This is a genomic window from Paenibacillus ehimensis NBRC 15659, assembly GCF_004000785.1.
GTDB classification, from domain to species: Bacteria; Bacillota; Bacilli; order Paenibacillales; family NBRC-103111; genus Paenibacillus_G; species Paenibacillus_G ehimensis.
This window is the reverse complement of record NZ_BILX01000005.1, coordinates 1-57,671: the sequence shown is the minus strand read 5'-3', so window position 1 is coordinate 57,671 and position 57,671 is coordinate 1. Positions and strand designations below refer to the sequence as shown.

49 protein-coding genes (1 of these 49 running past the window's edge) are annotated in these 57,671 nt (G+C 57.9%); 30 read left to right on the top strand and 19 right to left on the bottom strand.

Features of this window, described 5'->3' with window-relative positions; genetic code table 11:
• A protein-coding gene (locus PEH01S_RS04500) for an Rpn family recombination-promoting nuclease/putative transposase (protein WP_127484093.1) crosses the window boundary here: on the bottom strand, positions 1-127 show its beginning. The gene continues 719 nt to the left of window position 1, outside the view; 127 of the gene's 846 nt are visible here — the first part of the coding sequence; the start codon lies at positions 125-127; its stop codon lies off the left edge, out of view.
• Positions 128-246: 119 nt separating this feature from the next.
• Between PEH01S_RS04500 and PEH01S_RS04495 the strand changes: the two genes are divergently transcribed.
• From PEH01S_RS04495 to PEH01S_RS04465, 7 genes are all read left to right on the top strand, one after another.
• The gene (locus PEH01S_RS04495) at positions 247-726 is read left to right on the top strand and encodes an NUDIX domain-containing protein (protein WP_025849004.1); all 480 of its coding nucleotides are present in this window, start codon (positions 247-249) and stop codon (positions 724-726) included.
• A 196-nt stretch (positions 727-922) separates the two neighbouring features.
• The gene (locus PEH01S_RS04490; RefSeq protein WP_025849006.1) at positions 923-1,657 is read left to right on the top strand and encodes an MBL fold metallo-hydrolase; all 735 of its coding nucleotides are present in this window, start codon (positions 923-925) and stop codon (positions 1,655-1,657) included.
• A gap of 27 nt (positions 1,658-1,684) precedes the next feature.
• Positions 1,685-2,542 carry a Cof-type HAD-IIB family hydrolase gene (locus PEH01S_RS04485; protein ID WP_127484092.1) on the top strand — a complete coding sequence of 286 codons (858 nt, stop codon included), beginning with the start codon at positions 1,685-1,687 and terminating at the stop codon, positions 2,540-2,542.
• 116 nt (positions 2,543-2,658) lie between these two features.
• Positions 2,659-3,738 carry an ABC transporter substrate-binding protein gene (locus PEH01S_RS04480; RefSeq protein ID WP_127484091.1) on the top strand — a complete coding sequence of 360 codons (1,080 nt, stop codon included), beginning with the start codon at positions 2,659-2,661 and terminating at the stop codon, positions 3,736-3,738.
• Between the two features lie 19 nt (positions 3,739-3,757).
• Positions 3,758-5,515: an ABC transporter permease gene (locus PEH01S_RS04475; protein ID WP_127484090.1), complete on the top strand. Its 1,758-nt coding sequence runs from the start codon at positions 3,758-3,760 to the stop codon at positions 5,513-5,515.
• The gene (locus PEH01S_RS04470; protein ID WP_127484089.1) at positions 5,512-6,558 is read left to right on the top strand and encodes an ABC transporter ATP-binding protein; all 1,047 of its coding nucleotides are present in this window, start codon (positions 5,512-5,514) and stop codon (positions 6,556-6,558) included. Before PEH01S_RS04475 ends, PEH01S_RS04470 begins: the two co-directional genes overlap by 4 nt.
• Positions 6,559-6,603: 45 nt before the next feature.
• On the top strand, positions 6,604-7,365 hold the full coding sequence (locus PEH01S_RS04465) for a Cof-type HAD-IIB family hydrolase (RefSeq protein ID WP_025849013.1): 762 nt from the start codon (positions 6,604-6,606) through the stop codon (positions 7,363-7,365).
• Positions 7,366-7,452: 87 nt separating this feature from the next.
• Here the strand turns inward: PEH01S_RS04465 and PEH01S_RS04460 are convergent, their stop codons facing one another.
• Both PEH01S_RS04460 and PEH01S_RS04455 read right to left on the bottom strand, forming a co-directional pair.
• Positions 7,453-7,791, bottom strand: a complete 339-nt coding sequence (locus PEH01S_RS04460) for a hypothetical protein (protein ID WP_025849015.1) — start codon at positions 7,789-7,791, stop codon at positions 7,453-7,455.
• 43 nt (positions 7,792-7,834) lie between these two features.
• A complete protein-coding gene (locus PEH01S_RS04455) occupies positions 7,835-8,785 on the bottom strand; it encodes a sugar-binding transcriptional regulator (protein WP_025849016.1) in 951 nt (316 codons plus the stop codon).
• Positions 8,786-9,119: 334 nt separating this feature from the next.
• Between PEH01S_RS04455 and PEH01S_RS04450 the strand changes: the two genes are divergently transcribed.
• Entirely contained in the window at positions 9,120-9,320 is a 201-nt protein-coding gene (locus tag PEH01S_RS04450) for a cold-shock protein (protein WP_025849017.1), read from the top strand.
• 86 nt (positions 9,321-9,406) lie between these two features.
• Positions 9,407-9,637: a cold-shock protein gene (locus PEH01S_RS04445; RefSeq protein ID WP_025849018.1), complete on the top strand. Its 231-nt coding sequence runs from the start codon at positions 9,407-9,409 to the stop codon at positions 9,635-9,637.
• 241 nt (positions 9,638-9,878) lie between these two features.
• On the opposite strand, the gene cydC is transcribed toward PEH01S_RS04445, so the two are convergent.
• Genes cydC through PEH01S_RS04425 form a run of 4 tightly spaced genes read right to left on the bottom strand, consistent with a single transcriptional unit; the run spans position 9,879 to position 15,813 of the window.
• Positions 9,879-11,678, bottom strand: a complete 1,800-nt coding sequence (cydC, locus tag PEH01S_RS04440; protein ID WP_127484088.1) for a thiol reductant ABC exporter subunit CydC — start codon at positions 11,676-11,678, stop codon at positions 9,879-9,881.
• On the bottom strand, positions 11,675-13,402 hold the full coding sequence (gene cydD, locus PEH01S_RS04435; RefSeq protein ID WP_127484087.1) for a thiol reductant ABC exporter subunit CydD: 1,728 nt from the start codon (positions 13,400-13,402) through the stop codon (positions 11,675-11,677). The genes cydC and cydD overlap by 4 nt, the downstream gene beginning before the upstream one ends.
• A 1-nt stretch (position 13,403) precedes the next feature.
• Positions 13,404-14,420, bottom strand: a complete 1,017-nt coding sequence (cydB, locus tag PEH01S_RS04430) for a cytochrome d ubiquinol oxidase subunit II (protein WP_127484086.1) — start codon at positions 14,418-14,420, stop codon at positions 13,404-13,406.
• Positions 14,404-15,813, bottom strand: a complete 1,410-nt coding sequence (locus PEH01S_RS04425; protein ID WP_127484085.1) for a cytochrome ubiquinol oxidase subunit I — start codon at positions 15,811-15,813, stop codon at positions 14,404-14,406. Before PEH01S_RS04425 ends, cydB begins: the two co-directional genes overlap by 17 nt.
• A gap of 256 nt (positions 15,814-16,069) precedes the next feature.
• On the opposite strand from PEH01S_RS04425, the gene PEH01S_RS04420 reads away from it, so the two are divergent.
• From PEH01S_RS04420 to PEH01S_RS04385, 8 genes are all read left to right on the top strand, one after another.
• Positions 16,070-17,878 carry a cache domain-containing sensor histidine kinase gene (locus tag PEH01S_RS04420; protein WP_127484084.1) on the top strand — a complete coding sequence of 603 codons (1,809 nt, stop codon included), beginning with the start codon at positions 16,070-16,072 and terminating at the stop codon, positions 17,876-17,878.
• Positions 17,871-19,394 carry a response regulator transcription factor gene (locus PEH01S_RS04415; protein ID WP_127484083.1) on the top strand — a complete coding sequence of 508 codons (1,524 nt, stop codon included), beginning with the start codon at positions 17,871-17,873 and terminating at the stop codon, positions 19,392-19,394. Before PEH01S_RS04420 ends, PEH01S_RS04415 begins: the two co-directional genes overlap by 8 nt.
• A gap of 148 nt (positions 19,395-19,542) precedes the next feature.
• On the top strand, positions 19,543-21,018 hold the full coding sequence (locus PEH01S_RS04410; RefSeq protein ID WP_025849028.1) for an ABC transporter substrate-binding protein: 1,476 nt from the start codon (positions 19,543-19,545) through the stop codon (positions 21,016-21,018).
• Between the two features lie 112 nt (positions 21,019-21,130).
• Entirely contained in the window at positions 21,131-22,066 is a 936-nt protein-coding gene (locus PEH01S_RS04405) for an ABC transporter permease (RefSeq protein ID WP_025849029.1), read from the top strand.
• Positions 22,067-22,087: 21 nt separating this feature from the next.
• Positions 22,088-23,014 carry a carbohydrate ABC transporter permease gene (locus PEH01S_RS04400; RefSeq protein WP_174807097.1) on the top strand — a complete coding sequence of 309 codons (927 nt, stop codon included), beginning with the start codon at positions 22,088-22,090 and terminating at the stop codon, positions 23,012-23,014.
• A gap of 243 nt (positions 23,015-23,257) precedes the next feature.
• Complete coding sequence (locus tag PEH01S_RS04395) at positions 23,258-24,577, top strand: glycoside hydrolase family 125 protein (protein ID WP_025849032.1); 1,320 nt, start codon at positions 23,258-23,260, stop codon at positions 24,575-24,577.
• Positions 24,574-27,678, top strand: a complete 3,105-nt coding sequence (locus PEH01S_RS04390; RefSeq protein ID WP_127484081.1) for a beta-galactosidase — start codon at positions 24,574-24,576, stop codon at positions 27,676-27,678. Before PEH01S_RS04395 ends, PEH01S_RS04390 begins: the two co-directional genes overlap by 4 nt.
• A 24-nt stretch (positions 27,679-27,702) precedes the next feature.
• The gene (locus PEH01S_RS04385) at positions 27,703-30,438 is read left to right on the top strand and encodes an alpha-mannosidase (RefSeq protein ID WP_127484080.1); all 2,736 of its coding nucleotides are present in this window, start codon (positions 27,703-27,705) and stop codon (positions 30,436-30,438) included.
• A 543-nt stretch (positions 30,439-30,981) separates the two neighbouring features.
• Here PEH01S_RS04385 and PEH01S_RS35020 read toward each other — a convergent pair.
• Positions 30,982-31,248, bottom strand: coding sequence for a hypothetical protein (locus PEH01S_RS35020; RefSeq protein WP_174807096.1), 267 nt, complete (start codon positions 31,246-31,248; stop codon positions 30,982-30,984).
• Positions 31,249-31,417: 169 nt separating this feature from the next.
• Here PEH01S_RS35020 and PEH01S_RS04375 point away from each other — a divergent pair, with 169 nt between their 5' ends.
• Positions 31,418-31,939, top strand: a complete 522-nt coding sequence (locus tag PEH01S_RS04375) for an RNA polymerase sigma factor (RefSeq protein WP_164827674.1) — start codon at positions 31,418-31,420, stop codon at positions 31,937-31,939.
• 69 nt (positions 31,940-32,008) lie between these two features.
• Here the strand turns inward: PEH01S_RS04375 and pqqE are convergent, their stop codons facing one another.
• Genes pqqE through pqqB form a run of 4 tightly spaced genes read right to left on the bottom strand, consistent with a single transcriptional unit; the run spans position 32,009 to position 35,068 of the window.
• Positions 32,009-33,175 carry a pyrroloquinoline quinone biosynthesis protein PqqE gene (pqqE, locus tag PEH01S_RS04370; protein ID WP_246062789.1) on the bottom strand — a complete coding sequence of 389 codons (1,167 nt, stop codon included), beginning with the start codon at positions 33,173-33,175 and terminating at the stop codon, positions 32,009-32,011.
• A complete protein-coding gene (gene pqqD, locus PEH01S_RS04365) occupies positions 33,166-33,441 on the bottom strand; it encodes a pyrroloquinoline quinone biosynthesis peptide chaperone PqqD (RefSeq protein WP_025849042.1) in 276 nt (91 codons plus the stop codon). The genes pqqE and pqqD overlap by 10 nt, the downstream gene beginning before the upstream one ends.
• Complete coding sequence (pqqC, locus tag PEH01S_RS04360; RefSeq protein ID WP_025849045.1) at positions 33,438-34,145, bottom strand: pyrroloquinoline-quinone synthase PqqC; 708 nt, start codon at positions 34,143-34,145, stop codon at positions 33,438-33,440. The genes pqqD and pqqC overlap by 4 nt, the downstream gene beginning before the upstream one ends.
• A 2-nt stretch (positions 34,146-34,147) precedes the next feature.
• On the bottom strand, positions 34,148-35,068 hold the full coding sequence (gene pqqB / locus PEH01S_RS04355) for a pyrroloquinoline quinone biosynthesis protein PqqB (protein WP_025849046.1): 921 nt from the start codon (positions 35,066-35,068) through the stop codon (positions 34,148-34,150).
• A gap of 447 nt (positions 35,069-35,515) precedes the next feature.
• Here pqqB and PEH01S_RS04350 point away from each other — a divergent pair, with 447 nt between their 5' ends.
• The 4 genes from PEH01S_RS04350 (at position 35,516) to PEH01S_RS04335 (ending at position 43,701) form a co-directional block, all read left to right on the top strand.
• Positions 35,516-35,971: a GNAT family N-acetyltransferase gene (locus PEH01S_RS04350; protein WP_025849047.1), complete on the top strand. Its 456-nt coding sequence runs from the start codon at positions 35,516-35,518 to the stop codon at positions 35,969-35,971.
• A gap of 177 nt (positions 35,972-36,148) precedes the next feature.
• Positions 36,149-40,510: a polysaccharide lyase family 8 super-sandwich domain-containing protein gene (locus tag PEH01S_RS04345; protein WP_127484078.1), complete on the top strand. Its 4,362-nt coding sequence runs from the start codon at positions 36,149-36,151 to the stop codon at positions 40,508-40,510.
• A complete protein-coding gene (locus tag PEH01S_RS04340) occupies positions 40,417-41,247 on the top strand; it encodes an S-layer homology domain-containing protein (protein ID WP_164827672.1) in 831 nt (276 codons plus the stop codon). The genes PEH01S_RS04345 and PEH01S_RS04340 overlap by 94 nt, the downstream gene beginning before the upstream one ends.
• 135 nt (positions 41,248-41,382) lie before the next feature.
• Positions 41,383-43,701 carry an AraC family transcriptional regulator gene (locus tag PEH01S_RS04335; RefSeq protein WP_127484076.1) on the top strand — a complete coding sequence of 773 codons (2,319 nt, stop codon included), beginning with the start codon at positions 41,383-41,385 and terminating at the stop codon, positions 43,699-43,701.
• 36 nt (positions 43,702-43,737) lie between these two features.
• On the opposite strand, the gene PEH01S_RS04330 is transcribed toward PEH01S_RS04335, so the two are convergent.
• On the bottom strand, positions 43,738-44,454 hold the full coding sequence (locus tag PEH01S_RS04330) for a TetR/AcrR family transcriptional regulator C-terminal domain-containing protein (protein WP_025849052.1): 717 nt from the start codon (positions 44,452-44,454) through the stop codon (positions 43,738-43,740).
• Positions 44,455-44,615: 161 nt separating this feature from the next.
• Here PEH01S_RS04330 and PEH01S_RS04325 point away from each other — a divergent pair, with 161 nt between their 5' ends.
• Positions 44,616-44,984 (top strand): VOC family protein, encoded by a 369-nt coding sequence (locus tag PEH01S_RS04325; protein WP_025849054.1) that lies wholly within the window; start codon positions 44,616-44,618, stop codon positions 44,982-44,984.
• 67 nt (positions 44,985-45,051) lie between these two features.
• On the opposite strand, the gene PEH01S_RS04320 is transcribed toward PEH01S_RS04325, so the two are convergent.
• Positions 45,052-46,455, bottom strand: a complete 1,404-nt coding sequence (locus PEH01S_RS04320; RefSeq protein ID WP_025849056.1) for a TraB/GumN family protein — start codon at positions 46,453-46,455, stop codon at positions 45,052-45,054.
• Positions 46,456-46,786: 331 nt separating this feature from the next.
• On the opposite strand from PEH01S_RS04320, the gene PEH01S_RS04315 reads away from it, so the two are divergent.
• The 6 genes from PEH01S_RS04315 to PEH01S_RS04290 all read left to right on the top strand — a co-directional run bounded on the left by PEH01S_RS04315 (position 46,787) and on the right by PEH01S_RS04290 (position 53,351).
• The gene (locus PEH01S_RS04315) at positions 46,787-47,782 is read left to right on the top strand and encodes an ABC transporter permease (RefSeq protein ID WP_127484075.1); all 996 of its coding nucleotides are present in this window, start codon (positions 46,787-46,789) and stop codon (positions 47,780-47,782) included.
• Position 47,783: 1 nt separating this feature from the next.
• Positions 47,784-48,665, top strand: coding sequence for a carbohydrate ABC transporter permease (locus tag PEH01S_RS04310; protein ID WP_025849059.1), 882 nt, complete (start codon positions 47,784-47,786; stop codon positions 48,663-48,665).
• An 89-nt stretch (positions 48,666-48,754) separates the two neighbouring features.
• Positions 48,755-50,293 carry an extracellular solute-binding protein gene (locus PEH01S_RS04305; RefSeq protein ID WP_127484074.1) on the top strand — a complete coding sequence of 513 codons (1,539 nt, stop codon included), beginning with the start codon at positions 48,755-48,757 and terminating at the stop codon, positions 50,291-50,293.
• 123 nt (positions 50,294-50,416) lie between these two features.
• The gene (locus PEH01S_RS04300) at positions 50,417-51,673 is read left to right on the top strand and encodes an alpha-L-fucosidase (RefSeq protein WP_127484073.1); all 1,257 of its coding nucleotides are present in this window, start codon (positions 50,417-50,419) and stop codon (positions 51,671-51,673) included.
• A gap of 170 nt (positions 51,674-51,843) precedes the next feature.
• Positions 51,844-52,770 (top strand): helix-turn-helix transcriptional regulator, encoded by a 927-nt coding sequence (locus tag PEH01S_RS04295; RefSeq protein ID WP_246062788.1) that lies wholly within the window; start codon positions 51,844-51,846, stop codon positions 52,768-52,770.
• Positions 52,771-52,868: 98 nt separating this feature from the next.
• Positions 52,869-53,351, top strand: coding sequence for a GyrI-like domain-containing protein (locus PEH01S_RS04290; protein ID WP_127484071.1), 483 nt, complete (start codon positions 52,869-52,871; stop codon positions 53,349-53,351).
• An 83-nt stretch (positions 53,352-53,434) separates the two neighbouring features.
• Here the strand turns inward: PEH01S_RS04290 and PEH01S_RS04285 are convergent, their stop codons facing one another.
• Entirely contained in the window at positions 53,435-53,908 is a 474-nt protein-coding gene (locus PEH01S_RS04285; protein WP_025849068.1) for a hypothetical protein, read from the bottom strand.
• A 45-nt stretch (positions 53,909-53,953) separates the two neighbouring features.
• A complete protein-coding gene (locus tag PEH01S_RS04280) occupies positions 53,954-54,433 on the bottom strand; it encodes a hypothetical protein (protein ID WP_025849070.1) in 480 nt (159 codons plus the stop codon).
• A gap of 141 nt (positions 54,434-54,574) precedes the next feature.
• Here PEH01S_RS04280 and PEH01S_RS04275 point away from each other — a divergent pair, with 141 nt between their 5' ends.
• A complete protein-coding gene (locus tag PEH01S_RS04275) occupies positions 54,575-55,087 on the top strand; it encodes a TlpA family protein disulfide reductase (protein WP_025849072.1) in 513 nt (170 codons plus the stop codon).
• A gap of 72 nt (positions 55,088-55,159) precedes the next feature.
• Here PEH01S_RS04275 and PEH01S_RS04270 read toward each other — a convergent pair whose 3' ends face one another.
• The 3 genes from PEH01S_RS04270 to PEH01S_RS35105 all read right to left on the bottom strand — a co-directional run.
• Positions 55,160-56,374, bottom strand: coding sequence for an ABC transporter permease (locus tag PEH01S_RS04270; RefSeq protein WP_025849074.1), 1,215 nt, complete (start codon positions 56,372-56,374; stop codon positions 55,160-55,162).
• A gap of 3 nt (positions 56,375-56,377) precedes the next feature.
• Positions 56,378-57,064 carry an ABC transporter ATP-binding protein gene (locus tag PEH01S_RS04265; RefSeq protein ID WP_025849075.1) on the bottom strand — a complete coding sequence of 229 codons (687 nt, stop codon included), beginning with the start codon at positions 57,062-57,064 and terminating at the stop codon, positions 56,378-56,380.
• A partial coding sequence (locus tag PEH01S_RS35105) for a hypothetical protein (RefSeq protein ID WP_407669415.1) occupies positions 57,064-57,671 on the bottom strand: 608 nt, incomplete at its 5' end. The genes PEH01S_RS35105 and PEH01S_RS04265, both read right to left, overlap by 1 nt.

Genomic DNA, 57,671 nt, shown 5'->3' with positions numbered 1-57,671 from the left:
TCAGCGGCGGTTCGCCTGCCTCCATGAACGTATGGTTCAGAAAGGCCAGCAGCACATCTTTGTTCTCTTCGCTGCCGAAAATTCGTTTAAACACAAAATCGTTCCGCGGGTCCAGCAGTTCCGTCATTCGGATCATCTCCAATCACTAACATTATACCACGCTGCGATTTCGTTAGACATCAAAATCGGCCTCGCTCTTTTTAGACCTTGGCAGCATACACTACATCCAGGGGAGGTGGAGCGGTTATGCCGTCAAAAACAATCATTCGGGCGGGCTTCGTCATCTTCGACGATGCCGGCAGGGTTCTTCTGGTTCGTCATGCGGACGGGAAAAGGAAATGGGGGCTGCCGGGAGGCCGGCAAAGGGAAGGCGAGGCGGCATGGGAAACCGCCATCCGCGAATGCCAGGAAGAAATCCAGGTAGCGATGCATCCGGCCGATTTTACGTTGTCGGGCATCTATTATTTATCCGGGCGCAATGCCTATGTTTTTGACTTTAAAGTAACCGAATGGGAGGGGACGCCCGTACCGGACGGCAAAGAAATCGCGGAAGTCGGATTTTTCTTGGTGGATAAGCTCCCTGCGCCCATCTCCAAATTTACCGTGCAAAGGATACGAGATGCCGCCCGCAATCAAGGGGATGTCATCTTGCAGAAACAGCAAGTCAAGTCTGAGCCGAGCACGGCCAAAAGGACCGTCTATCGTCTGTTCGAACCGGATCGGTAACGTAAAGGAGCTCCGTCATGGCGCCATGACGGGGTTCTTTTTGCATACGTTACATCTTGATGTGCCCGAATCTGTCCGGGTCATTTACAGTATCTTAACTTGACCCTCCACCCCTTTGGACCTATATTTATGACAAATGTACACGACAAGAACAAATGTAAAAAGCGATGGAAAACGACAACTTGAGGTGAAGGCATTGCAGGTAACGATTTTAGGCTACTGGGGAGGGTATCCCTCTGCCGGCGGAGCAACTGCGGGATACTTGGTCACAACGGACGAGGGACAGATTTTGCTGGATTGCGGAAGCGGGGTGATGAGCCGGCTTCCTTATCATACGAGTGTCGAACGGCTGTCCGGCGTCATTCTGTCCCACTTGCATCACGATCATATGGCGGATATCGGGATATTGCAGTACGCCGCCGTCGGAGCTCTCCGCAATAACCGGATGAGCGAGAGGCTCAAGCTCTTTGCGCCGGAGGAGCCGTCGGACATGCTCGTCAAGCTGCACGGTCCGCACTCGGACATTACGCCGATCCGCCCGGATTTGAAGGTCCGGCTCGCGGGCGCGGATATCGAATTCGTCCCAGTCGAGCACACGATTTCCTGTTTTGCGGTCAAAATCACGTACAAAGGCAAGGTCCTCGTCTATTCGGGCGATACCTCCTATTGCGAATCGCTGATTGAGCTGGCCAGGGACGCGGATATTTTCCTCTGTGAAGCGACGATTTGCGAAGGCAGTTATCACACAACGGGACAAGGACATATGGACGCCGGTCAAGCGGCCGCGATTGCCGAGAAAGCACGCGTGAAGAAGCTGGTGCTCGTGCATTTGCCCAGCGACGGGAACTTCGAGCTGATGAAGCAAACGGCAAGCGCCGTCTTCGGCGGCCCGGTGTATCTGCCCGACTCGGCCAGCATGTACACGGTTTGACCTAGACTTTTGAAACGGAGCGAAGCCATGTATCGATTACTTGCCTTGGATATGGACGGCACGCTGCTGAACCGCAGCAAAATCATCACGCCTGCCGTTCGCGACACTTTGCAAGCCGCGATTCGAAAGGGGGTGAACGTCACCATCGCTTCGGGACGCTTCCCCGCATCGGTCTGGCTCCACGCCCGGCACGTGGGGATGCACGGCTGCTTGATTGCCTTCAACGGCGCCGTCATCTTGGATGCGGAAACCGGCGAACGGGTGCAGGGCTTTCCGATCCGGCCCGAAACGGCAAGGCGTATCGCGGAGCAGGCGGCGGAAGCCGGCGCCTATGTACACTTTTACGGTTACCGAACGCTGTTTGTGGAGCAAATGAACGAGATGAACGCAAGTTGGCCGCTGGCCAACGTCGTCGTCGACCCGGACAGGCCGTTAACCTATGAGAACTACCGGGAGCAAGCCGACCTCATTCAGGTGAAGCAGACGGGCGATCTGGCCGCGTTTGCCGAAGCGGCGTCCGAGCCGTTATACAAGGCGACGGTCATTAGCGAAGACCCCGAATTGCTGATCAAGTTGTATGACGAGCTGCGGTCGTGGAACGAATTGGCTTTGACGAAAACGGGACAGCGGCGCTTCGATATCAATGCGGACGGCATCAGCAAGCGAACGGCGCTTGAAGCGCTTTGCCGAATATACGGGATGCACGCGGCCGAAGTCGCGGCGATCGGCGATTACGACAACGATGTGGACATGCTGGGGTGGGCTGGGCTCGGCATTGCGATGGCGAACAGCAGCGACCGGGTGAAGCAGGCTGCGGACGCGGTGACGGCAAGCAACGAGGAAGACGGCGTGGCCGTAGCGGTCCGGCGCTATCTTTTATCCTGAGTTATTCGATCGGTATGTAGGATATTTATAAATGTTGATATTCAAGTTAACAGCCGTTTGACAAATGCTCTATATACTGAACATATACACATACAAATCCATTGCGTAGGGAGAGAATGAGGTTGTTGAAAAAAGGTTCTTTACTGGTGAGCTTGACGGCATTACTCGTATTCAGCGGTTGCGGCACGAGCGGGCAGCCGGCGGCGAACCAAGGAGCGCAGCCCGGCGGGAAGCAGGAGCCTGCCAAGCAAGAAGCGCCCAAACAAGATGCGAACATCCCTTCAGGCAAGCTTACGTTCTATACGTCCCAGCCGGAAGACGACGTCACGAAGCTCGTCGCGGCTTTCAATAAGAAATATCCCGACGTGAAGGTGGAAAGCTTCCGCTCCGGTACCGAGGAAGTGACCGCGAAGCTGCAAGCGGAGAATCAAGCGGGCAAAGTGCAAGCCGACGTTCTCCTGCTGGCCGACGCCGTGACGTTCGAAGGCTTGAAAAAGCAAAATTTGCTCGCTTCCTATAAATCGCCCGAGCTGGCGAAAGTTCCGAAAGATCTCGTCGATCCGGACGGCGCTTACTCCGGTACGAAGGTGATGGCCACCGTGCTTGCGGTCAATACCCAAAAGGTAAAAACGCCGCCGACTTCCTGGAAGGCGCTCGCCGCGGCCGAGAGCAAGGATGCCGGAATCATGCCGAGTCCGCTGTACTCCGGCGCAGCGGCGTATAACGTCGGCGTCTTCTCCCGCACGGACGGCTTCGGCTGGGATTTCTTCAAGAGCTTGAAGGCCAACAACGTCTCGGTCGTCAAAGGCAACGGCGCGGTGCTGAACGCCGTGGCAAGCGGGGAGAAATCGTACGGCATGGTCGTCGATTATCTCGTCGCCCGCGAGAAGGCGAAGGGCTCCCCGGTTGAATTGGTGTATCCGTCGGAAGGCGTTCCGGTCATTACCGAGCCGATCGGCATTTTGAAAAATGCGGCCAATGAAAAAGCGGCCCAAGCGTTCGTGGACTTCGTCCTGTCCGAGGACGGTCAAAAGCTGGCATCCAGCATCGGGTACACGCCGATCCGCGAAGGCGTCGAAGCCCCGAAAGGACTGAAAAGCATCAATCAATTTAAAGTCATTTCCTCGGAGATTTCCAAACTGACGGAAGCCCGTGAAGCGGACAAGAAACAGTTCACCTCCGTCTTCGGGCAGTAAGAAGCGGAGCGCATAGTCCATGATCGATTCCAAACAAATTCCGTTTGAACGGACCCAAGGGGGGAAGGGGGACAAGCCCGCCCCCTTATCCTTTCCTTCCTTTCTTCTGAAACGGGTTCTTATAGGCGTCGCCCTTGTTCTTCTGCTCGTCTTCTTCGTCCTGCCGATCGGCAAGCTGATCGTTTTAAGCATGCAGGGCAGCGCCGGTCCGACGCTGGCGCACTACTCGGAAATGCTGCAGCAAAGCCGCCTGTGGAAGACGTTAAACGATACGTTCGTCATCGTGGCCGGTTCCTCTCTCGTCTCGATTGTGCTCGGCGTGCTGGCGGCTTGGCTGATGGCTTACAGCGACATCAAGCACAAGAAGACGCTGCACATGGCGATGCTGCTTTCTTTTATACTGCCGTCTTATGTCTTGACGCTGTCCTGGTCTTCCTTCATGGGCAGCCAAGGGCTTGCGGCCAGTCTGCTGCATCTGGTGAACCCGGATGCCAAACCTTGGAGCATGTACAGCTACGGCGGCATTATTTTCGTCATGGGGATTCATCACTTTCCGCTGGTGTATTTGCTGACCGTGGATGTGCTGAAAAAAATCCCGCGCGATCTGGAATGGGCGACAAGAGCCAGCGGGGCCGGAAGATGGAAAACGTTCCGTCTGGTCACCCTTCCTCTGGCGTTGCCCGGCTTGACGGCCGGCGGGCTGCTGGCGTTTCTGGCCTCGCTCGACAACTTCGGAATCCCTGCGTTCCTGGGCATTCCGAAGCAGATTTCCGTGCTTAGCACGCTCATTTACGAGGAGATTATCGGCTTCGGCCCGTCCGCCTTCTCCCGCGGCGCCGCTTTATCCGTCATGCTCGGAGTGATCGCCATCATCGGCACGCTGCTGCAATGGCTCGCAGTCCGCAAAATCAAAGCGGCCGATACGGTCATCGTCGATCACAGCCCGCGCTTTGCGCTGGGGAAGCATCGGACTTGGGTCACCGCGGCGGTATGGGCGTTTCTCGCGGTCATCACGGTCGTGCCGCTCTTGTCCATGATCGCCCTTTCTTTGAAAAAAGCGTACGGGCTTCCTTTTCAACCGGCGAATTTGACGCTTTCGAACTATAAATACATTTTGCTGGAAAACGAAAAAGTATGGCAGTCGATCCAAAACAGTCTGACGCTATCGGCGACGACGCTGGTTATTTGTCTCGTGCTCGGCTCCTTGCTCGCTTATGTACGGGTGCGCAAGCCTTCATGGCTGACCAAATCGGCGGAGCTTGCCGTAGCCCTGCCTTATACGCTGCCCGGGATCGTATTCGGTCTCGCGATGATCTTCGCGTGGATGCAGCCGATTCCCGGCTGGAACCCCGGCATTTACGGCTCGATCCGCATTTTGTTTATCGCGTATGTATGCCGGTTCATGATTTTGCAGGTGCGGGCGGGCATTACGGCATTCACGCAAATCGATCCTTCGATGGAGGAGGCGGCGCATATTTTCGGCGCGGGATTTTGGAAGAAGTGGGCCTTCGTCCTGCTTCCCTTGCTGCTGCCGGGGCTGCTGAGCGGCGCATTCCTCGTCTTTCTGACGGCGTTCACGGAGCTTACGGTGTCCGCGCTATTATGGTCGACCGGCTCGCAGACGATCGGCGTGACGATCTTCGGCTTCGAGCAAGCCGGGAATACCTTGTACTCTACCGCATTGTCCAGTCTGATCGTCCTCTTGATTATGGTGGGAATGGGGCTGCTGCATCTGGTCCGGAAGTTCTCAGTCCAAAAAGGAGTCCAGTCTTCATGAGCATTCAATTAATGGAAGTCAGCAAAACGTTCGGAGCCTTTCAGGCGCTGAAGCCTTTGAATTTAACGATCGAGAAGGGCGAGTTCGTCGCCATTCTCGGTCCTTCCGGCTGCGGCAAAACGACGCTGCTGCGCATGCTCGGGGGCTTCGAGCAGCCGACTGCCGGGGAAATCCGCATGAACCGGACGACGGTCGCGAAGCCGGGCTTCAGCCTGCCGCCGGAGAAGCGGAGAATCGGTATGGTGTTTCAGGCTTTTGCCCTTTGGCCGCATATGAATGTAACGGAGCACATCCGGTTTCCGATCCGCCATCATAAAGAAACGCCGTCGCATATCCGCGAGAGGGAGCAGGAGCGGATTGCGGGCGTGCTCCAGATGGTCGGCTTGGCGCAGCACGCAGGCCGCATGCCGCACGAGCTGTCCGGCGGGCAGAAGCAGCGGGTGGCGATTGCGCGCGCGATTGCGGCCGAGCCGTCGCTGCTGCTGATGGACGAGCCGCTCAGCAGCCTGGATGCCATGCTGCGCATGGATATGCGCCGCGAGATTCAAGCGATTCACCGCCAGACCGGAACGGCCATCGTGTACGTGACGCATGATCAGGGCGAAGCGCTCGCCATGGCCGACCGGATCGTCGTGATGAAGGAGGGACGCATCGAGCAAATCGGGACGCCGCAGGACATTTACCTTCGTCCGGAAACCGAATTTGTCGCGAAGTTCGTATCGAAGGCCAATCTGGTCCGCGGACGCTGGAACCGCGACAGCTTTGTGCCGATCGGCTCGGACGGTACCGTGCAGTGGCAGGGCGCCCGCGTCGCCGATTATTTCAAGTCGAGCGGCATGTACCCGGTCCGCCCCGATCAGTTCAAGCTCGGTTCTCCGGAGCAAGCCGGAATTTCGGGTGAAGTGACGAACGTGCAGTTTCAGGGAAAAGAATTCCATTACCATGTCCGGTCCGAGGACGGTCAATGGGAAATCAGCTCGCCGCTGCCATTTCAACTGCACGATAAGGTCTCTCTTCATTTACCGGCTGAAGAACAGCTATAGAATCTTACTACACACCGAGGTGTTGATGTGACCCGAACGCGAAGCATGGTTTTTTTTGATATCGACGGGACGTTGCTGGATCATGACAAGCGGCTGCCCGCTTCCGCGAAGGAAGCCATCCTTGCGCTGAAGGAGGCGGGGCATGAGATCGCTTTTGCGACAGGCCGCTCTCCGTTCATGCTGGAGCCTTTGCGCCGCGAGCTCGGCATCGATTCCTTCGTCGGCTTCAACGGCCAATATGTGATGCTGCACGGCAAGCTGATTTATACGAACCCGATTCCGACGGAGGTCATCCGTTCGTTATCGGAATATGCGCTGCACCGCGGTCATCCGCTCGTTTATTTGGACGACGAAGGGATGCGAAGCAGCAGCAGGCATCACCCTTACATCGAGGAAAGCATCGGAACGCTGCAGTACCCGCATCCCGAATACGATCCGCATTTTTACGCAGACCGGGACATTTACCAAACGATGCTGTTCTGCACCGGGCAGGACGAATCCGGCTACATCGAGCGGTTCCGGGAGCTGGACTTTGTCCGTTGGCACCGGCTGTCCGCGGATGTGCTTCCTTTCGGCGGCTCCAAAGCGCAGGGCATCGAGCGGTTCATCGCCAAGCTCGGCTTTCGGCGGGAGCAGGTGTATGCTTTCGGCGACAACCTGAATGATCTGGAGATGCTCCAGTATGTCGGCCACAGCGTGGCGATGGGGAACTCGCCGGAGTCCGTGAAAAAAGTGGCGCGTTATATTACAAAAGATGTCGGTCGTGACGGCATTGCGTATGGGCTGGAGCTTGTGGGCTTGTTGTAGGCGGTATAATAGAAGAACCTTCAATCCGCTTTCGCGGGTTGAAGGTTCTTTCTTTGTGCGGATAGGGGAATAGCCTGGCGGCCGCACTCAGCCTTTTCTTGCCCGATACTTATGGAAAAAGCCGCGAATTTCCTTCCATTCCCGGTACACCCGGTAAGGCTTGCTGGCGACCCTTGCCGGAAGCGTAAGCAGAAACTGGCTGACATGACGCCTGTACTCTTCGGTCATTCTGGCGGGCTTGGTACGGATTCTGGTAAACAGCTCATCGTACAGCTCGTGCGAAAGATCGATCTGCATGGAAAGCCGTCGCTGGCACACCTGACACTCAATCTCGGAGATCCGTTTATTCAGGTAGCTGATCACATGATCCTGCTCTTGCTTGCAATCGTTACAGTACAGAAAAGTTTCCAGCCGGGTTTCTTTCATGAGGCTCCCTCCATTGCCGGTTCGTTCGGCTGCGATCATGGTTCTATTTTAACTTCGCGGCGAGGCTGGACGCGGTCGGCTCGTCGGTGATCAGCACATGCACGTACCTGCCTTTCAGCGCTGCAAGGATGCTATCCACCTTGTGCAGTCCGACCGCGACGGCGATAACCAGCTTCACGGCTTTCAGATGCTCCAGCTCCATGCCGATCACTTTATTATTGATGGGATGGTTGCAAAGGGCTCCATCTCGATCGATAAAGCGGGAATTGATATCGGCCACCGCGTTCAGGGCCTTCAATTGCTCCAGCACCTCTTGGTTCAAGTAGCCGATCTCCTCCATGGTCGACATAGCAAACGGATTCCCGATGCCGACCAGGGCCAGATCGATTTGCTTGCCTTCCTCCAATACGGAAGAGATGTTCGGAAGCCCGACGATCTTATCCCGCAGCTCTTCGGTTTCCACCACCGCAGGCGCATAGAGCGATTCGCATTTTACGCCCAGTTTCTTGGACAGCTCGTACGCGATCTGGTTGGAGTGAATTTCGGTCTTGTCGTTGCCCATCCCGCCGACAAGCGGGACGATCTTGAGGTTCTCTTTCTTTTCAAAAGGAAACTCTTTCACGACGTGGTACAGCGTCGTTCCCCACGATACGCCGATGCGCCCGGCCTGCTTCATCGCCTTGAGTACGAAACCGGCCGCCGCTTTGCCGACCGTGTTGTACACCAGCTCCTGCTTCAAGTCGCGGGCAGGCACAACGATCGCTTGCTTGAGATCGAAGGCCGCTTCGATTTCCTTCTCCAGATCGCTGGTTTCCAGCGTATCGTCATGAATAAGGATTTCCACGACTCCTTCGTCGCGCCCCTTCTGGAGCAGCTTGGAGACGGCGGGCCGTGAAATGCCGAATTTCGCCGCAATTTTTTCCTGCGTCCAGGCTTCGAAATAATACAGCTTCGCGATTTTCACGATCAGCTTTTTTTCCTCGGAATTTAACATGAACGACCGCCTAACATTTGTTCTCAAGGCATACATTTGTAGTTACTATAAGGGCAATCCGGTGCAGGGTCAAGTTAAGAAACCGTAAAACTTCGCCCTTATTCAAATTTACCTTGCCGAGGTTAAAAGATGCCGCCCGGAAGCATGGAACGGTAACAAACTTGTCTTTTGGATCTAATTATGGTAAGCTTAGGTTAATCATATATTTGACCTGTGAATTCACATATTGAAAAGGGTTATCATTTGTGTGATGGAGCCTTTTTCAATGTGTGAATTTTTTATTTCGTCGAAGGATAAAAAAGGACATGTTAAATCAAATTTTGGAGGTCATACGATGCAAACAGGTACAGTAAAATGGTTTAATGCTGACAAGGGTTTTGGATTTATTGAAGTGGAAGGCGGCAGCGACGTATTCGTGCATTTCAGCGCGATCACAGGCGACGGCTTCAAATCGTTGGATGAAGGCCAGCGTGTCCAATTCAATGTGGTACAAGGCAACCGCGGACCGCAAGCCGAAAATGTTGTAAAGCTGTAATGTAAGCCCAAGCAAACTGCCCTTAACTTGTGTTGAGGGCAGTTTTTTTAGGATCAAGGGTTATTAATTCAAGGGAGGGGTTAACTGTGTACTTTCAAAAGAAATCGTTAGAGGATATCCCTGAGGAAAACACGACGATCTGGTCTTGCAGCAAGGAAGGATGCAAGGGCTGGATGCGGGACAACTTTGCGTTCGAGGATGTGCCGGTATGCCGGCAGTGCCATTCCCCGATGGTTCGCAGTGTGAAGATGCTGCCCTTGCTGGTCAATCCGAATGGCGACCCGAAGTCGCTCAAGAAAGGCATCCAAATCTCGTAGCCCGTACCCGCATGTCCATGCATGCCAGCGTTCCTCAATTGCTGGAGATCTGAACGGTCACGGTTCCCTTTCCCATTATTTTAAGAACAAGGACGACCTTTTTTAGGTGGTCCTTGTTTGCATTCAACTCATCGTTTCAGCGCTTGAGCTTCTGCCCAATGGCTAGCAACCAGCATGCAAAAAGCTACTGACAATGGCTGTCAGCAGCAGCGGCTCACCGCTCTTTAAGGCGGGCTGAAATTTATAGAACCGGCTCGCCCGGCCGATCCAGACGATACAAATTCCGATAGCGCGGATAGCGTTCCAGGAGCTCGGCGTGCGAGCCTCTCATTTCGATGCGGCCGTTTTCCATAAATATCATTTCGTCCATCTGTTCGGCCCCGACCAGATGGTGCGTAACCCATATCAAGGACTTGTCCCGCAGCGTATCGAAAATCGTGGCAAGCAGGTCCCGTTCGGTCCGGGGATCGAGTCCCACCGTCGGCTCGTCCAGCAGCACGACGGGGGTGTCCTGCAGCAGGATGCGCGCAAGTGCGATCCGCTGCCGCTCGCCGCCTGAGAAGCGCTGTCCCGTTTCGTGCATGGGCGTCCGATAGCCTGCAGGCAGCGATTCGATCAAGGCGTCCAGCTTGACGAGCTTGGCGGCGAGGCGGATGTCCTCATCCGAGGCTTCGGGCTTCCCGAGCCGGATATTGTTGGCGACCGAGGTATCGAACAGGTGCGGACTCTGGTTCAAGACCGAGATGACGCCGGAGATGCTGTCGCCAAGCGAATGTGCCGGTATGCCGTTAATGGCCACTTGGCCTTGCGTAGGGACGAGCGCTCCTTGAATGAGCTTCAACAAGGTCGATTTGCCCGCGCCGCTGCGGCCGATGACCGCAATCTTCTTCCCCTGCGGAAGATCTATGGATACGCGATCGGTCTCCCAGCGGTTTCCGGGCTCATACTGATAGGAGGCGCCATCGACTTGAATATGCGCCGTCGCCCAGACCGCCCCGGCCTCATTCCGCACAGGCGCAGGAACGCTGCCGGACTGTCTCGGCAGGGTCTCTCCGCCGCTGCTGCCTTGGGCTCCCCCGCCCGAGCCGGCCCGCCCGCCGATCCCGGACAACCGGTTCAGCGACTCCCGGTACTGCGGCAGCTTCTCCACGGCCTCCGAAAGGGGCAGAAACACATCCGCCACGGGGAACACGACGAGCACGAAAGCGGCGATCAAGGTCGCGGCGATCCGTTGGTCGGCCGCTTGCTGGCCCGCCCAATAGATCATGGAGACGACCATGAGCCCGACCACCCCTTGGGCGATCGCGTTTCTGCGTCGGGTCCAATCGCTCGTTCGCCGTTCCAGTCCCGCCATTTCCGCTTCATCGGCTTCGTAGCTTTCAATAAAGCCTGCCGCTCTCCCGCTGACGACCCAATCGTTCATCCCGAGCACCGCATCGGTCAGCTTCCGGTACAGCCCGCCGCGCTGCCGCTTGAGCAGCGTATGGTTCTTCCGCGTGACCGCTAAGGAAGCGGCGGGCAGCAAGAGGCCGAGGATCAACAAGTAAACGGCCGTCAGCAGCGCAAACCTTCCGTCAAAGCAGCCCAGCGCCGCCACCGACAACACGAATACGACGAAAGCGGCCGCGCCCGGAAACACGATGCGCAGATAAACGTTTTGCAGATGCTCGATATCGTCGGCCAGCACGCCGAGCATGTCGCCCGTGCGGAAGCGGGAGCGGATGAACAGCGCCTGCGGCTCGAGGAGCCGGTACAGCCGGACGCGCAGGAGCGAGATCATCCGCAGAATCGTATCGTGTCCGACGAGGCGTTCGACATAATGCACGACCGCCCGGCTCGTTCCGAAGGTTCGGACCAAGACGATCGGGACGTAGACCATCAGGATGTTTTCCGGGCGCAGCGCCGACTTGGAAATGAGATAGCCGGAGGTGAACATCAAGGAAGCGGCACACCCGGCCGTTAACGCCCCTAAGGCCACAATCGCCGCGAACCGCCAGTAAAATGCCCGCGACTCCGGGCGCAGCCAAGCTTCCCGCTTCATGATATCCCCTCTCTCTGCGATGCGACTAGTTGGTAGTAAATTCCTTTGTTCGCCAACAATTCCTCATGCGTACCGGTTTCGGCGACCCGTCCTTGATCCAGGACGATGATCCAGTCCATATCCGGCATCCAGTGCAAGCGGTGCGTCGCCAGAAACACCAGCTTATTCTCGAACAAGGAAAGCATCGTCTTTTTCAGCTCGTATTCTGTCTCGATGTCCAGATGAGCGGTCGGCTCATCAAGCAGCATGACGGGCCGCCGGCTGAGAAAAGCGCGGGCCAGGGCGACGCGCTGCTCCTGCCCGCCGCTTAGCGGCCGCCCGCCATTGCCCACAATTTCCCCGCTCCCGCCGGGCAAGCCGGCGACGAGCCCGGCAAGTCCCGCCGCAGCAATCGCCCGGTCGACCTCCTCCTGCGGCGCATCCGGGGCGTAGAAGCGGACATTGTCCGCCAAGGAGCCGTGGAACAGGTACGGATGCTGCGGGATATACGTCGTTTGGTTAAGCCAGGCTTCCGCGTGCATGGAGCTAACCCTGCACCCGTCAAGCTCGATATTCCCGGACGTCGGATGCAGAAACCCGCCAAGCACATCGATCAGCGTCGATTTCCCCGCGCCGCTTTCGCCGACGATGCCGATTTTTCGCAAGCCCCGGATTCGGACGGTTACGTTCTGCAGCGATGACGGTCCATCCGGCTCATGCTGCACCTGAACCCGCGAAAGCGTCAGCTCGCTGTCGCCGTTCCAGACGAACGAGGCCGGAAGCTCGGTCGCGGCTTTAGCCCCGGAGGGCCGCTCCAGAATGGCCCGGATCGCCTCGCCGGCTTCTTTTCCGTTCAAGGTGGCATGATAATCGCTCCCCGCCAAGCGGACGGGGAGGAAATACTCCGGCGCCAGGATGAGTACCGTAAGTCCCGTTATCAACATGAGGTCGCCGTTCACCAGCCGCAGCCCCAGGCTGACAGCGACCGAGGCGACGGACAGCATGGTGAAGAAATCGAGCGCAAACGACGACAAGAACGCCACGCGCAGGGTGCGCATCGTCGCCGAGCGGTATTTGTCGCTCACCCGCCCGATCGTCTCGCTGTGCGAGCGGCTGCGGCCGAGCACCTTCAGCGTCTCCAGCCCGCGAAGCGAATCGACAAAATGATTCGATAATACCCGGTAGGACTGCCACTGCTGCTGCATCTGCTTGCGCGCGGCCAGTCCGATCAAGATCATGAACGCGATGAGAATCGGCATCGTCACGAGCAGGATGACGCCCGATACGGCATCGAGCCAGAATACGTACGCCAGCACGACCGCAGGGGTAACCGCCGCGGAAGGCATGCGGGGAATCGTCAGCTCCAGAAACGTGCGGAACCGCGAGATGCCGTCCAGCACCAGCGTGACCAGATTGCCCGTGCCTTCCGTTTTGGCGAACCTGGGCCCGAGCTCGAACAGCCTCTCCATCAGTTGCTTGCGCAAGCTCGCGCCCGTCTTCTCGGCGTAGCGATAAGCGATCTTCTGCTGGACGAGTCCCGTCGCCTGACGGGCCAGAAAGGCAAGCAGAAACAGCAGCGTGGCGCCTGTCAGCTCCTGCAGCGGCTTTCCGGCAAACAGGGCGGAGACGACCTCCGCCAGCCATGCCGCCTGACCTAAGATGGCGGCGCTCTGCACCGGAGTCAGCAAGGTCATGAGGACGAGAACCGGCTTGATTCCTTGATAACCGAGCAGCGCCTTTCCCATGTTAGTACTCCAAGTGCTGCTTTTCGTGCACGCGTTTATGGAAGACGAAATAGCTCCAGATTTGATAGCCGAGCACGAAAGGAAGCAGGCTTAAAGCGACGTACGTCATCACTTTTAGCGAATAAGGGCCGGAAGCGGCATTGTGGATCGTCAGGTTGAACGCGCTGTCGATGGAGCTGATCATGACCCTCGGAAACAGTCCGATGAACACCGAAACGATCGCCAGAGCGATCACGGCTCCGGTCATGCCGAACGCCCAGCCGTCCTTCTTCTTGGCGTTAAAGGCGCCGGCCAGTAGGAAGGCGGCGACTCCGGCAGCGGCCAGGACCGTCAAAATCCCGCCGCGGACCTGGAATACGTCCGTCATCGCGTAAGTCATCGCTCCGAATACCGCGAGCAGTCCCGCGAGCGGGATCAGCAGCCGGCCGCCCAGCGCGCGCGCCCGCTCCTGCAAGTCTCCCGTTGTCCGCAGCGTTGTAAACATCAGGCCGTGCACGAGGCACAGCACCGTGACCGTCACGCCGCCGATGACGCTGTAGACGTTCACGATATCGAACAATCCGGCGCGCATTTCCATCTGCCCGTCGATCGGCAAGCCTTTCAGGAGGCAGGCGAAGACGACCCCGAGCAGGAACGGAGGCAGCAGACTGCCCAGGAAGATAACGCCGTCCCAGGTCTTCTTCCAGCGCCAGCTGTCGACCTTGCCGCGAAACTCGAAGGCGACGCCCCGGCCGATCAAGGCCAGCAGAAGAACGACAAGCGGCGTGTTAAAGCCGCTGAACAGCGTGGCGTACCAGTTGGGGAAAGCCGCGAACATCGCGCCGCCCGCCGTCAGCAGCCAGACTTCGTTCGCGTCCCAGAACGGGCCGATCGAATTAATGAGTACCCGGCGCTGTCCGTCGGTTTTGCCCAGCAGCGATGCAGACATGCCCACCCCGAAATCGAACCCCTCCAGAAAGAAGAAGCCGACGAACAAAACCGCCACAAGAATAAACCAAAGCTCATTTAGAGAAAGCATGTTGTCCCTCCTTGTCGAATGGATCGTCCGCATGTTCGATTTCGGCATGCTCGACGGCATTCGGCCCTTTTTTGATCACCCGGATGAATAAGTAGGCCATGACGATAGCGAGCACCGTATAGGCGGCGGTGAACGAGATCAGCGAGAACAGCACCTGTCCGGCGCTGACGCTCGGGGATACCCCGTCCTCGGTGCGCATAAGCCCGAATACGGCCCACGGCTGACGGCCGATCTCCGTCATGATCCAGCCCGACGTGTTGGCGATGAACGGCATGGAGATCCCCCACACCATGGCGTGCAGGAACCACTTGCCCGCTTGCTCCAGCTTCTTGCGGGCCGCGAGATAGCATCCGTACAAGCCCAGCAAAATCATGACGGTGCCGCAGGCCACCATAATGCGGAAGCTCCAGAACGTCGTGCGCACGGGCGGAATGTAGTTGCCCGGGCCGTACTTTTGCTCGTATTCCGCTTGAAGGTCCTTCATCCCCGGCACGCTGCCGGAAAACTTGCTGTACGACAAATAGCTGAGCAGATACGGAACCTTGATTTCCATTGTATTCTGCTGCTTCACCGGATCGATGAACGCCGTGACCGTCCAAGGCGCAGGATCGCTGCTCGTTTCCCACAGGCCTTCGCTGGCCGCCATTTTCATCGGCTGGGTGGCAACCAGGTATTGCGCCTGCTGGTGACCGAACAGCGCGACGGCGACGGAGGAGATCAAGGCGATCACGATCGCGAGTTGGAATGACTTTTTGAAGAAAGACACGTCTTGGCGCTTCAGCAGCTTCCAGGCGCTGATCCCGGCCACCAGAAAGGAACCGGTCAGAAAAGCGCCGAACACCGTATGCGGGAATTCCCACCACAGCTGGCCGTTCGTGATCAGAGCGAGAAAGTCGTTCATTTCCGCCCGTCCGTTATTGACCGTGAAGCCGACCGGACGCTGCATGAAGGAGTTGGCGGCAAGAATCCAGAATGCCGACAGCGTCGTGCCGATGGACACCAGCCAAATGCAGGCCAGGTGAACCTTCTTCGACAGCCGCTCCCATCCGAAGATCCACAAGCCGATAAACGTCGATTCCATGAAAAACGCCAGCAACGCCTCGATAGCCAGCGGAGCGCCGAAGACGTCCCCGACAAACCGCGAATAATTCGACCAGTTCATGCCGAACTGGAATTCCTGCAAAATCCCGGTAACCACGCCGACGGCGAAATTGATCAGAAACAATTTGCCCCAGAACTTGGCCATCCGTTTATATTCTTCCTGGCCTTTGACGACGTACATCGTCTCCATGATCGCAATCATCAACGCCAATCCGATCGAGATGGGCACGAAAATAAAGTGAAAAATCGTCGTTGCGGAAAACTGTATGCGCGAGAGCATCACTACATCCATGGGAGTCCTATTCCACCTTTCTCTTGAACCTGTTGTTTTTGGCAAACCGTCACGGATTGTTGTGAGGATTGTCATGGTCTATCTTTATTGTGGAGAAAGCTTGTCCCGGAAAATATGACTTAGATCACAGTGATCCCGGGATTTCGTTTGTGAAAATCCGAACTTTTGAACTATTTTGGAACATTTCCCGATTCATTTTCAGACATGCTATAATTTAGGGATCGTAGCGCAGGAACGGCAGCAGGGGGGGAAACGGATGATTGGAAGCGTATACCGGAGATATGTTAAAAACAACTTGTTCATGAAGCTGCTGCTTTCGTTTGCCCTCATCACGATTCTGACCATCATCACGCTCTCGTACCTGATGTTTCACTTTATGTCGCAATCCGTCGTTCAGCGGGAGATGGACAACCAGAAGAAGGCGATGGAAAGCGTCAACGCGTTTTTGAGCGAAAAATACGAGTCGGTGCAATCGATGGTGCTGGGCGTATACCGCGATCCGAGACTGGCCGCCGACATCTCGTATTTCCTGCAGCACGATTTTCGGGATTATATCGAGCATGGCTTGAACCGATATTATGAAGAAGATGTCGCTCCGTACGGCCTGTCCTATTTCGCCAACCGGCTTGAGGACGATCCGGATATCCGGAATCTGATGCTGTACAGCGCGGAGAAGCAGTACTTGTATGTGTACAACCGGCAAAAATCGGCGAAGCTTCATAGGACCAATGCCGTCCATTCGTATATCCCGGATGCGATGGCGCTGGACAATAAGAACGTTTCCGTGCCCAATCCGTGGGTCCGCAAGGAAATCGATCAATGGGACCCCCGGCTGTTTGCCGTCCGGGCGGCCATGAACGACAAAAACTCGCTGAAATATATCGGGCAGCTGTTGATTTATTTCGATTCCGACGGCATCTGGAAGTCGCTGGCCAGCTACAAGGAGACGCTCAAGGGGACCATTCTTGTGCTGACCCCTGACGGGCAAGTGATTTTCGATTCTTCGGGCTCGTATTACGGCAAGCCTTATCCTTTCATGGACCAAATTCAACAGGAGACGGGCATGCTGGAGCAGGAATCGTATATTACGACGCTGGCGCAAAATCAGGCGGGCTACATCGTGGCCGGCACGATTCCGAAGCAAGAGATCGCGGCCGCTTCCCAAGGGTGGAGACGGACGATCATCATCGCCAGCGTGCTGGGCATTCTGATCGCCATCTTGTTTCCGTCGCTCGTGGTGATCAATTTCGCCAAGCGGACGAACAAAATTATCCGGTTCATGAAAAAGGTGGAGACCGGAGATCTGACCTCGCGCATCATCGAGCCGAAGGAAGACGAGCTGGGCCAAATTTCCCGCAGCTTCAACGATATGCTGGACGAGCTGAACCGCTATATCGAGCGGGTGTATAAAGCGGAAATCCGGCAAAAGCATACGGAATTCGCCGCGCTTCAGGCGAGGGTCAATCCGCATTTTCTGTACAACACGCTCGAAGTGATCCGGATGCGGGCTATCTCCCAAGGCGCGCATGACGTAGGCGAGATGATTTTCAGCCTGTCGGCGCTGTTCCGCAACGTGGTGCAGCAGAAGGCCGTCTATACGCTCAAGGACGAGCTGGAGGCGTGCCGCCTGTATTTGGAGCTGTTCCGTATCCGGTATAAAGACAGGTTTACTTACGTCATCGAATGCGACCGGGAGCTGTATGGGATTCCCGTCGTCAAAATGTTTCTCCAACCGATCATCGAAAACTACATTGTTCACGGCATTGAGGCGGACCGGGACGATAACCGCGCCGTCATCCGGTTCTCTCGGGAGAACGGGGTAATTCGCGTCCGGGTGGAGGACAACGGCAGAGGGATCGAGCCGCAGCGGCTCGAGGAGATCAAGGTAGCGCTCGGAGCGCCCGAAGAGGTCGGCGGATCGTTCGGACTGCGGGTTGTCTGCGAGCGGCTCAAGCTGCTGCATGGAAATAAGGCCGGGATGGAGCTGAAGAGCAAGCCCGGGGTCGGCACGACCGTTACCGTATGGTTCCCCGAGAAGGAAGGAGCAGGAGAATCCGATGTATAGAGTGTTTTTGGTGGATGACGAGCCTTTCATTATTGAAGGGCTGTACGATATTATCGACTGGGCCGCGTTGGGGCTCGAAATCGTCGGTCACGCGGGGAACGGGCAGAAGGCGCTGGACGCCTTGAAGCGCACGCCCGCCGACATTCTGATTACGGACATCTCGATGCCGGTCATGACGGGGCTGGAGCTGATCCGCGCCGTCCGTGAATGGAACCCGGGCCTTAAAGTCATCATCCTGAGCGGCTACAACGAGTTCGATTATTTGAAGGAAGGCATGCGGCTTGGGATCGAAAATTATTTGCTCAAGCCGATCGACGTGCAGGAGCTGAGGTCCACGCTGACCACGACGACGGACAAGCTGAACGCCGCGCAGGCCGAGCGCGTCTTGGGCGAACAGGACATGCGCATTCTGAAGGAGCACATTATGCACCGGTGGCTGACCGGGCAGATCGCGCCGAACGAATTCGACGAGCGCGCCGAGCTGCTGCAGCTGCAGCTGAACCGCCCCTATGCGCTTGTGGCGCTCGTCCGTTTTCCGGAGGGAGACGCGGGAGGCGCCGACCTGGTCGCGGAACAGAGGCCGCCGGGCCTGTCGGTCATTCCGTTTCACAATATGGACGGCGAGCTGGTCGTCGTCTTTACGCTGGACGAGCCGGCGGAGGGCAAGCGCGCCGCGCTGGAGCTGCTGGCCCGGATGAAGGCGGATTGCGCCGCGGCTTCCCGGTCTTGCCGCATTTCGCTTGGCAGCGTGGAGCGGCTGCCTTACGAGGCGGCGCAAAGCTATGCGCATGCGAAGAAGGCGCAGGAATTTTTTCTGCTCTATCCCGACCGTGACATTCTGGATTACGAGGAGGTTGCGGTGTCCGGGGGGGCGGCCGGACTCGATTTTCCGCTGGAGTGGGCGGAATATTCCAAGCTTATTTTAGCCAAAGATAAAGATGGCTTGCTCGCCCGGATCGATCAGGATTACGAGCGGCTTCTGACGCAGGAAGGCATGACGCCGGCGCGGCTGCAGCAAATCTCCATCGAGCTGATGATCCGCTTTAAGATGGAGCTGAAAGCAATCAAGCATACGGATTCGTTGGAGCTGTATCAGGAAGCGTTCGGCCGCGTGCTGCATGCGGGAACGGTGGACCGGATGACCGAGGCCGTGAAGACGGTGGCGGGCTTAACCGTCGATTCGTTGATCCAGGACGTCCGCAGCCCCGTCATTCAGCAGGTGCTGAAGCTGATTCACGACAGCTATGCCGAAGAGCTGTCGCTCAAAACGCTCAGCGGGCAGTTCAATATTCATCCGGTGTATCTCGGCCACCTGTTCCATAAGGAGACGGGCGAGAACTTTACGGAGTATATCAACAAGTACCGCATCGAGAAGGCGAAGACGCTATTGAAAGAGACGCATCTGAAAGTTCAGGAAATCGCCAAAACCGTCGGGTATTGGGAGACCAGTTATTTTTACAAACAATTCAAAAAATATGTCGGGATTTCCCCGACGGATTACAAAGGGCTGCTGTGAAGGGTGAATTACGGCAGACCCTTTCTTTATTTTGTACAGCATACCTTTAGTTTCTTGCCTATTTGTAAATGCTTTCTTGAGTTAATGTAAAGGTAGCCATTGAAACGATTCAACGGCGCTTGAAAGAAAAAGGGAGGTATCTGCGAACATGAAAATGAAAAAAAGAAGCCTGTTTGCCGGACTCGCGCTCATGCTGTCGGCTTCGGTCGTTTTGACCGCATGCGGAGGCAGCAAGGACAGTGCGCAGGACGCAGGAGGCGCCGCGGGCAAACCTGTTGAGCTGATTTGGTATACGATCGGTACGCCGCAAAAGGACGTCGACCGGGTCATGGAAGAAGTCAGCAAATATACGAAAGAAAAAATCGGAGTTACCGTCAAAATGAACATGATCGACTTTGGCGATTACTCGCAAAAAATGCAGGTCATGACCGCTTCCGGTACGCCGATGGACATCATGTTCACGTCTTCCTGGGCGTTCGACTACGTTCAGAACGCAAGAAAAGGCGCATTCATGCCGATCGACGATCTGCTGGAGAAGCAAGGCAAAGGCATTAAGGACATGCTTGATCCCGCCTTCTTAAGCGGTTCCAAAGTCGACGGCCACAACTACGGCATTCCGGCCAACAAAGAGCTGCCGGCGCAAGAGGTATGGCGCTTCAACAAACAGCTGCTCGACAAGTACAACCTCGATATCAAGAACGTCAACTCGCTGGAAAGCCTGGAGCCGCTCTTGAAAACGATTAAAGAAAAAGAACCGGGCGTTATTCCGTTCTCCGTCGACAAAAACTACGGCGTCTTCGTACCGTACGACTATGTGATCGAGAAAATGCCGATGGCGGTCAAAGTCGACAGCCAAGAATACAAGGTCGTCAACATTCTGGATACGCCGGAAATGAAGCAAACGCTCGAAACGATGCACAAATATTACAAAGCCGGCTACATTCCTACGGAAGCGGCAACGATGGTTTCCTCGACGGACGTGCAAAAAACCGGCAAATGGTTTGCAGACAAGGCTACGACGCAGCCGTTCGCGGATAACCTGTGGTCGGCAAGCTACGGTTATCCGGTCGTCTCCACGCCGGCCAGCCCGGCTTACATCTACAACTGGTCCGTTATGGGCTCGATGCAAGCGATTTCGGCGAACTCCAAAAATCCGGAAAAGGCGATGGAGTTCCTGAACCTGCTGAACACCGATCCGGTGCTGCGCAACATGGTCGACTCCGGGATCGAAGGCGTGCACTACAAAAAAGTCGGCGACAACGTGATGGAGAACCTGCCGGAATCGAAAAACTACGATATGCCGACGTTCTCGCTGGGTAACCTGATGATCACGTACCTGAACCCGACCGATCCGAAGGACAAATGGGATGGCTTCAAGAAATTCAACGCTACCGGCAAGCCTGCCGCGCTGCTCGGCTTCAACTTCGACCCGTCCAAAGTGACGAGCGAAATTGCAGCGGTTCAGAACGTCAAAGAAGAATTCTGGGCGCCGCTGATGACCGGTACGGTCGATCCGAATCAAATCCTGCCGCAGGCCAACGAGAAGCTTAAAGCTGCCGGCCTCGACAAAATCATGGAAGAAGCGCAGCGTCAAATCGACGCATGGAAAGCGACGAAAAAGTAATCAAGCTTCTAAAGGCAGCAGGATCTTGACCGAAGCTTTCTCGGTCAACGATAAGAACGGGACACAGGGCGAATGGCATTCATTCGCCCCGTCTCTTTGAACGCGAGGGGTGATGGATGTGAAGGGTGTGCTCAAGGATTTCAGTCGGAACAAAGCCTTGCTTCTCATGGTGCTTCCCGCCACGGTCTGGTTTCTTTTCTTCTCTTACCTGCCGATGGCCGGAACGATTATCGCTTTCAAGGAATACCGGTACCACCGCGACGGATTCCTGGCCAGCATTGTGAACAGCAAGTGGGTCGGGCTCAAAAACTTCGAATTTCTGTTCAGCACGAAGGACGCTTTTCTCATTACGCGGAATACGCTGCTGTATAACGCCGTATTTATCATAATCGGCCTGATTCTGGCCGTGGGGCTGGCGATCATCTTGGCGGAGATCGCCAACAAGAAGCTGGCCAAGCTGTATCAGACCGGGATGTTCCTGCCTTATTTCTTGTCTTGGGTTATTGTCGGGTATTTCGTATTCAGCTTCCTCAGCTTCGACAAAGGCATGATCAACCAAATCGCCAAAGCGTTCGGGCTCACCGCCACGCAGTGGTATAACGATCCGACGTATTGGCCGCTTATTCTGACGCTCGTCTTTCTATGGAAATCGATCGGCTATAACAGCGTCGTGTATTTGGCGGCCATCATGGGGATCGACAAGTCGCTGTATGAGGCGGCGATGATCGACGGGGCGAACAAATGGCAGCAAATCCGCCACATTACGGTGCCGATGCTGACGCCGCTGATTACCATTCTGACGCTGCTTGCGATCGGGCGTATTTTTTATGCGGATTTCGGGCTGTTCTACCAGGTGCCGCGCAACTCGGGAACGCTGTATTCGGTCACCAACGTCATCGATACGTACGTGTATCGGGGTCTGAAGTTTACCGGGGAAATCGGCATGAGCACCGCGGCCGGTTTGTATCAATCGTTCGTCGGTTTCGTGCTCGTCATTACCTCCAATGCCATTGTTCGCAAATTCAATAAAGACAACGCATTGTATTAATCGATATGGAAAAAGGAGGGGATGGTCGTGTCCGCACGAACGATGAAACGAAGCCGGGATTTTCATCATTTGTCTCCGGCTTGGAACGTTATTTTTAACCTGATTGCCGGCATTTTGGCTATTGCGTGCGTGTTTCCTTTCGTGTTCGTTACGATCATTTCGTTTACGGACGAAGGGACGCTGGCGCGCAACGGCTACCGGATCATTCCGGAAAAATGGAGTCTGGAAGCTTACCGCTATGTGTTTAAAGCCGGGGATCAGCTGCTGCGGTCCTACGGTGTCACCATTGCCGTCACCGTAATCGGTACGGTGCTCAGCATGATTATGATTGCGCTGTTCGCGTACGCGATCTCGCGCAAAAGCTTCAAATACCGCAATTTCTTCTCGTTTTTTGCTTTCTTCACGATGCTGTTCAACGGCGGGCTCGTCCCGACCTATATTGTCGTCACGCAGCTGCTTGGGCTGAAGGACTCCATCTGGGGGCTCATCCTGCCGCTGGCCGTGAACGCCTTCTACATCATGATTATGCGGACGTTCTTCTCCACGAGCGTACCGGATGCCATTATCGAATCGGGAAAAATCGACGGTGCGGGCGAATTCGGGATTTTCTTCCGCCTGGTTCTGCCCTTATCGCTTCCGGCGCTCGCGACGATCGGCTTGTTCAGCACCCTCGGGTACTGGAACGACTGGTTCAACGCGCTGCTCTATATTGACAAGCCGAGCTTGGTGCCGCTGCAATCGATGCTGATGCGGATCGAGACGAGCATGCAGTTTATTTTGCAAAATACGAGCAACCCGTCGATGGGCGTAGCCGTGCTGCAATCGCTGCCGCAGGATACGTCGCGGATGGCGATGGTCGTCCTGGCGACGGGGCCGATTGTGTTCGCGTACCCGTTCTTCCAACGGTATTTTATTCAAGGGTTGACGGTTGGAGCTGTGAAGGAGTAGTGGTTTTTTTGAAAATCAGGTATTCAGCGACGTGAGACGGGGGCGGTGGGGTATCCACTTCCGGTCGCTGTTGTCCGCAGGAAATCTTTAATTTGAGCCGCTTGGCGGCGGATATTTCCCGCGGACAAAGGCGAACGCTACCGCTCCTCCAGTGGATACCCCACCGCGTGCCACTGTGCCGCGTGAGCCCCATTTTCAAAAAAATCCGGTGAGTAGTAGAAAAAATGGAGGTTGACGGTCGAGATGGAACAATTCAGATTACCTAAAATTCCGATTCCTGCGATGGAGCTGCCGCGGGCGGTGCAGGACGTGCTGGCGGAAGCGGAGGTTAAGCTGGCCCATCGTCCCAAGCTGCTGCAATTGTTTAAAAATTGCTTTCCGAACACGCTGGCGACGACGACGAAACGGATGGAAGACGGAACGACGTTCATTATTACCGGGGATATTCCGGCGATGTGGCTGCGCGATTCCGTAGAGCAAGTGATTCATTACGTGCCGCTGGCGAAGAACGACCCGGATCTGCAGCAGCTGATCGCCGGACTGATTAAACGGCACATTCAATATATCCATATCGATCCGTATGCCAACGCCTTCAACGAATCGGCGAACGACTGGCACTGGAATACGACGGACGAAACCGAAATGTCCCCGTGGGTGTGGGAGCGCAAATTCGAGCTCGATTCGATCTGCTTCTCAATGCGTTTGGCTTACAAGTACTGGAAGGAAACCGAGCGGACGGACATTTTCGATACGAACTTCAAGTCCGCGATGCGCAAAACGGTCGACCTCTGGAAAACGGAGCAGCGCCACTTCGAGCTGTCGCCGTACCGCTTCACGCGCAATAACGACGTGCCTACGGATTCGCTGCGCAATAACGGGTTGGGCATGCCGGTGAACTACACGGGGATGATCTGGTCCGGCTTCCGTCCGAGCGACGACGCCTGCGATTTCCACTACAACATTCCGTCGAACATGTTCGCGGTCGTAACGCTGCGGCAGATGCGCGAGATGGCCGAATGGGTGTTCCGCGATCTGGCGTTCGTCGACGAATTGAAGAAGCTGGAAGCGGATGTCGATCACGGCATTCAGCTGTACGGCATTTACCGCCATCCGGAGTTCGGCCCGATCTACGCTTACGAAACGGACGGCTTCGGCAACTACTGCCTGATGGACGACGCCGGAACGCCGGGATTGATGTCGATTCCGTATATCGGCTATACGACGCCGGATGACCCGATTTATCAAAATACGAGACGTTTTGCCCTGAGCAAACAAAATCCGTTCTATTACGAGGGCAAGGTAGCCAAAGGCATCGGCAGCCCGCACACGCCGCCGGATTATATTTGGCACATGGCGCTGTCGATGCAGGGGCTGACGGCGGTGACCAAAGAGGAGAAGCTGGAAATGCTCGCGATGCTGGAGGCGACGGACGCGGATACCGGCTTCATGCATGAAGGCTTTCATGCGGATGACCCGACCGTCTTTACGCGCAGCTGGTTTGCTTGGTCCAACAGCTTGTTCTCGCTGCTTGTGTACGAAGCGATGAAGGAAGGGATTGTATGACGCGGCCCATCGTCATTTTCTACGACCCGGGCTTTCCGCTCGGTGAAGAGATGCAGATCGATGCTGGATTGCTGCAGGGTGTGGGGCAGGTCGTCCCGGCGGACCGCCTGGCGGAGGCGCTGCGCTCCGCCGAGGGCGGCTGCTTCGTCAACCTGCATGCGCCGTATTTTCCGAAGGCTGCTTGGCCCGCGATTCTCGGCTTTCTCCGGCGGGGCGGCGGGCTTATTAGCGCCGGAGGCGCGCCGTTCAAGCACCCGGTTCGGGAGGAAAACGGGGGCTGGCATGCGGAAGCCGAGCAAACCGCTTACCATCAGCAGCTTCATATTCATGAAGCGCTGCGGGTCGATGCGGCTCCGGTAGAGAAGCTGGCAGCCGCAGCCGACATTCCGCTGCTGGCCGGCAAGGAAGCGCTGCTCTCGATAGCGGATACGTGGAACTTGGTGCCGCATGTCACGAAGAGCAGCGATTTGCCGCATCAGATGGGCTCCGCCGGACCGATGGACACGCATATTTATCCGCTGCTGAAAGGCATCTCGGCCGAAGGCCGGGAGGTGGCCGCGCCGGTCGTGCTCTGGGAGCAAACGAAGGGCCCCTTCTCTGGAGGCCGCTGGCTGTTCGTCCATCTGCCGCTGACTGCGGCATTCTGGAACGAGGGCGGGGCCGAAGCGCTGAAGGAATGGGCCGCGTTTTGCGCAAAAGGCGTGACCGAGCTGTGGATCAAGCCGAACTACGCTTCATATGAGCCGGGCGAGCGGGCGATGCTCACGCTGCAAACGCAGCGGATCGGGCGCGGGTCCGCGGGGGCTTGGAAATTCTCGGTGTCCGTGGAGCACGAGGCAGGGCAAGCCTCCTGGACGGAGCGCTTGGAGGCGGACGTCACGGAGGAGATGAATATTCACCGCATTTCCGTCCCGCTTGACCTTCAGAGCGGCTTTTACCATATCATTTGTCAGGCGCAAGCGCCGGACGGGGAGACGCGCATCCTGCGGCAGGGTTTCTGGGGCCTCGACGCCAAGCTGCTGGCCGCAGGCACGTCAGTCAGCTGCGGCCGTGACTATTTCGTCAAGGACGGACGTCCGCTCCCGGTCGTCGGGATGACGTACATGACGTCGGACGTGGCGCGCAAGTTTCTATTTCTGCCGAACGCGGCCGTTTGGGACCGCGACATGGCGCAGATGAAGAAGGCCGGCATCAACTGGATTCGGACCGGCATCTGGACGGCGTACCGCAACATCATGCAGGTCGACGGGCATGCATCCGAAGAGGTGCTGCGCTCGATCGACGCCTTCCTGCTTACGGCGAAGAAGCATGATTTGCAGGTCACGTTCACGTTCTTCTCGTTTACGCCGGAGCCTTGGGAGGGCCTCAACCCTTACCTTGACCCGCGCAGCGTGGAAGCGCAGAAACGGTTCGTGCGTTCGATCGTCTCGCGGCACCGGGATACGAAGCATGTCGACTGGGATCTCATCAACGAGCCGTCGATGTTCGATCCGCCGCAGATTTTCTCCGACGGCCCGCGGTCATGCCGCGATCCGTTCGAGCTGGCGGCTTACCGCGAATGGCTGAAGCAGCGGCACGGATCGATCGGACGGCTGCAGGAGCGCTGGAACATGTCGCCGGAGCAGCTGCCGGACTTTGCAGCGGCCGTACCGCCGGAGCCGGAGGAGATCAACTTCGACGTGCAGGATATGCACAAGGGGAAAAAGGGCACGCGCTGGCTCGACTACGCGCTGTTCTCGATGGAGATGCACAACCGGTGGGCGAAGCAGCTCTACGCCGCGATCAAGGACGTCTGCCCCGATCATCTGGTCGTCGTCGGGCAGGACGAAGCCTTGGGCGCGCAGCGGCCGTCGCCGTTCTTCTACGCGGAGGCGTCGGATTACACGACCGTTCACTCGTGGTGGCTGAACGATCATCTGGTGTGGGACGGCATTTTTGCGAAGACGCCGGATAAGCCGAATCTCGTGCAGGAGACCGGCATCATGTACGTGGAGACGCCGGACGGACGGGCGAAGCGTTCGGAGACGGAGCTGCGCAGCATCCTGGAGCGCAAATACGCCTATGCTTTCTCGACGGGCGGCGCAGGGGCGGTTCATTGGATTTGGAACACGAATTTCTATATGGATAACGCCAACGAATCGCACATCGGGGCGCTGCGGGCGGACGGAACGGAGAAGCCGGAGGCGGACGTTTCCTACGAATTCGGCCGCTTTATGGAAGAAATCAGGGATTTGTTCCAGGGCCGCAAGCTGGAGGAGGTCGCCGTCGTCTTCCCGTATTCCAACGATTTTTCCAACCGGAAATTGGCGTTCGATGCGACGACCCGTCTGACGCGGGTGCTAACCTACGAGCTGAAAGTTCCTTTCCGCGGAGTCGGGGAATACCATTTGGATTCGCTCGCCGAAGCGCCTGCGAAGCTGATCATCCTGCCGAGCGCGCACAATATAGATAGCGAAGCGTTTGCGAAATTGATCGCCATTGTACGGGCAACCGGAGCGACGCTGCTTGTTACCGGTCCTCTCGGGCTGGATGCCTACTGGCAGCCGGAAGAGCGTCTTAAAGATACGGTCGGCTCTTACCGTCCGGCCAACGTGCGGCGCGAAGAAATGCTGGAGCTCGACGGCCGCTTGCTGCCCGTCTCGTTCGGACAGCGGCGGATCGCCGAGGTAGCGAAGGAAGTCCGGACGGACGAAGCCGCAGAAGCGAAAGCCGACAAGCTGCTCGACGTTCCGCTCGGTTCGGGGCGGCTCCTCTGGTGCCCGCTGCCGGTCGAATTGAACGAGCGCGCCGAGCCGCTTGCGCTGCTGTACCAACACGCGCTGACGGTAGCGGGGTTCCGCGCGGAGCTGGAATGGCTTCGCGGCGGCGGGTTCCCGGGCGTGTACGGACGGAAGCTCGCCTTCCAAGACGGCGCGCTGTTCGTCTTCGTATCCGAATTCGCCTTCGATACCGATGTGGAAGTGAAGGACCCGGCTACGGGACGCCGGTATTCGTTTGTGCTGGAGAAAGAGCGTTCGGTGCTGTTCGCGGTCGACCGGGAAGGCCGCTTGAAGTCCGTGTACCGGCCGAAGGAAGTTCATATCCAAGTGACCGGAGAGTAGTCCGGGGAGGAGGCGTCACAAGCCATGAGCAAAAAAAGAACCGCGCATATCATTTCCCATACGCACTGGGACCGGGAATGGTATTTGCCTTACGAAAAGCATCATATGCTGCTGATCCAGCTGATGGATACGCTGCTTCATACGCTCGAACGCGATCCGGAGTTCAAGAGCTTTTATTTGGACGGCCAGACGATTATTTTGGAAGACTATCTTCAGGTTCGGCCGGAAAAAAAGGAGCAGCTTGAAAAGTTCATCCGGGAAGGCCGCATTCATATCGGGCCTTGGTATATTTTGCAGGACGCCTTCCTGACGAGCAGCGAAGCGAACCTGCGCAACCTGCAGATCGGGCATCAGGACGCGGCGCGGTACGGAACGATCGCCAAGGTCGGCTATTTCCCCGACACGTTCGGCAATATGGGGCAGGCGCCGCAAATTTTGCGCCAGGCGGGCATTGACAACGCCATGTTCGGCCGCGGCGTCAAACCGACGGGCTTCAACAATACCGTATCCGATTCGGACTACGAATCGTCGTTCTCCGAGCTGCTCTGGGAAGGCCCGGACGGCTCGCGGGTGCTCGGCATTTTGTTCGCGAACTGGTACTGCAACGGGATGGAGGTCCCGACGGACGAGAAGGAAGCGAAGGAATACTGGGAGCGGAAGCTGGCGGATGCCGAGAAATACGCTTCCACCGGCGAGCTGCTGTTCATGAACGGCTGCGACCACCAGCCGATCCAGCAGGACTTGTCCGAGGCGATCCGCACGGCGCGGAAGCTGTTCCCGGACACGGAATTCGTCCACTCGAACGTGACGGATTATTTGCAGGCCGTGAACCGATCTCTGGACCGGGAGCTGTCCGTGGTGAAGGGCGAGCTGCGCAGCCAGCGCACGGACGGATGGTCGACGCTGGTCAATACCGCGTCCGCCCGCATTTACTTGAAGCAGATGAACCAGCGGGGGCAAGCGCTGCTGGAGAAAGTGGCCGAGCCGCTGGCGTCCTTCGCGCACCTGCTGGGTAAGGAATATCCGCACCACTTGTTCACGTACGCTTGGAAAACGCTGATGCAGAACCATCCGCACGACAGTATCTGCGGCTGCAGCGTGGACGAGGTGCACCGCGAGATGGTCACCCGCTTCGACAAAAGCCGTCACGTGGCCGAGACCATCGTCGACGACAGCAAGCGCGTCATCGCCGAAGCGGTCGATACGTCCGTGTTCGCCCGCATGGGCGCGGAGGCGCGTCCGCTTGTCGTCTTCAATACGACGGGCTGGGAGCGAACCGGAGTCGTCACCGTGGAGCTGGACGCCGAGCGCATGTATTTCCGCGACGGCTTCCCGCTGGACGAAATGAGCCGCCGCATGCAGGCGCTCGACGTCTCCGGCCGCACGCTGGTCGATGCGGAAGGCCGCGCCGTGCCGTTCACGATGCAGGACTTGGGCCTGCAGTTCGGCTACGACCTGCCGGACGACAAGTTTCGTCAGCCGTATATGTGCCGCCGGGTGAGCCTCACCTTCGAGGCGCAGAACGTGCCTGCGCTTGGCGTTGCGGCGTACGCGTGGCTCAAGCTGGCGCAGCCGGCTTCGTCCCCAGCTGCCGCCGCCGCTTCTTTACTGAACGGCGACCGGGTGATGGAGAACGCCCTGCTTCGCGTCGAGATCGCGGAGGACGGCTCCCTCGCCGTGACGGACAAGCAAACGGGCCGCACGTTCCGCGATTTGGGCGTATACGAGAATACCGGCGATATCGGCAACGAGTATATGTATAAGCAGCCGAACGGCGAAATGGCGCTGACGACGAAAGGGCTGAAGGCGGACATCCGCGTCGTTGAGGATACGCCGTACCGTGCGACGGTGGAAATCGTGCACGAGTGGTCGGTTCCGGCTTCGGGCGATGCCGTGTTCGAGCAGGAGAAGCGGGAGCTGGTCTATTTCCCGCACCGCAAAGGGCAGCGCGTTCAGGACATGGTGCCGCTCACGATCCGCACGCAGGTCAGTCTGAGCCGCAGCGGCCGGGGGGTCGAGCTGCAAGCGTCCTTCAACAACCAGGCGAAGGATCACCGGCTGCGCGCGCTGTTCCCGACCGACGTGGAGACGGCGGTGCACCGCGCCGATTCGATCTTCGAGATTGCGACGCGGGACAACGAACCGGCGGCGGAGTGGGAAAATCCGAGCAATGCGCAGCATCAGCAAGCGTTCGTCGACGTAAGCGGAGCAGGGGCGGGCCTCACGATCGCCAACCTCGGGCTTCAGGAGTACGAAGTGCTGCGGGACGGACGGAATACGATTGCCGTCACGCTGCTTAGATCCGTCAGCGAGCTGGGCGATTGGGGCTTGTTCCCGACGCCGGAGGCGCAATGTCTCGGCGAGCACACGGTGCGGCTGGAGATTATTCCGCATAGCGGCGACGGCTCGGCTTCGGGCGCTTTTGCCGAGGCGTATCGGTTCCAGGTTCCGTGGACGGTTTGCCAAACCGGCGTGCACGGCGGCCCGATCGCTTCGGGCTATGCCCCGTACCGTTGGGAAGGCGGCGCGCTTGCGTTCTCGTCCATGAAAGTGAGCGAGGCTTCCGGCGATCTCATGCTGAGATGGTTCAACATGGAAGGGGCCGGAACGGAGCTGGGGCTGCATTCGGCCCGCGGCGGGGAAACGGTCTACAAGAGCAACGTCCTGGAGGAAGCGGGACCGCTCGTTTCGGAGGGGCCGAGCGTATCTTTGCCGGTCGGTCCTTACGAGATTGTCACGCTGGGCATGAAACGCAAGTAAGGTATATGCTGCAGGGCAGCCTACACCTCGAGACTCGGGGGGTAGGCTGCTTTTTTTTGCGGCGTTGCTTCGTTCAGCAGGGCGGGCAGACAACGGGTGCATGTCGGACGGGGAAGGGCGGTTGTTTTCAAACTTGGTTGTCAGTCCCAGCTGCTCGACAGCGAAATTCCACGTCATAGGAAAATACGTCACATCGTTCAGCACGAGAAAGGGATACTCTTCTTTCGAGTTATCGACCCAGCCGTCGTTAACAAAAACGTTAAATTGCGGAAGCTTTGCGCTTAATTGGGAAGGAGGTGTGCGGACTTTGACATAGGGCTTGGCTCCTTTGTCATCCGTTCGGCTCACGGAAAAGCCAATCGCTTGATCCCAGCTTGCAGTTAAGCCTAAGGCTTGGGCATAATGAAAGGTCATCGGGAAATAAGCGATCCCTTTATATTCAATAACCGGAAAGGGTGTCACATAATTGTTGATCTGATGACCGTTGACGATAACGTCAAATAGAGGCAGATTTACACGGATTGAATCAATGGCTGCCGCTTCTTACGGTGAAGGATTGGTTGAGATAGAATCTTCCTCCAAGTCAAGGCCGGCATCGGTATCTCCGCTGTTTTCGCTGTCCGAAGGGGGCAAAAATTTCGCCTGACTCCGATGATAGCGGTATTCGCCGTCATCCAAGCCCCATTTTGCGCAATTGGTATGGCAAGTGTGTCCCCCGCGTTCGTCCAACCGCCCCGGATGTGCGCCGGCGACAGCCGCAAAGGAAAGGCACAATAGAGCAATACTCAAAGCTACTCTCTGTAGTTTCACAAAGATGACCTCCCCGAGTAGTTCTTTTTTCCTGCAAGACTGTACCACGAAACGGAAAATAGAAGCAATGACATGGTTGCAAAGGCATTCAATTTATGGTCTGAAATACACTTAAAGTACACATCGGGGACTTATAATGAAAGGGACGATGAGAACGGAGGCAAAAAGCATGAATCCACAGCAGTACCAGCCGGCTTCTGCAGACGGCCAAAAACAGCTTCAAGCATTCCGCAGCTTTATCGAATCGCTGCAAGAGCCGATCTACCGGCTTGCGCACCGGCTGCTCCAAGACCGCGAGCTTGCGGCGCAGGAGGTGGAGCGTACGTTCGTCGAGTTGTATCGCAGACAGGCGGAGCAAGGGTTTGTGCCAACGACGGCTTCCATGACGACGGCGGCCTACCGGATGCTGATCCACCGGTGCAAAATGGCGAAGGCTTCGGGCAAACGCAGGCTGAAGCCGGGCAAGCTCGGACCCCGTACCATCCTCGAAGCCGTCGACGCGCTGCCGGATGAGGTGAAGCTGCTTGTTTCGCTGAAGTACGAATGCCGGCTATCCTATGAAGAAATAGGGGAAATTCTCGAGATGCCCCCGGAGCGTGTAAAAAAGGCCCTTTGGCGGAGCAGAGAACGGTTAAGCGAATGGATGGAGGAACCCCGTTCGCCTTTGAGCTTCGGGCTAATTATGCATTAATCCAAGACCTAGAAGGACGGTGGAGTCTTCGGTACAGGTCTTGGATTTATTTTTTTCGGGGGAGCTGAGCTATTTCATAGGCTCGATGGCGGCGTCCATGCGGTCGGCATGCAGCAGCCGCCGACGGTCTGCCGCTGAGCCCCGGTAAACGTACGAAGGCGGCGCTTCGGCGGAGCCCGAAGCTGCCGGACGGGCTCCGTTTGCCGCGGTGACGGCGTCCGAGATCAAGCTGCGGTGAGGCGACAGACGGCATACCGGGTCCGTCTGCCGGGCATCGCCGGTGAGCAGGTAGGCTTGGCAGCGGCAGCCACCGAAGTCCTCGAAGCGGCGCTCGCAGCTGCGGCATGGCTCCGTCATCCAGCTCGTGCCGCGAAAGGCGTTCAGCGCGGCGGATTCGTACCAGATCGAAGCGAGGCTCCGGTCCGTAACCGAATCGAATGTGAGCGTATCGATGCCTGAGGCGGCAGGGCAAGGCAGCACTTTGCCGGTCGGGGACACGGTGAGCGAGATCCGGCCCCAGCCTCCCATACAAGGCTTCGGCAGCTCGGCGTAATAATCCGGGACGACCCAGATTAGCTCCATCTGCTTGCCGATCCGTTTCTTTAGTTCGTCAAACGAGGCTTCGGCCGCCTTCAACTGCTCCTTCGTCGGCATGAGCGTCTCCCGATTGACGAGCGCCCAGCCGTAATACTGCGTGTTGGCCAGCTCCAGCCGCGACGCCCCCCAAGAGAGGCAAAGCTCGACGATTGCCTCGAGTTCCCCGATATTGTGCCGGTGCAGAACGACGTTCATATTCAAAGGAAGACCTGTGGCCCGGATGAGCGCGGCGGCTTGCCGCTTCCTGTCGAACGCCTGAAAGCCCGCAATATGGTCGGACAGGCTCGGGGTCGCTGCCTGAAGGCTGAGCTGCAGACTGTCGACCCCGGCTTCCGCCAGCCGGCGGAGGCGCGCTTCGGTGAGTCCGACGCCGCTTGTGATCAGATTCACGAATAGGCCGAGCGAACGCGCCCGTTCGATGAGCAGTTCGGCGTCGGCCCGCAGCAGTGGCTCCCCGCCTGTCAAGTGCAGCTGGACGACGCCCAGCCCGGCGGCTTCCTCCAGAATGCGCAGCCATACGTCGGTGGACAGCTCCTTGTCCCGCCGTTCCAGCTCCTGCGGATTGGAGCAATACGGACAGCGGAGGGGACAGCGGTGGGTCAGCTCGGCGTTCAGCGCATACGGCAAGCTCAGCTCCATCGCTCCACCCAGCCTTCCTCCGCAGCCTGCGTTAAAAACTCGGCAATCTCGTCCTGCAGTCCGGTCTGTCCGTATTTCGCCTCGAGCTCGCGCGTCAGGTCCCCGACGGTTCGCCGCCCGTCGCACAGCCGCAAAATCGCTCCGGCGGTCTCATTCAATTGAACGACACGCTCCGGGAGCAGCAGCAGCTCCTGCTTGCGCAGCGCGTCGAATTTCATGCGGGCAGGGGGACGGATTGCCGGCCGTTCCTGTACCCCCCAGCTCATACGCGGTTCTCCTCGACCGGGTAAGCAAGCTGCAGCGCATCGAGGAGCGACCACAGCACGTCGCACTTGAACGAGAGCGCGGCGACCGCCCGTTCCTGCTCGCGGCGGGTGCGGTATTCGCGCAGCACGAGCTCCAGCCCGTGCTCGGCGTCGCGCGGCGCTTGACGAAGCCGGGTACGGAAATAGTCCAGTCCCTGCGGGCGAATCCACGGATACAAGTCCTCGAAGACGATGATACGCCGGGAGACGAGCGTCGGCGCGAACAGCTCCGTCAGGGAGGAAGCGACGGCCTCGGGCCATGGCTTCAGCCGGCAGAAGTTGACGTACGCGTCGACGGCGAAGCGGACGGCGGGCAGCACAAGCCGCTCGCTGAGCAGGTCCTCGCGGGGAATATCGACGGCCTCCCCGAGGCGAATCCACGCTTCGATGCCGCCTTCGTCCCCCTCGCGGCCGTCGTGGTCGACGATGCGCTGGAGCCAGCGGCGCCGGTCCTCCAGCGTAGGCAGCTTTGACAGAATGAGCGCGTCTTTGACCGGGATGTTTTTTTGATAATAAAACCGGTTGGCGACCCAGGCCCGAAGCTGCTCCGGGCTGAGCTTTCCCTCGTGCATGCGGATGTGAAAAGGATGCTTGTCGTGGTACCGCTGCTCTCCGATCCGGCGCAGCCGCATCACGAATTCGTCGTTCGACCATGGCTCGCTCATCGTCATACCTCCAGCTCCATGCCGTCGTATCCGATTTCGATGCCGAGCGCAAGCAGCGTATGGCATTCGGTCGACGCGGGATTCAAGATCGGATTGGTGTTGTTAATGTGCACATAGATTTTACGCGCCGCGGTCAGGCGGGCGAGCCGGTGCAGGCTCCCGTCCGTTCCGCCGATCGGGACGTGCCCCATGTCCCAAGCGGCCAACTCCGAGACGCCCAGCCCCTTCAGCTCGTCGGCCTGCCAGAAGGTGCCGTCCAGCAAAACGCAATCCGCATCCGCAAGCTGCCGCTCCAGCTCGTCCGACCAGGCTTCGACGCCCGGGGCGTAGATGACTTTGCCGCCGGTCAGCCGGTCCTCGATCCGGTAGCCGACGACCCAAGCCGGAGCTTTGCCGCCTTCGTCCCCGCTCAAGCATCCGTAAGCATAACGGGGCGCCTTGGACCCGAGGCAGAAGGGGGTAACCTCCAGCCTTCCGGCGAACAAGGCAAAAGGAACGCCGGGCGTAATCTCCCGCCAACGCGCGCCCGCATACGGCTCCAGCATATGGCGCACGGGAAACGGACCGGCCAGCGCTCGCATGACCGGATCGGCCGCAAAAATGTCCAATGGTCCGCCCTCCCTTAAGCTAAGCAGCCCGATCGTATGATCGAGCTCCGCATCGGTTAGCAGAACTCCCGCGATCGGCGTGCTGCGGAGCCCCGGTCCGGGTCTAAGGGCGGGCTGCGATTCGATCTGCTGGCGGATATCCGGCGTAGCGTTGATCAAGTACCACGCGGCCCCGTCACTGCTGACGGCCACGCTGCTTTGCATCCGGGTAAGCGCCTGTCCGTCGCGGGCACGTGCCAAGCGGCAGTTGGGGCAAGTGCAGTTCCACTGCGGGAAGCCTCCTCCGGCCGCGGTCCCAATGATTTTGAGAAGCATCCGTCGTCCCCCTTATGAAGGGATGCCGGATTTCTCCGGCAATCCGATTGTTGTGCGCTGCGTTTAAAGAAGCGTTTATTTCTGGCAGGCATAACCGGTCACTTCGGCACATACGTCGATGATTTTAGCTTTTGGCTTTACCCACATCGCCGTTCCCTCCTTCCGTACTCGAATTCCCGGTAAAGTACAATCCGGCTGCAAGCTGCCGCGGACGCGCATCGGACCGGGGGCCGTGTCCACAATGTATCCTATTCGAACGTCCGCAGTGATATGTATTTTTATGGAAAAATGACTCGGGTTTTGTTCAAAAGTATCCTTTTCTCACCTTTAATGGTTCCGGTCGGATTTCGGATCGTTTGGCTAAACTTGTTTTTAGCTTGGCCGGCTCTGCGCTTCTTCGTTACAATATAGGGATATCAAACAAAGACGGGAAGGAGATTTGTTGAGATGATACATCGGTTGGACATGACACAGCCTGACGTAGCCGAGCAGGTGCTTCGGGTACAGCTTCCGGCCTACCGGGTCGAAGCGGAGCTGATCGGCTTCGACGGCATCCCCCAGCTCCGGGATACGGTCCGGACATTGATGCAAGCGGAGGAGACGTTTTACGGCTATGCTGCGGACGGGACGTTGGCGGGGGTCGTTGCGGTCGAAAAGCAGGAGGATGTGCTGCACATTACCCGGTTGGTCGTGCATCCGGATTATTTCCGCAGAGGCATCGGGAGAAGTCTGGTTCAGTACGCGCTTGAATCCGAACCGGGGATCCGCAAATTTGCGGTGAGCACGGGGGCCAAAAATGTATCCGCGATTTCGTTATACAGGCAATTCGGATTTGCGGAAACGAAAGACATCGAAGTCGCGCCCCGGGTGTTCATTACGATACTGGAAAAAGAAGCTCATTAATCCGGCGTACGTCGGGAAAAAGCGGGAACATTTTTTGCTCCGGCCGATGTACAAGAATTGAGCCTTGCCGAGCGGGCGGCGTTTCTGTAAGTATAGAGATGCAAAAGCGGCCGGAGTCCCGCGCGTTCTGCTTGAACTGGGGGGACGTTTGGCCGAAAGCCGCTGGGAGGGACCGGAATGAAAATGAACATGGTGAAAATTTTGACGATCCTGGCATTGGTGATGCCCGGCTGGTTTGTCCCGACAGGAGGAGGGATCGGGATGGCCGCTACAGGGAGTTTGGTGTTGAACGGCGATTTTGAAACCGTTGTCACGGACAGCTCCGGAAAATGGACGGGAGGAAAAGCGCCGGCCAACTGGACAGGCGGATTCAAGGTCGGCGGGGGCGCCTTCGCTGTAGACTCCACACAAGCGCACGGCGGTACGAAAGCTCTGAAGCTGTCCGGAGGCACGACGTCGGACCGGGCTTCCGTCACGCAATCGCCGCTCGTAACGCCGAACAAAAGCTATAAGCTGTCTTTGTGGATGAAGACCGACAACGTGAACGCCGGAAGCGGCGGCATGTATGTCCGGACGCAGTATCTTTATTATAACGGCTCGACGAACACGAAAATCGGCGACGGTCCGCTAACGCCGAAATTAAAGGGAACCAACGATTGGCAGCCGTACGATCTGTACCTGACGATTCCGTCGAACGTGAACAAAGTCGTGGTGGAGCCGATTTTCGATTTTGCTTCCGGCACCGCTTGGGTGGACGATGTGACGCTCACGGAGTGGACCGGGGCGACCGGTCTTGCTTTGGAGCCAACCGGAGTATCCGTCGAAGTCGGGAAAACCGCGCAGCTGACTCCGGTCATTACGCCGGGCAGCGCGGCATCCGGTGTGACGGTGCTCTGGTCGTCGTCCGACGCTTCGGTCGCTTCCGTATCGGCCTCGGGTCTGGTTACGGGCAATCGGGTGGGCTCCGCCACAATTACCGCACGGACCGATGACGGCCGTTTGTCCGCTCAATCGATCGTCAGCGTGGAAAGCGCTCAAATGATGCAGGCCTACGATACGATCCGGTTGAAATGGCTGGACAAGCTGACGGGCGGGACCGGCTATGATCCTGCGGATGCCGACTACGCATATTTTCTGAACAATCTGGCTTCCTCCGTCAGCAATGCGGAGCAAACCGGATTTTGGAACAAGCTGAACACGGCGGCGGGACGCACGTATCTCTGGAGCGATCTGGCCAGCACGACCGTCTCCGCGCAGATGACATCGAACTTCTCCCGCTTAAGAACGATGGCGGTCGCTTACAAGACGCCTTACTCGGCTCTGTACAACAATCCGGCGCTTAAGAAGGACCTTGTCGAGGCAATGGACTGGATGTACGCGAACCGGTACAACGAGAACAAAACGCCGTATGACAACTGGTGGGACTGGGAGATCGGGGCGGCTCAAACCGTGAACGATATTCTTGTGCTGCTGTATGACGATCTGACCCCGGCGCAGGTGGAGCAATACATACGGGCAATCGACAAGTTTTGCCCGGACCCGGTCTATTCCTCCGTTCTCGGAGTGAAAGGGAAGAAGCAGAACGGCGCGAACCTGCTGGACAAAGCACTGGTCGTCACGCTTCGCGGCGTGATCGGCAAGAACGGCGCAAAAATCGTACAGGGCCGCGATGCGATCGGCAGCGAGTTCGTCTATACGACGAGCGGTGACGGGGTGTACCGCGACGGCTCGCTGGTGCAGCACACGAACATCGCTTATACCGCAGGGTACGGCGGCGTGTGGCTGAAGGGCGCTGCGGATATGGGCTACATGCTGAACGGCTCGCCCTGGCCGATTACGGACCCGCGGACGAACAATGTATACGATTGGGTAGCGCAAAGCTTCGAGCCGATCATCTATAACGGGCTCGCGCTCGATATGACGAACGGGCGGGGCATTTCCCGGCAGACCGCGGGCTCCGCCCGGGGGCTGATGATGACCATCCTGCGCATGTCCGACGGCGCACCGGCGGATAAAGCCGCTGCTTACCGCAGCATGGTCAAGGAATGGATTACGAAGGATCGAATCACCACGAATTATTATCAGGCGTCCTCGTCGATTTATGAAATCAAGCTGCTGAAAGGATTGTTGAACGATCCCGGCGTGCAGCCGCGGGGCGAGCTGGTGAAGAGCCAGATCATGGCGGGCATGGATAAAGTGTTCCATTTCCGTCCCGGCTACCTGTTCGGCGTCAGCCTCTTCTCCGACCGGATCTCCTCGTTCGAGAAGGGCAACGGCGAGAACCTGAAGGGCTGGTATACGGGCGTCGGTATGACGTATTTGTACAATGAGGATCAGACGCAGTACCGCAACGATTTTTGGCCGACGGTGGATTCGTTCCGGCTGCCGGGCACGACGACGGACGGCTCCGGCAAAACGCTGACGGCGACCGATTGGGCAAGCTATCCCAATACCCAAACGTGGGTGGGCGGCTCTACAATGGACGGTCTGTACAGCGCGGTCGGCATGGACTTTACGCTCAAGAAGCTCACCGGCAGCGATCTGGGGGGCAAAAAATCATGGTTCCTGCTTGACGACGAAATCGTCGCCCTCGGCGCCGGAATTACTTCTACGGGCAGCAATCCCGTAGAGACCATCGCCGATAACCGCAAGCTGACGGACGGGAACGACAACATTCTGACAATCGATGGGACCGTCGTGCCGAAGGAGACCACGAACCTCAACCGGACGGTCCAATGGGCGCATCTGACCGGGAACGTTCCGGGGACGGACATCGGGTATTATTTCCCGAACGGCGCGAATGTGGCCGTGAAGCGGGAAGCGCGTACCGGAGCGTGGAAGGACATCAATACGGGATTCAGCTCGACGCCGATCACCCGTAACTACCTAAGTCTGGCTTTTGCGCACGGCGTCAAGCCGGTGAACGCGGATTACGCTTACGTTCTGCTGCCGAACCGGAATGCGGCGGCAACCCAGAGCTACAGCGCGCAGCCGCCGGTGTCGATTCTCGCGAACAATGCTCAGGTGCAGGCGGTGCGCAAGTCGTCGCTCGGGATCACGGCGGCGAATTTCTGGCAGGCCGGGACGGTCGATGGGCTGACGGCGCGAAATCCGGCCTCCGTGATGGTGAAGGAACAGAATGGAGAAATCACGCTCTCCGTTTCCGATCCGACGCAGAAGCAAGCGTCGGTGACCATCGAGCTGAACCGCGGCTCGCTGGTGCCGGTCAGCCAGGACAGCACGGTGCAGGTCGTTCAGACATCGCCTACGCTGATCGTGCAGGTGAACGTGTCCGGTTCGGTAGGGGCGACGCATACGATCAAGCTGCGCGACCCGCTCGTCCCGCATTGGGAGGGCGGCGCGCTGCAGGCCGCTGGCGTCTCGGAAACTGGCGTCTCCCTCGCCTGGTCCGGGGCGGTGACGAGCACGGTAGCCGATGCGACGTACCGCATCTATCAGAACGGAGCCCCGATCGCCAGCGTCAGCGGCAGCACTTACGGGTATGACGTGCGCCAATTGGCGCCGGGCACGATTTATACGTTCGCCGTACAAGTGGCGGATGCGGGCGGACGCGTCAGCACTGACGGTCCAAGCGTCACAGTAACGACTTTGCGTACGGAGCGGCCGGACACGGCCGCTCCTACGTGGCCGTTCGGCAGTACGCTGACCGCGGCGGAAGTGACCAGCGGCGAAGTCAGGCTCGCTTGGACGCCTGCCGCCGATGACAACGGCGTAGCCGGATACCGCGTCGGTTGGGGCGCCGGTCAATCCGCCGCCGTGGCCGGCAGCGTGTATTCGACCGTGATCCGGGGCTTGGCCCCGAATACGGCGTATACGTTCCGCGTCGAGGCGGTGGACGGCGCGGGCAATTGGAGCGCCGGAGGACCTAGCGTGACGGTGACCACGGCGGGCTTGGCGCCCGAGAAGCCGGGTCCCGGCCCGGACCCGGGGCCGAAGCCTGAGCCTGGGCCAACGCCTGAGCCCGGCCCCGGCCCGCTGCCTGAACCAGGGCCGGGCCCTAAGCCGTCGCCGGAGCCGGATTCGGGCTCCGATTCGGAGTCCGGCTCGGACTCGGGCTCGTCAACACCCGGGGCTTCGCCGGGTTCCGCTCCGCAGCCCGGAGCTTCCGGCTCGGCTGCAGCAGGATCGAACGACCCGTCCAAGAAGTCCGGAACGGTCGTCGTGAAGGAAGAGGAGCTTCGGCGGGCAGCGGATGGCAAAGTGACGCTGCGCATGGATGAAGCGGCAGCCGAACTGGCGCTGCCGGCGCAAGCGGCCTCCTTGCTGCGGAACAATCCGCTGGAAGTGGAAATCGGCAAGGCGGCGCTCACGATTCCGGCCGCGGTGTTGGAGCAAGTGAGCGGCAGCCTGCCCGCGGATACGGCGGACGCGCGGATTATGCTGCGTGTGCGCCCGGCAAGCCCGGCCCATTGTCGGAGCTGCGCTTGGCGGGCACGGTGTATGAGCTGCAAATCAGCGCGGTTGTGCAAACCAAGCCGGTTTCCCGTCTGGAGAAGTTCTCCGCGCCGGTCGTGCTGAAGCTGCCTTACGATGCCGCCCGGGCGTCCGATCCGGACAGGCTGGGCATTTACGCCTATAACGAGACGTCGAAGACATGGGATTTTGTCGGGGCGAAGGTCGATAAAGCGGCGGGGACGGTGTCGGCAGCCGTTACGGCCTGCTGCACGTTCGCCGTGTTAGATTACGACAAATCGTTCGCGGATGTGCCGGAGGATCATTGGGCGCATCGCACGTTGAAGGTCATGGCGTCCAAGCATATCGTCAGCGGAGTGACGGAACACGAATTCAACCCCCAAGGCGCTACGACGCGCGCGGAATTTGCCGCCATGCTCGTTCGCGCGCTTGGACTGAAAGCAAGCCCGTCGGGGACGCCTTTCCGCGACGTGGAGCCGAAGGCGTGGTATGCGGACGCGATTGCGGCTGTCCATGAAGCGGGGGTAGTCGACGGGGTGACGGGCACGTCGTTTGCTCCGGGCGAACCGGTCACCCGGGAGCAAATGGCCGTCATGCTGATGCGGGCTTACGCTTTCCAGGGCGGCAAGGCCGCGGAGCCGGATGCGCAGCAGCTTGCGGCCTACCGCGACGCCGGACAAATCTCCGCTTGGGCGGAGGACGCGGTCCGGCAGGCGGTTAAGCTCGGCTTCCTGCAGGGGCAGGCGGAAGACCGGCTTGCACCGCAAGTCCACGCGGCACGCGCCGAAGTCGCTCAAGTGCTGCTGCACATGATCACGGCGGCCGACGCGCGGGGGGAGTAGCGCTTGCCTGACAGGACCATAGAAAGCCATCTACGCAGGCGCGCCGTGCTTTTTGACCGGTGCGCCTGCGGTCTTGCCAAACGGCCGGATGACGCATTAGACTAAAGTGGAGAAAGCGAGGGGGAGTCACACACCATGAAACGCACCTATTTCCGCATACGGAACCCGTTTGCTTCGTTTCGCAAGTCGATGCTGCGGCGCATGCTCGCCGTATCGCTTTTTGCCTCCATCTTCCCCGTCATCTTTGTCGGGTTCTCCAGCTATTGGTTTTCGTCTTCCGCGATCCGGGAGGAAGTGGACCAAGCCAACGCCCGTGTCTTGAAGCACGCTTCGTATTCCATCGATACGGCGCTGCAGCGGGTCCGCAGTAATGCGCTCCAAATGCTGCTCGGTTCGTTTTTCAACGGCAACCTGACGGAGCAGAAATGGACGAACTACGCCGGATTCTACTCCAATTTGTTCCAAAACCTGTCATCCCTTCAAAATAGCAACGCCGAGATTAGCCGCATTGTCATGTATATCGCCGAGGACGATTATCTGGTATCGCCGGATCAAGGCGGACGTAAGGTAGCCGGCGAGGAGGACCGCCGGCAGCTGCAGGGCCTGCTTGCTTCCCGCGAAGCGATGTACTGGAGCCACGATACGTTCCGGTTTATGGAGGACACCCCCGGCGGGCAGGCGGGCGTGACGCTCGTGTGTCAGGTGCCGTTTCAAGCCTCGGAGCCGATCGGCCTGCTGCTTCTGCAGCTCAATCCGTCGTTCCTTCAGGAAAATATGACGCGATTTTCCGCTTACCCGGGCGAGCTTTCGTTCATCTTGGACGAGGAGGGCCGGGAGGTCGTCTCGTCCGCCGGACAGTCTGCTCCTCAGGGGTTGTATGAGCAGGTGGGAGAGCATCCCGGACGCGCCTTCTCCTTCGCATGGGAGGGACGCGATTATTTGGTGACCGCCCTCCATTCTTCCTTCAACGGCTGGACGTACCTCGACATGGTGCCTTTGCAGGAGCTGAACGCCAAATCCCGCGGCATCGCAGTCATCACCGTTGCGATCGTGCTGGTGTTCCTGCTGCTCGGCGCAGCGGCCACGGCTTGGAGCACGAAGCGGCTGTACCGGCCGATCGAGCATCTGGTCTCGCTGGTGCGCGGGAACCGGGACGAGGAGCTGCTGGCCGACGAGATCGGTTACGTGCAGAGCCGGTGGGCGGAGCTGTATCAGGCGACAAACCGCCTCCAGACGCAGCTCAACCGGCAGCTGCCGGCGATTCGCGAGGCGTTCGCGCTGCAGTGGCTGCAGGGGCACTATGCGCATTATACGTCGGAGCAGCTTCCGGTTCTGTTCGAACGCTACGCCGTGCCTTATCGGCACACGCATGCCGTGTTCGCGCTCGCTTACGATCAATCGCCGGACGGCAGCAGCCGGTTCCGGGAAAGCGACAAGGAATTGATCGTTTTTACGATGAAAAATATCGCGCAGGACGTACTCGCGCAGCAGGGCGCAAGCGGCATGGTCGTGAACCTGCTGAACGATCAGATTGCCGTTTGGCTCTGGGAAGACACGGACGACCCTGCGGCATGGTTCGCGCAGGTGCAGGAATTGGCTGCGGGATTGCGCGCTATGCTGGCCGACTACTTGAAGCTGCCGGTCACCGCAGGGCTTGGGGACGGCCCGGGGGCGCCGGGCGGCATGCCGAGACTGTTCGCCCAGGCGGCGATGGCGATCCGCTCCCGCTTCTGGGCGGGGACGGGTCAAGTGATCCGCAGCGGGGCCGGAGACGCCGGCGAAGCCAAGTCCTACCCGTACCCGTTCGAGATCGAAGCGGGGCTGGAGCAGGCGCTGCGCAACGGCGATGCCGTGGAAGCGGAGCTGCAGCTTGAGCAGTTCGCCGCCTATGCGCAGGAGACGCTGCGGGAGACGGAGCGGATTCGGACGGCCTATTACCAGCTCCTCACCGCTGCGCTGCGGGTCGTCTTCCTGCTCAATCTGTCGCTTAAGGAAGGCGACGGGACCGGCGACGAAACCGACCTGTATGTGCAGATCAAGAACGTGCATTCGATCCAAGAGCTGAACGACTGGTTCCGGGAGCGGCTGATCCGGCCGATTGCCCGCAAGGTGCAGCAGAGGCATCATCAGGAATACGAGCGGACCTTCGAGACCGCCGTCGCTTATATCGAGGCGAATCATCATATCGATCTGTCTCTGGATCAGGTCGCCGAGCGCTGCGGACTCAGCCCGCCTTATTTCAGCAAGCTGTTCAAGCGCATCATAGGAGTGTCGTTCATCGAATATTTGACGGCCTACCGCATCGACCGCGCCAAGACGCTGCTGAAGACGACCGGCCTGTCCGTCGCCGAAGTGGCGGAGAGCGTCGGCTACCAGCCGAAAAATTTCATCCGCGTATTCAAAAAACAAACCGGGCAAACGCCCGGTCAATTCCGTGAGACGGGTTCGGCGTAAGGCCGGACCTGTTTTATTTTGTCGAACCGCCAAGCCTTACTCCTGCGGCAGTTTGGTTGAAAAGCCTTCGATCAACACGCTTAAGCCAAAAGAAAACTCCTTCTCCCAATCCGTATTCGTAATATGGGGGGCCAGGCGGATCGTGTTGGGAAATTGCTCCTCCGGCAATTGGCGAAAAAAACGGTTATATTGCTCGCCCAGTGCTTCAAACGAAGCATGATCTTCATCCCCGGCAAAAGCGTGAAGCCGGGTTTCTTCGGCGACGAAGCCCAGCACATAGTTTTTCAGCATGGACGCGATCCACGGGATTTGAGGGTCGGCGAAGCCGGCCGAGACGAAGAGCTGATAGAGCTTTTCGATTTGCGTTAGACGCTGATAGCCTACCCCGATGGTAAGCTGGAACAGCTCCACCGCATCCCGGTGCTGAAGAAGGACTTTCCTGAACTGAATTCCCCATTGCAACACCTGCTCTTTCCATGGAAGCGACGCCTCCGGCCAAACCATTTCCCCGCTGATTTTATCCGAAAGCAATTGCATCAACTGTTCCTTATCTTTGAAATGATAATATAAGGAGGCGGTTTTGACCTGCAGCTTGTCTGCGATTTTGCGCATGCTGAGTTCCTTCAGGCCGATCTCATCCAGCACTTGGAGCGCGGTTTGAAGGATACGAGTCCGGTCGAGCGGAATATGCGCAGCTTCAGCCTCCGGCCAACCTGGGATCGAGACTGGGGGAGAGATCCTTTTCCTAGCCATGAGAATTCACCCTTTCCGTTGACAAGTATACCATATTCGATTATTCTAACACTATTAGATTAATCTAATATAATTAGATTCAAAAATGATCCTGTTGAGCACCGCAATAAGGTACATATTCTGCCCTGCGGTAGAGTCAAAGTTATAAAGGAGGCAACTTTATGAAACTGAACCACTTGAATCTTTGTGTCAACGATCTGTCCGAAGCAACGGATTTTTTCCAGAGCTTATTCGGCTTTCAACTGCTCGGTCAGAAAGGCGACACCCTCGCCGTGATGAGCGATGGAGAGGGCTTTACCCTCGTTTTGAGCCGTTTTGGAGAAGAAACCGTAGCTTACCCGAAGGATTTCCACATCGGATTTTATGTTGAAACGATGGCCGAGGTAGATGCGTTCCACGCCAAGCTCGCTGCCGCCAATATTCCTTCGGATCATGGTCCCAGAAAAATGAGAGGCGGCTACACCTTGTACTTTACTGCCCTTGGCGGCGTGCTCTTTGAAGTCACGTCTTTCTTTCGCGAATCTGAATGACAAATAGCAAGAAACCGCCCCATATCGAATCGGTTTCGATACGGGGCGGCACTTTTATCGCCTAGTGTTATTGAATAAATTGCACGTCGTAGCCTTTTTGCTTCAATTGGTCGAGAACCATATCCTTCACCGCATAGTGCGCCGCACCGATGACGACAAAATAAGTGGATTTACCGTCTTTCTCCAACAATTCCGCCAGTTTTTTCGTCATGTTCTTGTCCCGTTCGCCGAGCAGTCTTTGAGCCAGCCCGCTTTGGTTAAACTGCTGCGAAGAAGCGGAGAAGGCTTGGCTAAAGCCGTCCAAGTCCCCCTTGGCCCACAGCTGCTGCCATTGCTTGAACTGTGCAGCCATATCCGGAGCATTGGCGTCAGGCGTTAACAGCTGGTCCAGCACCGCGTTCAATTCTTTCTCTTGCTCCTGCGGAGACGCGCTGCTCAGAACATCGCCTTGCAGCTTGAACCCCTCCAGCTCCTGAACCGGTTTTCCAGCCAGCTTAGCACTCGACAGGAAGTGCATATCAACCCCCAAAGCGGTCGCCTGCGCCAACTCCTCAGGAGATTTCATAAGCGCCGTAAGGGACAGGTTGGAGTTGATCACCCAAGGCTTAAGCTGATCGAAGGCTTGCTTGGGCAGTCCCAATTTATCGATTACGCGCTCCAGCTTTTCATAGGTTTCTTTGGATACGTGATCCTTCAACGTCGTGCCGTCGTTATAGCTCGTCAGACTGGCGAAATACTCCAACCCTGCCGTGTCGTCCGGCATGAGATTCACTTCGACCAGCAGCGCGTCGGACGATTGGAACGCATCCTTGACTTCCTTCCGCAGCGGATACATCTCTGGAATGCCCAGGTGAATCGATCCGAGCAAATACATCGTATTGTTCCCTTTGGTCACTTTCCAGAAAAGCCCTTTTGCCCCGCCGTCGGCAGTTTCGTAGGCATATTCGATGACCCGGCTGGCCAGCACGGCCGCCTGCTCGACGGTGCACGGTTGATCCAGGTCCAGACCGCTGTCCGTCCCTTGCACGATGCCTTTTTTCTGCAAATACGCAATCGCCGAAGCATCCTTATCCATCCCGAAGTCTGCCGGCAGCTCGTACTGCTTTAACAAACCGAACAAAGCTTGCAGAACGGTGTCTCTAGTGATCGTTGCGGTTCCCGATGGCAGCGTGAACTCGCCCTTTTTGCTTAATCCCAGCGCATCCAGCTTCACTCCGGCCGCTTGGACTAACGATTGAAGTCTATCATAGGCAATCGGCTTTTGAAAGGTTCCGTCATAGTACCAGGACTGCGGGAAAATGCCGTATTTTTCCCCTTCGTTCAGTACGCCGATCGACCATGGACTGATCTGCGGCGCAGCTCCCGGCGCTTCGTTCGCCAGTGCGGGTACGACGGTTCCGAGCATCGTGGTGACGGCGAGCAAGCCCCCGGCCAAACCGCGTTTCCACTTGTTCCATATTCCGGATTTCATGCGATATTGCCTCCTAGATGTATGTAGTAGAATCATAGATGAAAGCAGTACTGATTATAGCCCTTCCGGCTGGAAAACTCAACCATAAGGGAGGAAACGCGGGCTGCGGTCATGCTCATTTTTTATATGCCGGCGAAGTTAAGAAGTGGGCATGACGCGGGTAAATCGTGCACCGGCGCGTCTTTTCAGCATCTGTCGCGAGGGGCGATGCTCCTTTTTTGACCGGAAACCGCCCCAAGAATTGCGCCTTGCCGCCGTTTCCGCTTCGCTGTACGATGCAGACATATTCGATCGAAAGACGGATGGATCTGACTACGCAGGAGGTGGAAGCATGAGTTCATCCGAAACGGAAGCGGTTCGCGGTACGAACGCTCCGGCCGGCTTGCGGAAGAGCGGAGCCGGGCCGAAGACAAACGGCTTCATCAAGGAATGGGCGGTTGCTTTGCGGAGAGACAAAGGCTTATACTTGCTCGCGGCGCCGGGATTGCTGTTTTTTCTCGTTTTTAAATATTTCCCGATCTGGGGATTGGCTCTGGCTTTCAAGGATTACTCGCCTTGGAGCGGCTTCTGGGGGAGCGAATGGGTAGGGTTCAAATATTTTCAGGAATTTTTCTCGAACCCCGACTTCTGGATTTTGTTCCGCAACACGATGGGGATCAGCTTCATGAACATTTTATTTTTCTTCCCAATGCCGATTGTGCTGGCGCTGCTGCTGAACGAAGTGCGCGTGCTGTTCTTTAAGAAGTTCGTGCAAACGGTCATTTACCTGCCCCACTTTTTGTCCTGGGTCGTCATTGTGGGCATCTGCTTCCTGCTGCTCAGCCAAGGCACCGGCGTGGTCAACCAATTGATTACGGAATCCGGGGGCAAGTCGATTGCTTTCTTGACGAACCCGGACGGCTTCTGGCTTATGCTGACCGCGCAGAGCATCTGGAAGGAAGCGGGCTGGGGGACGATTATATTTCTCGCGGCGCTTACGGCCATTAACCAAGAGCTGTACGAGGCGGCTCAGATCGACGGAGCGAACCGCTGGAAGCAGATGCTGAACATTACGCTTCCGGGTATCCGCAGCACGATCATCGTGCTGTTCATCCTGCGGCTCGGACAAGTGCTGGAAGTCGGCTTCGAGCAAATCTACCTGATGGCGAGCGCGCCCGTGTCCAGCGTGGCCGACGTGTTCGACACCTACGTGTACCGCGTAGGCATCCTGAACGGCAGGTTCGGCTATGCGACCGTCGTCGGCGTCTTCAAATCCGTCGTCGGCCTCATTCTCGTCGTTGCGGCCAACCGTCTCGCGAAGCGTTTCGGAGAGGAGGGGCTATACTGACATGAAAGCATCGGCCTCTTACCGTTTCTTTCAAGCGGCGAATTACGTGCTGCTGACCGTCATCTCGCTGCTGACGCTGCTGCCGTTTCTGTATGTGGTGATCGTCTCGTTCACCGACGCGAACGAGTACGTGACGAAGTCAGTCGTTCTTTTTCCGGAAAAATGGAGTCTCGACTCGTACCGGTACATCTTGTCGACGGGGACGTTCCTCCGGTCGATGGGCATCAGCGCCACGCTGGCCGTCGTCGGCACCCTGCTCAGTCTTGCCGTAACCAGCTCGCTCTCGTATGTGCTGTCGCGCAAGCGGCTTAAGGGCAAGCAATTTTTCCTCGTGGCAATTTTGCTTACGATGCTGTTTCAGCCGGGGATGATTCCGAACTATATGCTTGTGGACAGCCTGGGCCTTACCGATACGATCTGGGCGCTCATTTTGCCGGTGCTGACCGGGGCCTGGTACGTGTTCTTGATGAAGAACTTCTACCAGGACGTGCCCGCCGAATTGGAGGAGGCCGCCAACATCGACGGCTGCTCGGACATCGGCGTCTTCTTCCGGGTCATGCTGCCGCTGTCGCTGCCGGCGCTGGCCGCTTTCGGACTGTTTTTTGCGGTGGCCTACTGGAATACGTATTTCAGCGCGGTGCTGTACATTAACGACGACTCGCTGCGGCCGATGCAGGTGCTGCTCCAGCTGCTGCTGATTCAGGCGTCCACGCAGGTGGCCGATCCGAGCATCGCCGCCATGATCCAAAGCGAGCAGACCGTGCCGCCCGATGTCATCAAAATGGCTGCCGTCGTCATCTCCTCGCTGCCGATCATTGTAATTTATCCGTTTTTGCAGAAGTATTTTGTCAAGGGTATGATGGTGGGCTCGGTCAAAGGCTGATGGCATCCTGGTCTGACCGTGTCCGGCCGTTCACCGATAAAGGATTTTCGCCTCGCATCCGGAAACATACTTAAGGGAGGTCATCTTGAATGAAAACGATGAAAACAATCGCAGCGGGCGCCGTATCGGTTGCCCTGGTCGCTTCGCTCGCCGCCTGCGGCGGGAAGCCGTCCGGCGACGCCGCTCCGGCCGCCCAGGGGGACGGTAAATCCGGCAAGCCGATGGATATCACCATCACGACGATCGCGTTCAGCGCGGCGCCGACCGGGGAGCTGGAAGGGCTGAAGAAGATCGGCGAGAAATTTAACGTCAATCTGAAAATCAATTACATCCCGGCCAACAATATTACGGAAAAGCTGAACGTGCTGCTGGCGTCGAGCGACATTACCGACGTGATGTTCGTGGAGGATTTCAACACGACGCCGAGCTTCCTGAATGCGATCGACAAAGGCGCGTTCTGGGAACTGACGCCGCATATCAAAAATTACCCGAACTTATCCAAATATCCGCAAAATGTTTTTGATAACGCCTCCATTAAAGGCAAGCTGTACTCGCTGCCGCGGGTGCGTCCATTGGACGGCTCCGAGGCGCTCCTGCTGCGTAAAGACTGGCTCGACAAGCTCGGCCTGCAGCCGCCGAAGACGATGGATGAGCTGTATAACGTGCTCACGGCTTTTGCGAAGAACGATCCGGACGGCAACGGCAAAGCCGACACGTACGGATTGGCGCTCTTCGGTTCGCCGGGCCCGGCCGGGTATCTGATCAGCATGTTCGGCGCGGGAACCGGTTGGCAGAAAGGAGCGGACGGCAGCATCACCCCGAACTGGATGACGCCGCAGGCGAGAGAGGCGATGCAGTTCTGGAACAAAACGTTCCAATCCGGAGGCATCGTGCCGGATCTGCCGGTCATGAAGAGCCAGCAGGTGCGCGACATGCTCGTGCAAGGAAAAGCCGGGGCGGCGATCACGAACGTCTCCGACGCCTATAAATTCAACCAAGACCTGAAAAAAGCGAATCCGAACGCCAACCTGGTGGCTTATGAGATTCCGAAAGCTGCGGACGGCAAAGCGCATTATGAGCAGGCCATCGGCTATTACGGCCAATTCCTCATCAGCAAGAAAGTAAGCGAGGAGAAGCTGAAGCGCATTCTGGAAGTGTACGATTATACCGCTACCGAGGAAGGCTACAATCTGGGAACGTACGGCATCAAGGATACGGATTTCACGATCGGCGCGGACGGTTCGGTCACGCAAACGGAAGAAGGCAAGAAGAAAGGCTATTCGGGCGACTCCACGGGCCAATGGGTAACCGGCTATTACAACAAGTATTTGCGCGCCAGCGTGCCGGGCATGCCGTCCGACATTCTCGAATACAATAAAAAGCTGGTCGATACGATTGCAGGACAATCCGAGCCGAATCCGGAATTCGGGCTGCCGAAATCGGCGCCGTTCAAGGAAAAAGGAGCCGACTGGAACAAAAAGATCAACGACATGATGATCAACGTCATTATCGGAAAGGCGACGATCGAGGATTGGGACAAATTCGTCAAGACGATGAAGGACGACCCGGGCTATCAAAGCCACATCAAGGAAATGAACGACAGCTTTAAGGCCAAGGGCCAGAAGTAGCTCCGCAGAGGAACGAACGACGCCATCAAGCCCGCCTGTTGCTCCCAACGGAGTGGCAGAGCGGGCTTGGTTGGCTGCGAGGACCTGCGGAAATTTGGAAGTAACGGAAGGAGATTGCGGATCATGAAGCATGAGCCACGGTTAGCCGTACCGACGGAGCAGCAGCGCCGCTGGCAGGATATGGAGCTTGGGATGTTCTGCCATTTTGGCATCAATACGTTTTGCGATCAGGAATGGGGCGACGGCTCGGACTCGCCCGAGCGCTTCCATCCGACGGCCCTGGACGCTGTCCAATGGGTCAGGACCGCGAAGCAGGCCGGTTTCCGCTATTTTATATTGACCGCGAAGCACCATGACGGCTTCTGCCTGTGGCCGACCCGGACGACGGATTATTCGGTGAAGTCGAGCCCGTGGCTTGACGGAAGCGGCGATGTCGTGCGCGCTTGCGCGGAGGCCTGCCGAAGCGAGGGGCTCGGGTTCGGCATTTATGTATCGCCCTGGGACCGGAATGCGGCTTGCTATCGGGACCGCGCCGCTTACGACGACTTTTACGCCGAGCAGCTGACCGAGCTGCTGACGCAGTACGGGCCGCTCGTCGAGGTATGGTTCGACGGGGCCGGGTCCGAAGGCCGGGAGTACGATTGGCCGCGCATCATCGCGCTTGTCAAACGGCATCAGCCGGACGCGATGATTTTCAACATGGGGGCGCCGACGATCCGATGGGTCGGGAACGAGGATGGCGTCGCGCCGTATCCGTGCTGGAACACAGCCGAGACGGCCCGGGTCAGCATGTTTACCGAGGCGGCCGTGAACTGGCTGCCGGAGACGCCGGCCTGGCTGCCGGCCGAATGCGACGTACCGATCCGCAGGAATCACTGGTTCTGGCATCCGGACGACGAAGCCCGGCTGCTGAGCCTGGAGGAGCTCATGGACGTGTATTACCGCTCGGTCGGGCACGGAGCGACGCTGCTGCTGAACGTAGCTCCGGATCGGCGGGGGCTGCTGCCGGAGGCGGACGTGGAGCGTGTACTGGCGTTCGGGGAGGAGATCCGACGCCGTTTTGGCAGGCCGCTCGCCGAGCTGAGGGGAGCCGAAGGTACGGCGGAATTGGCGCTGGAGGAGCCTATGGAGCTGGATCATGCCGTGCTCATGGAAGATATCCGGTATGGCGAGCGCATCCGGGAATATTCGCTGGAAGCACTGGTGGACGGCCGGTGGATCGAGCTCGTCCGAGGCAGCGCGGTTGGCCACAAGAAGATCGACCGGTTTGCTCCGGTCCGCACGGACCGGATTCGTCTGAACGTGCTGGATAGCATCGCCGCGCCAAAAATCCGCTCGCTGTCCGTTTATTTCGTTTCCGGAGAGGAACGGAATAACTAGATTCTCGGAGGCGCTGCGGACAGAAGCGGCCCATCGTTCCGGTTCACCGGGCGCTCCAGCTCGTCCTTTCTGTTATAATGACCGTAAAAGGCACGGAGGAGCTGTTGACGAACGATGACAGCTTCCCGTCATGACACGGCAGGAGGGCGGAGCATCTGAGAACGGATCGTTTGTTGGCCATTACCGTGCTGCTGCTGAATCGAAAAAGGCTCAGCGCCAAAGCCTTGGCCGACCGGTTTGAGGTATCCACCAAGACGATTTACCGCGATATCGAAGCGCTTAGCCTGGCGGGCATTCCGATCGTCGCGCATCAGGGGACGACCGGCGGTTTTGAGATTATGGAGCAGTTTACGATCAGCCGTCAATTTCTGGCTCTGGACGAGCTGCTGTCCATGCTGGCGGCGGTTCAAGGCATACGTACGGCATTCGACGACCAGTCGGTTTCCAATCTTTTGGAAAAAGTAAAAACGATGCTGCAGCCGACAGAGCGGGAGCTGCTGGAGCACGGCGGAGCGCCGCTGACGTTCGACTTCAATCCGTGGGGGCAGAGCGCGTCGGCAAGGGCAAGAGTACAGGCGCTTAGAACCGCCATTGGGGAGCGCCGTAAAGTTACATTTCGCTATACGAATCTGGGGGGAGCGGGAACCGAGCGGACCGTGGAGCCGGTAGGTCTGATCCTCAAAGGCTATCTGTGGTATTTGCACGCGTACTGCACGCTGCGGGGCGAATTTCGCGTGTTCCGGTTGTCCCGGGTCCGGGAGCTGCGCGTGACGGAGGATCGCTTCGAGCCTCGTCCGGTACCGTCCTTGGACTCGTATTCCTGGCAGCCGGAATGGTCGGAGCCCGGCGCTTTGGATGTGGTGCTGACCTTTCGGCCGGAAGTCCGCGACCGGGTGGAGGATACGTTTCCGACGGAGCAGGCGGAGCGGCTGCCGGACGGTTCGATCCGCATCCGCGGCAGCTATCCGGCCAACGAATGGTTTTACGGCTGGATGCTCAGCTTCGGGGACAAGGTGAGAATCGACGAGCCGGCATTTATGGCGAGGGAGCTCAAGGACCGGGCGCAAAAGATTGTCGCGCAGTACGCGGAACTATGACAGGGTGCTGTCCAATTTGCCATCGTATACTAAGAAACGAAGGTTACGGAACAATACGATTCCAGAATGCAATTATACGATGAAAAGAGGACGAACCTATGGAAACCAGCTTTGCTTCCAAATCCGCAATGAACCTTGTCGGCGTGAGCGCCCGAACGACGAATCTGCGTGAAACCGGTCCGGACGGAGCGATTCCGCAGCTGTGGAACGATTTTTTTGCTGCAAATTTGTCCGGGATTGACGGGGTGAGCGAGCCGCATTTGACCTATGTGCTGTATACGGATTATGAGAGCGACGTGAATGGAGCCTACACGGTGCTGATCGGTCATGCGTGGGCGAAGGAGGCGGCACCGGAAGGAGTGGCTGTGGAGGCGGTTCCGCAGGCGCGGTACGTCGTGTTCAAAAGCGAGCGGGGCCCGGTGGCCCGCGTCGTGACCAAGGCGTGGCAGCGCATCTGGGCGTGGTTCGAGACGTCTTCGTACGAGCGCGCCTATACGGGCGACTTCGAGGTATACGATGCGCGCGGCTTCGACCCCGGCGATGCCGAGGTCGAGATTTACGTGGCGGTACGCGAGGCCTGATCCGACGGAAACAGCTTGATTGCTTTGGAAATGTGAAGGGGGCCGTGTGACGGTCCCCTTTTAAGTTTCGCTCGTATCCGGGCTTACTTCGTCTTTTTCTTCCATTTTTTATAATTGAAAATGAAATTATTTTTGTCCGTATGTACTCTATACTGGTGCAAGTTGGCTTTGACGGTTCGCGTTCCGTCCGTTCCAACTTTAATTTTCAGCGACTTCACGCCGGACTCGACCGGAATCAGCAGGTATCCGTTATGCGATTTGTCCATTTCAAATGCTTGCTCCGTCCCGTTTGGAAACTCAGCCGTAAATACGGCATCCGCGTTGGAACTGATCACAACCCGGTATATCGAACCGTCTACATTAGGTTTTATCTCTTCTTTTCCATCTCCCGACTTAAAGTAAAAGCTGCCGGCCTCGGATGTCTCCACAGCAAAATAATCCATAACCTCATCGGACTTGTTCCTTACGCCTGGCGGATCGTTCGGGGGCTGGTACGCGTAAGCCGCTGTCGATCCGGTCAAAGAAAGGCACAATGCCAAAAGTAAACGTTTTTTCATTTGGTTTTCCACTCCTGAAAATAATGGTTTCGCCTTACCTACGGCTCAATAATGGCAGTTGATCTTGTTCCAAGCCTCCGTATGCTTGGTTTCGGGGGATAGGATGCAGGCCTGATGCACACCGCCGGGGTCGAAGGTCAGAATCGTGTAATACGACTGGCGCTTCCCGTCCTCCATAAACGTAATGTCGGCTCGTCCATCCATATGTTCCCGGTCGTGAGGCACCTTTAGGTTGCTGTATTCGACGGGGTAGAAGCCCTGTTTTTTCAGCTCATGCATCGCCGAGATCCATTGTGATTTAATAGCATCGCTGGTTTCGGCGTCGCGTCCATTCCGGCTCAAGGACTTCGAGGCCTTCTCGTAATCTCCGCCGGAGACGGCGTTAAGGAACGCTTTCGCATCGCTTTTATATTGCGGGCCGAGGAACCATCTCAAGGGAGCGAACGGGTCCGTGAAAAGGATCAGAACGCCGACGATAGCGAAAAAAAATAAGGGGATAACAAGCAGCAAGCGAAACCTGTTCATAGCAGCCCCCGTATAAACAGTATATTTAGCCTGATTTTACCATTAAAGGACGTTCTTTCACAATTCCCCTTGTTGACATTCGGAAAACACTCGTACGGTACAATAAAGGGAGCAAGCCGGATAAGAACGGACGGTGAAACGATGAAAACAAAAGGGATGCTGCTGCTTGTGGTCGTGCTGGTGTCCTTGGCGCTGTATTCCAAGCTCCCGGCTCGTGCCGGAACGGCGGCGAAGGTCGGAGCCCAGGCGCCCGCTTTCTCGCTCACGGGGTTGGACGGGCAAACGTATACGTCGGAGCAATTTCGCGGGAAGCCGTTGATCGTCAATTTCTGGGCCTCGTGGTGCGGACCGTGTAAAGAGGAGGCTCCGGCACTGGTGCGGCTGTATGAGCGGTACAAGGACCGGGTAGAGCTGGTGGCGGTCAACATTACGGCCAAGGACCGGATCGAATCCGTCCAGGCATTCGCCTCGGCGTACGGTCTGCCATTTCCGGTACTGCTCGATGAACGGGCCGAGACGGCCCAGGCATACCGTATCGTGCCGATTCCGACAACCTATCTGATAGACCGCAACGGCATGATCGCGGATAAAATTACCGGCGCTGCCGACGATGCCGCTTTGGAGAAAAAAATAACGGCGCTGCTGCAGCGTTAGAACGACGAATCGCCCTCCTCCAACCGTGTTCCGAGCTGGAGCGAGGGCGATGATCGTTTTTGACGAGCTTTATTAAGCCGTGTGCAAATAACGGGCCGTTTCCGTCCGGTAGGCGCCGATGGCAGGGAGAATGCCCGCGACCATGCCCAGCAGCGCAACGCCGCCGATGACGGCCGCCGTATCCCAGCTGTAAGCGACCGAAACCGTCACGGATATTTGCGAGCCGATGTAATCCGACAACAGCCAGGTGAGTCCGCCGCCGAGCGCTGTACCCATCACGCAGCCGAAGAGCACCACCAGCACGGATTCAAGCAGCACGATCGTGACGACGGCGCTGCGGCTTGCGCCGATGGCGCGCAGGATGGCGACGGTCCGTCTTCGTTCCACGGTGGAGCCGTACAGGGCGAGAACGACGGTTAACCCGGCCATGCCCAGAACGACATAGCTGATATATGTCAAAATTTGCTCGCCGCTGCCCATCATATCGAAGATTTTGGCGATCACTTGTCCGGGAAATACCGCTTGGGCTTCTTTGCCTTGGTTGATCTCCTGATACATCTTCATCAGGTCCACGTAGCTTCGCGGCTTCACCAAAGCGGCGGTCACGCCATGCTCGTCTTCCTCGTGCTTCTGCTCCTCCGCATGCTCATGGCTGATCCAGTAGCTGTCCATGCTGACGTAGATCCCTTGATCCGAAGGGGCCGATACGCCGTGCAGGATGCCGACGACCGTGTACGGATGATCCTTGTGGCCTTCGTCGTGCTGCAACGATTTCGCGACGCCGTGACCCGAAATGAGCCGGTCCCCGACCTTCAGCCCGGTTTCCTTGGCGACCTTGGCGCCAAGCACCGCCTCGAACGGTTTCTCGAACAGCCGCCCGGCCGCGAGCCGGAAATAAGGCGGGTCGCTGGGCTTCCCTTTCAGCGCGAAGAAGGAAGGGGTCGTGCCGACGAGCCGGAACCCTTTATAATTATCGCCGAGCGCAAACGGAACCGCTTGCGTTACCCGGGGATCGTTCTCGAGCGTACGGTAATAGTCGAGCGAAATATTCGCCAAAGGATTGTCCATCAAAAAGATCGTATTGAACACGAGCTGATTGGCGCTGCCCTTGGAGCCGACGATCATGCCGAACGGCTCGCTCGCTTTGGCGATGCCTTGCTTGATGCCTGCGGAAAGCATCATAATGCTGAGCGTCATCGCGACGCCGATGCCGACGACGATGACGGTAATGAGCGTTTGGACCCGCCGGTTCATGAGGTTGCGCCAAGCCATGTGCAGCAAAGACATGAATTACCCGACCTCTCTGGTATCGAAAATGGAAAGCTCCCGGAGGCTCACGACGCGGTCCAATCTGCCGGCCAGCTCCGGGTCGTGGGTGCACAGCAGCAGGGCCGTCCCGTTCTGTTCGCAGGCTTCGGCCAGCAGCGAAAACACCTGCTCCGCATTGGCATGGTCCAGGCTGGCCGTGGGCTCGTCCGCCAGCACAAGGGCCGGGCGGTTCGCCAGCGCACGCGCGATGGAGACGCGCTGCTGCTCGCCGCCGCTGAGCTGGCCCGGCTTGTGGTGAAGCCGGTGCTCAAGTCCGACCTGCGCCAGCAGCTCGCTGGCGCGCTGCTTTTGCGCCTTCGGCGGCACGGTTTTGCCGAACTGCATGGCCGCCAGCACGTTCTCCAGCGCGGTGAAGCCCGGCAGCAGGTTGAAGCTCTGGAACACGAAGCCGATATGCTGCGCGCGGAAGCGGTCCAGCTCCGCTTCGCTCAGCCGTTCGAGCTGCCGGTCCAGCAGGCGGATGGTGCCGCTAGTAGGCCGCAGGATGCCGGCGATGAGCTGGAGCAGGGTGCTTTTGCCGGAGCCGCTCGGTCCGACCAATGCGACCCGTTCACCTGCCTGCATGGCAAAATGGGCGATATTCAGCACGTTCACCTGCCGCTTGCCCGGAAGGGGATACGACTTGCTCAAGTTCTCGGCATGCAGCATTACTTCAGCACCTCCACGCTGTCTGCGTTGATGCGGATCAGGCTGACGAAGCCGGTCTCTTCGTCCGTTTGCGAGCCGACACTGAGCGTGCCCGTCACTTTGACCTGATGCTCCGTCGGCGTCACGTCCTTGCCCTTGGGCATAAAGACGACCACGATATCCGCCGGCCAGTCCGCATCCGTCGAACAGAACGGGCAGACGGTGAGCGCGACTTTGGTCAGGACGAAAAAGTTGACTTTGGCGGTCAACGGCGGAGCCATGAACCCGGTCATTTCCACTTTCTTTCCAGCCAGCTGATTCACTTTATCCGAAAGTTTAACGCCGCGAACCGTCATTTCGGCGTACAGGTCCTCGAAGGTCAAAACAGGCGTTTTGCCCGCTTCCTTCACGATATTTTTCGCCGCCGTAGCTTTTGCTTGCTTCGCCGCCGCTTGGTCCGCCGCCGCAGGCTGGGCGCCCGCTTCCGCAGCCGGCTTCTCCTGCGTCGGCGCCGTTCCGGCTGCCGCGGGAGCGCCTTTGGCGGCCGCGTCAGCCGATGCTTGCGGGTCGGGAGCCGCAGCGCTCCCCGTGGCTGTATCGCCCGCCGGGGCCGTGCCAGCGGGCGCAG

Bases quoted from the DNA above. Each gene is read 5' to 3' on its own strand.
- PEH01S_RS04495 (WP_025849004.1), top strand. From the start codon at position 247: ATGCCGTCAAAAACAATCATTCGGGCGGGCTTCGTCATCTTCGACGAT.
- PEH01S_RS04485 (WP_127484092.1), top strand. From the start codon at position 1,685: ATGTATCGATTACTTGCCTTGGATATGGACGGCACGCTGCTGAACCGC.
- PEH01S_RS04480 (WP_127484091.1), top strand. From the start codon at position 2,659: ATGAGGTTGTTGAAAAAAGGTTCTTTACTGGTGAGCTTGACGGCATTA.
- PEH01S_RS04475 (WP_127484090.1), top strand. From the start codon at position 3,758: ATGATCGATTCCAAACAAATTCCGTTTGAACGGACCCAAGGGGGGAAG.
- PEH01S_RS04470 (WP_127484089.1), top strand. From the start codon at position 5,512: ATGAGCATTCAATTAATGGAAGTCAGCAAAACGTTCGGAGCCTTTCAG.
- PEH01S_RS04465 (WP_025849013.1), top strand. From the start codon at position 6,604: ATGGTTTTTTTTGATATCGACGGGACGTTGCTGGATCATGACAAGCGG.
- PEH01S_RS04460 (WP_025849015.1), bottom strand. From the start codon at position 7,791: ATGAAAGAAACCCGGCTGGAAACTTTTCTGTACTGTAACGATTGCAAG.
- PEH01S_RS04455 (WP_025849016.1), bottom strand. From the start codon at position 8,785: ATGTTAAATTCCGAGGAAAAAAAGCTGATCGTGAAAATCGCGAAGCTG.
- PEH01S_RS04450 (WP_025849017.1), top strand. From the start codon at position 9,120: ATGCAAACAGGTACAGTAAAATGGTTTAATGCTGACAAGGGTTTTGGA.
- cydC (WP_127484088.1), bottom strand. From the start codon at position 11,678: ATGAAGCGGGAAGCTTGGCTGCGCCCGGAGTCGCGGGCATTTTACTGG.
- cydD (WP_127484087.1), bottom strand. From the start codon at position 13,402: ATGGGAAAGGCGCTGCTCGGTTATCAAGGAATCAAGCCGGTTCTCGTC.
- cydB (WP_127484086.1), bottom strand. From the start codon at position 14,420: ATGCTTTCTCTAAATGAGCTTTGGTTTATTCTTGTGGCGGTTTTGTTC.
- PEH01S_RS04425 (WP_127484085.1), bottom strand. From the start codon at position 15,813: ATGGATGTAGTGATGCTCTCGCGCATACAGTTTTCCGCAACGACGATT.
- PEH01S_RS04420 (WP_127484084.1), top strand. From the start codon at position 16,070: ATGATTGGAAGCGTATACCGGAGATATGTTAAAAACAACTTGTTCATG.
- PEH01S_RS04415 (WP_127484083.1), top strand. From the start codon at position 17,871: ATGTATAGAGTGTTTTTGGTGGATGACGAGCCTTTCATTATTGAAGGG.
- PEH01S_RS04410 (WP_025849028.1), top strand. From the start codon at position 19,543: ATGAAAATGAAAAAAAGAAGCCTGTTTGCCGGACTCGCGCTCATGCTG.
- PEH01S_RS04405 (WP_025849029.1), top strand. From the start codon at position 21,131: ATGGATGTGAAGGGTGTGCTCAAGGATTTCAGTCGGAACAAAGCCTTG.
- PEH01S_RS04400 (WP_174807097.1), top strand. From the start codon at position 22,088: ATGGTCGTGTCCGCACGAACGATGAAACGAAGCCGGGATTTTCATCAT.
- PEH01S_RS04395 (WP_025849032.1), top strand. From the start codon at position 23,258: ATGGAACAATTCAGATTACCTAAAATTCCGATTCCTGCGATGGAGCTG.
- PEH01S_RS04390 (WP_127484081.1), top strand. From the start codon at position 24,574: ATGACGCGGCCCATCGTCATTTTCTACGACCCGGGCTTTCCGCTCGGT.
- PEH01S_RS04385 (WP_127484080.1), top strand. From the start codon at position 27,703: ATGAGCAAAAAAAGAACCGCGCATATCATTTCCCATACGCACTGGGAC.
- PEH01S_RS04375 (WP_164827674.1), top strand. From the start codon at position 31,418: ATGAATCCACAGCAGTACCAGCCGGCTTCTGCAGACGGCCAAAAACAG.
- pqqE (WP_246062789.1), bottom strand. From the start codon at position 33,175: ATGGAGCTGAGCTTGCCGTATGCGCTGAACGCCGAGCTGACCCACCGC.
- pqqD (WP_025849042.1), bottom strand. From the start codon at position 33,441: ATGAGCTGGGGGGTACAGGAACGGCCGGCAATCCGTCCCCCTGCCCGC.
- pqqC (WP_025849045.1), bottom strand. From the start codon at position 34,145: ATGAGCGAGCCATGGTCGAACGACGAATTCGTGATGCGGCTGCGCCGG.
- pqqB (WP_025849046.1), bottom strand. From the start codon at position 35,068: ATGCTTCTCAAAATCATTGGGACCGCGGCCGGAGGAGGCTTCCCGCAG.
- PEH01S_RS04350 (WP_025849047.1), top strand. From the start codon at position 35,516: ATGATACATCGGTTGGACATGACACAGCCTGACGTAGCCGAGCAGGTG.
- PEH01S_RS04345 (WP_127484078.1), top strand. From the start codon at position 36,149: ATGAAAATGAACATGGTGAAAATTTTGACGATCCTGGCATTGGTGATG.
- PEH01S_RS04335 (WP_127484076.1), top strand. From the start codon at position 41,383: ATGAAACGCACCTATTTCCGCATACGGAACCCGTTTGCTTCGTTTCGC.
- PEH01S_RS04330 (WP_025849052.1), bottom strand. From the start codon at position 44,454: ATGGCTAGGAAAAGGATCTCTCCCCCAGTCTCGATCCCAGGTTGGCCG.
- PEH01S_RS04325 (WP_025849054.1), top strand. From the start codon at position 44,616: ATGAAACTGAACCACTTGAATCTTTGTGTCAACGATCTGTCCGAAGCA.
- PEH01S_RS04320 (WP_025849056.1), bottom strand. From the start codon at position 46,455: ATGAAATCCGGAATATGGAACAAGTGGAAACGCGGTTTGGCCGGGGGC.
- PEH01S_RS04315 (WP_127484075.1), top strand. From the start codon at position 46,787: ATGAGTTCATCCGAAACGGAAGCGGTTCGCGGTACGAACGCTCCGGCC.
- PEH01S_RS04310 (WP_025849059.1), top strand. From the start codon at position 47,784: ATGAAAGCATCGGCCTCTTACCGTTTCTTTCAAGCGGCGAATTACGTG.
- PEH01S_RS04305 (WP_127484074.1), top strand. From the start codon at position 48,755: ATGAAAACGATGAAAACAATCGCAGCGGGCGCCGTATCGGTTGCCCTG.
- PEH01S_RS04300 (WP_127484073.1), top strand. From the start codon at position 50,417: ATGAAGCATGAGCCACGGTTAGCCGTACCGACGGAGCAGCAGCGCCGC.
- PEH01S_RS04290 (WP_127484071.1), top strand. From the start codon at position 52,869: ATGGAAACCAGCTTTGCTTCCAAATCCGCAATGAACCTTGTCGGCGTG.
- PEH01S_RS04285 (WP_025849068.1), bottom strand. From the start codon at position 53,908: ATGAAAAAACGTTTACTTTTGGCATTGTGCCTTTCTTTGACCGGATCG.
- PEH01S_RS04280 (WP_025849070.1), bottom strand. From the start codon at position 54,433: ATGAACAGGTTTCGCTTGCTGCTTGTTATCCCCTTATTTTTTTTCGCT.
- PEH01S_RS04275 (WP_025849072.1), top strand. From the start codon at position 54,575: ATGAAAACAAAAGGGATGCTGCTGCTTGTGGTCGTGCTGGTGTCCTTG.
- PEH01S_RS04270 (WP_025849074.1), bottom strand. From the start codon at position 56,374: ATGTCTTTGCTGCACATGGCTTGGCGCAACCTCATGAACCGGCGGGTC.
- PEH01S_RS04265 (WP_025849075.1), bottom strand. From the start codon at position 57,064: ATGCTGCATGCCGAGAACTTGAGCAAGTCGTATCCCCTTCCGGGCAAG.